48 protein-coding genes are annotated in these 57,671 nt (G+C 29.9%); 27 read left to right on the forward strand and 21 right to left on the reverse strand.

Annotated features, from left to right (window positions below):
- The 5 genes from AC3ATN_RS05235 to AC3ATN_RS05255 all read right to left on the reverse strand — a co-directional run.
- Window positions 1-1,945: zinc-dependent metalloprotease (locus tag AC3ATN_RS05235; RefSeq protein WP_487532179.1), on the reverse strand; the 1,945-nt coding region annotated here is incomplete at its 3' end.
- A 22-nt stretch (window positions 1,946-1,967) separates the two neighbouring features.
- Window positions 1,968-3,191: a mechanosensitive ion channel family protein gene (locus tag AC3ATN_RS05240; RefSeq protein ID WP_487532180.1), complete on the reverse strand. Its 1,224-nt coding sequence runs from the start codon at window positions 3,189-3,191 to the stop codon at window positions 1,968-1,970.
- A gap of 10 nt (window positions 3,192-3,201) precedes the next feature.
- The gene (locus AC3ATN_RS05245; protein WP_487532181.1) at window positions 3,202-4,638 is read right to left on the reverse strand and encodes a pyridoxal phosphate-dependent decarboxylase family protein; all 1,437 of its coding nucleotides are present in this window, start codon (window positions 4,636-4,638) and stop codon (window positions 3,202-3,204) included.
- 189 nt (window positions 4,639-4,827) lie between these two features.
- On the reverse strand, window positions 4,828-5,862 hold the full coding sequence (locus AC3ATN_RS05250; RefSeq protein ID WP_487532182.1) for an alkane 1-monooxygenase: 1,035 nt from the start codon (window positions 5,860-5,862) through the stop codon (window positions 4,828-4,830).
- Window positions 5,863-5,892: 30 nt separating this feature from the next.
- Window positions 5,893-7,152, reverse strand: coding sequence for an aminotransferase class V-fold PLP-dependent enzyme (locus AC3ATN_RS05255; protein ID WP_487532183.1), 1,260 nt, complete (start codon window positions 7,150-7,152; stop codon window positions 5,893-5,895).
- 144 nt (window positions 7,153-7,296) lie between these two features.
- Here AC3ATN_RS05255 and AC3ATN_RS05260 point away from each other — a divergent pair, with 144 nt between their 5' ends.
- The 4 genes from AC3ATN_RS05260 (at window position 7,297) to AC3ATN_RS05275 (ending at window position 11,153) form a co-directional block, all read left to right on the forward strand.
- Window positions 7,297-8,310 carry an NAD(P)/FAD-dependent oxidoreductase gene (locus AC3ATN_RS05260; RefSeq protein ID WP_487532184.1) on the forward strand — a complete coding sequence of 338 codons (1,014 nt, stop codon included), beginning with the start codon at window positions 7,297-7,299 and terminating at the stop codon, window positions 8,308-8,310.
- A 62-nt stretch (window positions 8,311-8,372) separates the two neighbouring features.
- The gene (locus AC3ATN_RS05265) at window positions 8,373-9,143 is read left to right on the forward strand and encodes a hypothetical protein (RefSeq protein ID WP_487532185.1); all 771 of its coding nucleotides are present in this window, start codon (window positions 8,373-8,375) and stop codon (window positions 9,141-9,143) included.
- A 196-nt stretch (window positions 9,144-9,339) separates the two neighbouring features.
- Entirely contained in the window at window positions 9,340-9,780 is a 441-nt protein-coding gene (locus AC3ATN_RS05270; RefSeq protein WP_487532186.1) for a winged helix-turn-helix transcriptional regulator, read from the forward strand.
- Window positions 9,781-9,854: 74 nt separating this feature from the next.
- A complete protein-coding gene (locus tag AC3ATN_RS05275) occupies window positions 9,855-11,153 on the forward strand; it encodes a cryptochrome/photolyase family protein (RefSeq protein ID WP_487532187.1) in 1,299 nt (432 codons plus the stop codon).
- A 17-nt stretch (window positions 11,154-11,170) separates the two neighbouring features.
- On the opposite strand, the gene AC3ATN_RS05280 is transcribed toward AC3ATN_RS05275, so the two are convergent.
- The 8 genes from AC3ATN_RS05280 to AC3ATN_RS05315 form a co-directional block, all read right to left on the reverse strand.
- Window positions 11,171-13,567 carry a TonB-dependent receptor family protein gene (locus tag AC3ATN_RS05280; protein ID WP_487532188.1) on the reverse strand — a complete coding sequence of 799 codons (2,397 nt, stop codon included), beginning with the start codon at window positions 13,565-13,567 and terminating at the stop codon, window positions 11,171-11,173.
- Window positions 13,568-13,586: 19 nt separating this feature from the next.
- Window positions 13,587-14,969, reverse strand: a complete 1,383-nt coding sequence (locus AC3ATN_RS05285) for an HTTM domain-containing protein (protein ID WP_487532231.1) — start codon at window positions 14,967-14,969, stop codon at window positions 13,587-13,589.
- 40 nt (window positions 14,970-15,009) lie between these two features.
- Complete coding sequence (locus tag AC3ATN_RS05290; protein WP_487532189.1) at window positions 15,010-16,209, reverse strand: imelysin family protein; 1,200 nt, start codon at window positions 16,207-16,209, stop codon at window positions 15,010-15,012.
- A gap of 84 nt (window positions 16,210-16,293) precedes the next feature.
- Window positions 16,294-17,586: a DUF4856 domain-containing protein gene (locus AC3ATN_RS05295; protein WP_487532190.1), complete on the reverse strand. Its 1,293-nt coding sequence runs from the start codon at window positions 17,584-17,586 to the stop codon at window positions 16,294-16,296.
- Window positions 17,587-17,760: 174 nt separating this feature from the next.
- On the reverse strand, window positions 17,761-18,120 hold the full coding sequence (locus tag AC3ATN_RS05300) for a hypothetical protein (protein WP_487532191.1): 360 nt from the start codon (window positions 18,118-18,120) through the stop codon (window positions 17,761-17,763).
- 33 nt (window positions 18,121-18,153) lie between these two features.
- Window positions 18,154-19,761: a phosphoenolpyruvate carboxykinase (ATP) gene (gene pckA, locus AC3ATN_RS05305; protein WP_487532192.1), complete on the reverse strand. Its 1,608-nt coding sequence runs from the start codon at window positions 19,759-19,761 to the stop codon at window positions 18,154-18,156.
- 126 nt (window positions 19,762-19,887) lie between these two features.
- Window positions 19,888-23,466 (reverse strand): M1 family aminopeptidase, encoded by a 3,579-nt coding sequence (locus AC3ATN_RS05310; RefSeq protein WP_487532193.1) that lies wholly within the window; start codon window positions 23,464-23,466, stop codon window positions 19,888-19,890.
- 13 nt (window positions 23,467-23,479) lie between these two features.
- Window positions 23,480-24,358, reverse strand: a complete 879-nt coding sequence (locus AC3ATN_RS05315; protein WP_487532194.1) for an ABC transporter ATP-binding protein — start codon at window positions 24,356-24,358, stop codon at window positions 23,480-23,482.
- Window positions 24,359-24,476: 118 nt separating this feature from the next.
- Between AC3ATN_RS05315 and AC3ATN_RS05320 the strand changes: the two genes are divergently transcribed.
- The 5 genes from AC3ATN_RS05320 (at window position 24,477) to AC3ATN_RS05340 (ending at window position 29,222) form a co-directional block, all read left to right on the forward strand.
- The gene (locus AC3ATN_RS05320; protein WP_487532195.1) at window positions 24,477-25,733 is read left to right on the forward strand and encodes an aminotransferase class V-fold PLP-dependent enzyme; all 1,257 of its coding nucleotides are present in this window, start codon (window positions 24,477-24,479) and stop codon (window positions 25,731-25,733) included.
- A 94-nt stretch (window positions 25,734-25,827) separates the two neighbouring features.
- A complete protein-coding gene (locus AC3ATN_RS05325; RefSeq protein ID WP_487532196.1) occupies window positions 25,828-27,414 on the forward strand; it encodes an amidase in 1,587 nt (528 codons plus the stop codon).
- 36 nt (window positions 27,415-27,450) lie between these two features.
- Window positions 27,451-27,828 (forward strand): malonate transporter subunit MadL, encoded by a 378-nt coding sequence (madL, locus tag AC3ATN_RS05330; protein ID WP_487532197.1) that lies wholly within the window; start codon window positions 27,451-27,453, stop codon window positions 27,826-27,828.
- Complete coding sequence (gene madM, locus AC3ATN_RS05335; protein ID WP_487532198.1) at window positions 27,825-28,565, forward strand: malonate transporter subunit MadM; 741 nt, start codon at window positions 27,825-27,827, stop codon at window positions 28,563-28,565. The genes madL and madM overlap by 4 nt, the downstream gene beginning before the upstream one ends.
- A 48-nt stretch (window positions 28,566-28,613) precedes the next feature.
- On the forward strand, window positions 28,614-29,222 hold the full coding sequence (locus AC3ATN_RS05340) for a DUF975 family protein (RefSeq protein WP_487532199.1): 609 nt from the start codon (window positions 28,614-28,616) through the stop codon (window positions 29,220-29,222).
- A 16-nt stretch (window positions 29,223-29,238) separates the two neighbouring features.
- Here AC3ATN_RS05340 and AC3ATN_RS05345 read toward each other — a convergent pair whose 3' ends face one another.
- A complete protein-coding gene (locus AC3ATN_RS05345) occupies window positions 29,239-31,683 on the reverse strand; it encodes an alpha/beta hydrolase family protein (RefSeq protein WP_487532200.1) in 2,445 nt (814 codons plus the stop codon).
- A gap of 90 nt (window positions 31,684-31,773) precedes the next feature.
- On the opposite strand from AC3ATN_RS05345, the gene AC3ATN_RS05350 reads away from it, so the two are divergent.
- The 5 genes from AC3ATN_RS05350 (at window position 31,774) to AC3ATN_RS05370 (ending at window position 37,028) form a co-directional block, all read left to right on the forward strand.
- Complete coding sequence (locus AC3ATN_RS05350) at window positions 31,774-32,544, forward strand: DUF6090 family protein (RefSeq protein WP_487532201.1); 771 nt, start codon at window positions 31,774-31,776, stop codon at window positions 32,542-32,544.
- A gap of 6 nt (window positions 32,545-32,550) precedes the next feature.
- Complete coding sequence (locus AC3ATN_RS05355; protein ID WP_487532202.1) at window positions 32,551-33,339, forward strand: DUF6090 family protein; 789 nt, start codon at window positions 32,551-32,553, stop codon at window positions 33,337-33,339.
- 63 nt (window positions 33,340-33,402) lie between these two features.
- On the forward strand, window positions 33,403-34,539 hold the full coding sequence (locus AC3ATN_RS05360; protein ID WP_487532203.1) for a nuclear transport factor 2 family protein: 1,137 nt from the start codon (window positions 33,403-33,405) through the stop codon (window positions 34,537-34,539).
- 50 nt (window positions 34,540-34,589) lie between these two features.
- On the forward strand, window positions 34,590-36,110 hold the full coding sequence (locus AC3ATN_RS05365; RefSeq protein WP_487532204.1) for a carboxypeptidase-like regulatory domain-containing protein: 1,521 nt from the start codon (window positions 34,590-34,592) through the stop codon (window positions 36,108-36,110).
- 6 nt (window positions 36,111-36,116) lie between these two features.
- Window positions 36,117-37,028 (forward strand): bile acid:sodium symporter family protein, encoded by a 912-nt coding sequence (locus AC3ATN_RS05370; protein WP_487532205.1) that lies wholly within the window; start codon window positions 36,117-36,119, stop codon window positions 37,026-37,028.
- Window positions 37,029-37,050: 22 nt separating this feature from the next.
- Here AC3ATN_RS05370 and AC3ATN_RS05375 read toward each other — a convergent pair whose 3' ends face one another.
- From AC3ATN_RS05375 to AC3ATN_RS05385, 3 genes are read right to left on the reverse strand one after another with little or no spacing between them, the layout of a single operon-like run.
- A complete protein-coding gene (locus AC3ATN_RS05375) occupies window positions 37,051-37,980 on the reverse strand; it encodes a phosphotransferase (RefSeq protein WP_487532206.1) in 930 nt (309 codons plus the stop codon).
- A 2-nt stretch (window positions 37,981-37,982) separates the two neighbouring features.
- Window positions 37,983-39,446, reverse strand: a complete 1,464-nt coding sequence (thrC, locus tag AC3ATN_RS05380) for a threonine synthase (RefSeq protein ID WP_487532207.1) — start codon at window positions 39,444-39,446, stop codon at window positions 37,983-37,985.
- Between the two features lie 12 nt (window positions 39,447-39,458).
- On the reverse strand, window positions 39,459-40,391 hold the full coding sequence (locus tag AC3ATN_RS05385; RefSeq protein WP_487532208.1) for an NAD(P)-binding domain-containing protein: 933 nt from the start codon (window positions 40,389-40,391) through the stop codon (window positions 39,459-39,461).
- Window positions 40,392-40,499: 108 nt separating this feature from the next.
- On the opposite strand from AC3ATN_RS05385, the gene AC3ATN_RS05390 reads away from it, so the two are divergent.
- Genes AC3ATN_RS05390 through AC3ATN_RS05410 form a run of 5 tightly spaced genes read left to right on the forward strand, consistent with a single transcriptional unit; the run spans window position 40,500 to window position 45,295 of the window.
- Window positions 40,500-40,922, forward strand: a complete 423-nt coding sequence (locus tag AC3ATN_RS05390) for a PaaI family thioesterase (RefSeq protein ID WP_487532209.1) — start codon at window positions 40,500-40,502, stop codon at window positions 40,920-40,922.
- A 47-nt stretch (window positions 40,923-40,969) separates the two neighbouring features.
- Window positions 40,970-42,391, forward strand: coding sequence for a DUF1800 domain-containing protein (locus tag AC3ATN_RS05395; RefSeq protein WP_487532210.1), 1,422 nt, complete (start codon window positions 40,970-40,972; stop codon window positions 42,389-42,391).
- Window positions 42,392-43,987, forward strand: coding sequence for a DUF1501 domain-containing protein (locus tag AC3ATN_RS05400; RefSeq protein WP_487532211.1), 1,596 nt, complete (start codon window positions 42,392-42,394; stop codon window positions 43,985-43,987). It abuts the gene before it with no gap.
- A gap of 37 nt (window positions 43,988-44,024) precedes the next feature.
- Window positions 44,025-44,471: a 3-oxoacyl-ACP synthase gene (locus AC3ATN_RS05405; RefSeq protein ID WP_487532212.1), complete on the forward strand. Its 447-nt coding sequence runs from the start codon at window positions 44,025-44,027 to the stop codon at window positions 44,469-44,471.
- Window positions 44,472-44,482: 11 nt separating this feature from the next.
- Window positions 44,483-45,295: a Cof-type HAD-IIB family hydrolase gene (locus AC3ATN_RS05410; protein WP_487532213.1), complete on the forward strand. Its 813-nt coding sequence runs from the start codon at window positions 44,483-44,485 to the stop codon at window positions 45,293-45,295.
- Between the two features lie 24 nt (window positions 45,296-45,319).
- On the opposite strand, the gene AC3ATN_RS05415 is transcribed toward AC3ATN_RS05410, so the two are convergent.
- Window positions 45,320-45,607, reverse strand: a complete 288-nt coding sequence (locus tag AC3ATN_RS05415; protein WP_487532214.1) for a hypothetical protein — start codon at window positions 45,605-45,607, stop codon at window positions 45,320-45,322.
- A 142-nt stretch (window positions 45,608-45,749) separates the two neighbouring features.
- Between AC3ATN_RS05415 and AC3ATN_RS05420 the strand changes: the two genes are divergently transcribed.
- On the forward strand, window positions 45,750-46,886 hold the full coding sequence (locus tag AC3ATN_RS05420) for a fatty acid desaturase family protein (RefSeq protein WP_487532215.1): 1,137 nt from the start codon (window positions 45,750-45,752) through the stop codon (window positions 46,884-46,886).
- Here the strand turns inward: AC3ATN_RS05420 and AC3ATN_RS05425 are convergent.
- Window positions 46,879-48,741, reverse strand: coding sequence for an ABC-F family ATP-binding cassette domain-containing protein (locus tag AC3ATN_RS05425; protein WP_487532216.1), 1,863 nt, complete (start codon window positions 48,739-48,741; stop codon window positions 46,879-46,881). The genes AC3ATN_RS05420 and AC3ATN_RS05425 overlap by 8 nt on opposite strands.
- Before the next feature lie 87 nt (window positions 48,742-48,828).
- On the reverse strand, window positions 48,829-49,743 hold the full coding sequence (locus tag AC3ATN_RS05430) for an NAD-dependent epimerase/dehydratase family protein (protein WP_487532217.1): 915 nt from the start codon (window positions 49,741-49,743) through the stop codon (window positions 48,829-48,831).
- Between the two features lie 38 nt (window positions 49,744-49,781).
- On the opposite strand from AC3ATN_RS05430, the gene kbl reads away from it, so the two are divergent.
- From kbl to AC3ATN_RS05445, 3 genes are read left to right on the forward strand one after another with little or no spacing between them, the layout of a single operon-like run.
- Complete coding sequence (gene kbl, locus AC3ATN_RS05435) at window positions 49,782-50,972, forward strand: glycine C-acetyltransferase (RefSeq protein WP_487532218.1); 1,191 nt, start codon at window positions 49,782-49,784, stop codon at window positions 50,970-50,972.
- 20 nt (window positions 50,973-50,992) lie between these two features.
- Window positions 50,993-52,867 carry a CocE/NonD family hydrolase gene (locus AC3ATN_RS05440; RefSeq protein ID WP_487532219.1) on the forward strand — a complete coding sequence of 625 codons (1,875 nt, stop codon included), beginning with the start codon at window positions 50,993-50,995 and terminating at the stop codon, window positions 52,865-52,867.
- Window positions 52,868-52,877: 10 nt separating this feature from the next.
- On the forward strand, window positions 52,878-54,110 hold the full coding sequence (locus AC3ATN_RS05445; RefSeq protein ID WP_487532220.1) for a saccharopine dehydrogenase family protein: 1,233 nt from the start codon (window positions 52,878-52,880) through the stop codon (window positions 54,108-54,110).
- Here AC3ATN_RS05445 and AC3ATN_RS05450 read toward each other — a convergent pair.
- The gene (locus tag AC3ATN_RS05450) at window positions 54,105-55,013 is read right to left on the reverse strand and encodes an MBL fold metallo-hydrolase (RefSeq protein ID WP_487532221.1); all 909 of its coding nucleotides are present in this window, start codon (window positions 55,011-55,013) and stop codon (window positions 54,105-54,107) included. The two genes, AC3ATN_RS05445 and AC3ATN_RS05450, sit on opposite strands and share 6 nt — an antisense overlap.
- A 200-nt stretch (window positions 55,014-55,213) precedes the next feature.
- Between AC3ATN_RS05450 and AC3ATN_RS05455 the strand changes: the two genes are divergently transcribed.
- The 4 genes from AC3ATN_RS05455 to AC3ATN_RS05470 all read left to right on the forward strand — a co-directional run bounded on the left by AC3ATN_RS05455 (window position 55,214) and on the right by AC3ATN_RS05470 (window position 57,645).
- Window positions 55,214-55,987, forward strand: a complete 774-nt coding sequence (locus tag AC3ATN_RS05455) for a CDP-alcohol phosphatidyltransferase family protein (RefSeq protein WP_487532222.1) — start codon at window positions 55,214-55,216, stop codon at window positions 55,985-55,987.
- Between the two features lie 4 nt (window positions 55,988-55,991).
- Complete coding sequence (locus tag AC3ATN_RS05460) at window positions 55,992-56,402, forward strand: toxin-antitoxin system YwqK family antitoxin (RefSeq protein WP_487532223.1); 411 nt, start codon at window positions 55,992-55,994, stop codon at window positions 56,400-56,402.
- Between the two features lie 42 nt (window positions 56,403-56,444).
- Window positions 56,445-57,167 carry an SDR family NAD(P)-dependent oxidoreductase gene (locus AC3ATN_RS05465; protein WP_487532224.1) on the forward strand — a complete coding sequence of 241 codons (723 nt, stop codon included), beginning with the start codon at window positions 56,445-56,447 and terminating at the stop codon, window positions 57,165-57,167.
- 64 nt (window positions 57,168-57,231) lie between these two features.
- A complete protein-coding gene (locus tag AC3ATN_RS05470; protein ID WP_487532225.1) occupies window positions 57,232-57,645 on the forward strand; it encodes a hypothetical protein in 414 nt (137 codons plus the stop codon).
- The last annotated feature ends 26 nt before the right edge of the window (window positions 57,646-57,671 follow it).

Consider the following 57,671-nt stretch of genomic DNA (forward strand, 5'->3'; position numbering starts at 1 on the left):
GCAAACTTTCAAAGCCTACTGTCCAATTGACTACAATATTTTTATCGTACAGCCAAATTGGAGAGGACCATAAGTTTTTATTCAAAAAGTCTAGGGCAACTAATTGTTGATCTTTTGTAACAGTTTTGAAAGGTGTTGCAGCTTGGCCCTTATTAATTATAGTTTGATTGACGCCACCTATAACAGAAATTACATGATAGATATATCTTCTATAAACGCCTATTAGTTCTCCATATAATTCATTTAAATCCTCATAATTTGCACCTTCAATGGTTGTCCATTCATCTAAATTTTTTGAAACAATTTTCAAATTCATTAATCCATAATTACTTGCTTTTACAGGATCATTTCCGATATTTTCAGTCTGTGAATTTGGATCATTTCCATACGACCCGAACATATAAATAGGGTTTAAGTTTTTGTTTCCGACCCATCTATTCAGATTATTCTTTATTTCATTTTCATTTTTATTAGAAAAATATCTATATCCCCATTCAATTGCATAATCATCATATGGGCCAAGTTTCCTTACAAAACGAATATTTTCATCGCCTGGCTGGGCAACATAGTTATATCTTGCATAATCCATAATAGTTGCAGCAATTCCCATTTTCTGAGTAAAATCTCCTGATCTCAGTGAATCTACAGGATATGCAGAGCTAGCCTTCATATTATGGGGTAGCCCAAGAGCATGTCCAACCTCATGTGAAATAACTCTTCTCATCATTTCTCCAATTTCTTTTTCTGGAGTTTCTAATGTTCTTGCTTTAGGATTTGCAGCCCCAGTTTCTAATAAATATCTATTCCTATAAGATCTTAAGTGATTATGATACCAAATTATATCACTTTCTAATATTTCACCAGTCCTTGGATCAGAAACACTCGGTCCAGTTGCATTTCTGGTTTTAGAGGCAACATATCTAACTGTAGAATATCTTATGTCTTCAGGACTGAAATTAGGATCTTCTTCTTTAGTTGGGGGGTCTTTTGCTATAATTGCATTTTTAAAACCTGCTTTTTCAAATGCAATATTCCAATCCTCAATACCTTTTTTGAAGTACGGTCTCCATTTGATTGGAGTTGCAGGATCTAAATAATAAATAATTGGTTTAATAGGTTCGGTTAGTTCCCCTTTGTTGTAGGCTTCAATATTTTTTGGCTCTAATTTCCATCTTCTGATTATACTGTATTCGTCAGACTTTAATTTATCTGAAGAATAGTCAATTTTTTTTAGACTAAACCATCCAATTCTTTCATCCAAATATCTTACTTGCATTAAAGTATCAGGTAATAAAATTATAGAATGATTTATCTGAAAACTTAAAGTTTTTGAATTATTCGATCTAGAAAGATTATTTGCTGAATAGGTTAATGTGTTTTTGATTTCGATATTCTTGGGGTAACTATGTGCATTGTCAATGAAACTTCTTTTTTTATCAAGCCCCCCGATTTTAAATCTTTCCTTATCGGACTTTCTAATTAAATTAAAGCCAGGTGAATCATTCATGAAATAATTTGAAACATCAATTAAATACCTGTCTTTATCTTTATTTTCAATTTTGAAAACAGCAAGAATAGGGGGGAAGTTGTTTTTAATAACGCTTATTTGAATGGGATCTTCTTCTGAGGCTTCATTTGAGTAGGCAATTTTTTTCAAAACTATTTTATCGCCTTTAAGTATAAATGAAATTACATTTTCAGCAGTTTTAGATCCAGCATTTATGTATGATGAATAGTCACCTGGATATTGGGAAAATCTAGTCACCATTAAAAGCTCTTTTCCCAATGAATTTTTATTGATTTCTATATACAGTTTATTGTTTTTATGATAAGTATTTATGAAGCCAAGAGATTCATTCATATTCATTGTAATGCTGTCAATTGGCTTTTTATTAACTTTTTGTTGTCCATAAAAAAAAGTTGAATTTATAAATATGATAAGCATTAAAAATTTTTTCAACATAAGTTTAATATTTAGAATTAAACTCAAAGTTTTCTAATTCAAAACTTGGAAGAGCAGCTAAAAGATGATCAAAAATATCAGATACAATTTCTTCATAATTTGACCAATCTTTATCTGAAATAAAAGCATATATCTCTAAAGGGATACCAGTTGGGCCCGGAGATAGTTGTCGACACATAACTGTCATATTTTGATTTATTTTCGAATGATGTTCTAAATAGTTTTTTACGTAAGCACGAAATAACCCAATATTAGTAAAATTTCTACCATTAACTAGTTGTTCTTTGTCTGTATTATTTAAATTATTATATTCTTTTATTTGCACATCTCTTTTAATTATAAAAGACTCTAAAAGATGTATTTTTCTTAGTGGTTCAATTTCGGAATCATTTAAGAACTTTATAGAAGTTGTTTTAATTAGTATTGATCTTTTAATTCTTCTTCCATCAGATTCACTCATGCCTCTCCAATTAGTAAATGAATCAGATATCAATTTATAGGTTGGGATTGTTGTTATTGTTTTATCAAAATTTTGAATTTTAACAGTAGAAAGACTAATTGAAATCACATCACCATCTCCATTTGAATTACCCATTGTAATCCAATCTCCAATTCTTGCAGTGTCATTTATGGTTATTTGAATACTAGCTACAAACCCTAATAATGTATCTTTAAATATTAAAAGTATTACAGCTGAAAGAGCCCCAAGGGTTGTCAGAAAAACACCAATCTCTTTTCCTGTAAGTAATGATAAAATTACTATTCCACCAATAAACCATATAAAAATCATAAAAACCTGAAGGTAGCTTTCAAGAGGTTTGTCTTTTAAAAGCGGATACTTTCTAAGTTGATCTGTTAAGGATTTTAAAAAACCTCGTATTATTAATATTGCTAGAAAAGCCGTTATTGCCTCTAAAAAATTAGATATAATTTTTACTAATTTTGGAATACTAGATAGTACTTCAGGTAATTCAATTATTAAAAAAAATAAAGGGGGAAGGTAACCTAAGAGAGATGGTATTTTATTTTTTATTAGAGAATCATCAAAGTCTGAGCTAGTTCTTTTAGCTATTTGATTAAATAATTTTTTTATTATATTTCTTGATAATGCCGAAAGAATTAATGTAATAATTGCGATTATTAAAATAACACTAGTCAAACTTAAAAAATTTGATAATGAGTCGCTTAATCCTTGATTTTTAAATAGATTTAAAAAGAATAAATACATAATTGTAGTTTTATTGGTTAGTCAAGATATTAGCTATTTTTTTAATTTCAACTAGTAATTCTTTCAAATGAGTAATATTGGTTGAAGGGTTTAGTAAAACTACCCTCAAGTATCTAGTTCCGTTCATTTCACATGATGTAATGTAAAAATATTTATTATTTATAACATTATAACGTAGTTTTAATTGAAACTCATCATCTCTAGAAAATTTTATATATCTAAAACAAAGAATATTGCTTTGTGGTTCATATGGAACTTCAAAATCGTGTTCTTCTAGTAAAATATTATAAAACTTGTAACATAAATCAAAAGTGTAGTCAATAAAATCTTCAATAGCTTTTTCTCCCTCAATTGCAAAAGCCCAAAATAATTTAGTGCCAAGTGCTGATTTCGTACATTCAACTGTGTATGCCATAGAATCCATACCAACAACTTCATTATTATGAAAAACATAGGAACCTTTTTGTTGAAAAGCCCCTGCTTGGTGTTTAAAATCTTTAAATAAAACCGCGGTACAAAGTGAAGGCACTCTCATCATCTTGTGAGCATCCCATACCAAAGATGTGGCTTTTTCAATTCCTTTAACTAATTTGATATTTTTTTTACTCACCAATGCTGCTGCACCGTGCGCACCGTCAACATGAAACCAAATATTATATTTTTCACAAAACTCTCCCATTTGATCGAGCGGATCAAATAACCCTGTAGACGTGGCACATGCATTTGCTATTAAGCACATTACTTTTTTCTTTTGATGAATAAGCTTTTTATATATGGACTCAAGTTTACTAACATCAATAACTTCATTTTCATCAACAGGTATTGGTATAAAAGATTTTTTACCAAGACCAAGAATTGATAATGATCTTAGAATTGAATAATGAGCAGAAGCGGAACCCATTACAACTAAGTTTGAAGGATTTCCTTCATTCCAAGAGTCAGGACTTACAGATGATCTTGCAGCAGTAAGTGCTGTTAGGTTTGCTACTGATCCACCATGAGTTAATACTCCACTAGGAAGACCAGATTCAAATTTAAAATCATAAAAATCCTTGTTTTTTAGCCATCCAAGTTTATCTAACATCCAGTTAATCATAAACCCTTCGCATGTACTTCCAGAAGGACCCATTTCATATAAAGAGCTAGGATTATTTATTGTTCCATGAATTAGCTCAGGAATCCCAGCTAAATCGTGTGGAACTGGAACTTGATGACCCATGTAGTGTGGATGACTGAGATGATTAGAATTTTCAAGATAGTTTGTCACGAAATCTAAAATATCAGTATTAGATTTAAAGCCTGTCTTTATACGCTCTTTAAGTTTTAATTTATCAGCAATTAATTCTGGAGCTATTTGATTTAGAGCACTTGTTCTTTTGTTTACACTATTATTTATGTGGTTTTCTAGAAGTTGGCCAACATCAGCAATTGTCTTTTGAGTCTTCATTTATAAATAAATATAATTTTTAGTAAATATAGTTTAATCATAAAATAATTAAAAGTATACGGATTTAAAATAGATTAGAAAACATGAATGGGTATTCTGATAAATTTTAGTGAGTTTAATAAAATTAGCTTAATTGGATATTATGTATCGTTAAACTAATTTTATGGATCAGCAAATCTCTATTGCGATTTATAAATTTTTTAATCTTGGATTAATTATTTTAAACCAAAGTGGAGGTATGAATGCTAAAATTATGCACGAAGGATATCCGAAAGGAAGTTGTGGACTATTTTTTTTATTTTCTAATACTTGATATTTTTTAGAAGATTTAAAATGATGATCGCTATGTCTGGTTAGTTCATATAAAACAATCCTTCCTATTAAATGGTTTGAGTTCCATGAATGATGTGGTTGAACTCGCTCATATCTCCCTGAAGGAAGTTTCTTTCTAAGAAGTCCATAATGCTCTATGTAGTTTATCGTTTCTAGAAATAAAAATGCTTGAATACCCAAAATAATAGCAAATAACAAACCGTAAAGATTAAAAAGAATAAAAACCAGAAATAGGTAAGTAAATTGAATTACAATATAAAATAACATTTCATTTTTTAAAGAAAAAAAATTGTGACCATTCCTTTTTAAGATTTCTTTTTGAATTTTCCAAGCATTAATATATTGATTAAAAACAGATGTAATCCAAAAGCTATAAAGATTTTGATTGAATTTTGAAGTAGCTGGATCTTCTGGGGTTGCAACATTTTTATGGTGTCCAAGATTATGCTCCAAATAAAAGTGCATATAAAGACAAGGAATAAGTAATAATTTAGAAAGTGTTGTTTCAAGTTTAGACATGCGATGGCCAAGTTCGTGCGCAACATTTATAGCGTTTGTAGCCAGTAATATACCCAAAGAAGAGAGTATCCCAATCTTTTCATAAATCAATAGTGATGTATGTGTTAAATTATACAAACCAAAAAACAATAAAATAAAAACTAAAGGAATATTAATGTATAATAAAACATCAAAAAGATAATTTGTTATTTTTTTTTCTTTTTCACTATCATTATAATTAATATCGTGATCCTTTATTAATAATTCTAGTATTGGAATCAAAATAAAAGCATAAATAGGGGTTGAAAATGTCATGATTCCATTTGAAAAAACTGCAATAAATGCAGAAAGAGGAATCGTGTATGCGAATAAATATTTTAGATCGTCCAACATATTTTTTTATAAATATAATTAATGTTTTTGTTATGTAACTACGGGTCTTGCCTTGGTATGTTCTAAGTATTCTTTATTATTAACTATTTGAGCTAATTTAAAAACAGTTTTTGTAAGATCTTCGTATGATGTATATAACGGAGAAATACCTAGTCTTATATAATTAGGAGGTCTATAGTCTGGTATGATTTTAATCGATCCAGATTGTAAAGATTTGCATATTCTCCATGATTCTGTGTGAGAAATAGAAATATGGGAGCCTCTATTTAATGAATTAATAGGACTTTCAAATTTAAAACCTAGAGGTATTAAAAATTTAAAAATTAATTCTTTCAAATATTCAGATTGTTTTTTACTTTTAAATTCAATATTTGCAATTTTAGCCCTCAATATTATGTCAACGCCAGTTTCAATTGGAACAATTGACAGTATATTAGGAGTACCATTGGAAAACTTCTTAATTCCTTTATCTTGATCAAAATCTTTTGAAAAGGAAAAAGGATTAGAGTGACCAAACCATCCATTGATTGGATTATTAATTGAATTTAATAAGTTTGTTTTTACATATAAGTAAGCCGGAGAACCAGGCCCTCCATTTAAAAACTTATAAGTACATCCAACAGCTACAAGAGTATTTGTTTCTTTAAAATCAATATTCACAGCTCCTGCTGCATGACTTAGATCCCATACTATTATACTATTATTTTCATAAGCCCATTTATTTAGATCTTTCATTGGGTATAACCAAGAGCTTTTGTAAGAAACAAGGCTAAGACATACTATCCCAGGTTTTTCTTTTATTGATTTTTTTAATAAATCAATATTTGCTTCAATATCAGAATCATAGTCAACAATTGTTGAGGTACAACCTTCTTTTGTTTTGCATATTCCATCTATAACATATAAATCCGATGGAAAGTTTAAATTATCAGAAATAAAGTGGGTATTGTATTTGTTTGAATTAATCAAAGAAGATAATATTTGATATAAATAAACAGAGGTAGATTCACCAATAATTATCTCATTTTTAGATGATTTAAAAAGTTTCTCAAGTTTAAATGATATTCTATCTACCGTTTCTAACCAGTAATCATTCCAACTTTGTATTAGGTTATTCCCCCATTCATTTTCAACAACATTTTGTAATATCATTTTTGATTGTTTAGGAAGCTTTCCTAGCGAATTTCCATCAAGATAGATTTCATTTTCAGTATTAATAAATTCTTTTTTGAAACTACGGAGTGGATCCTTTTTATCTAAAGTTTGGGAAATTTTTATTTCTGAAATCATTTTTTAAAATTAAGAAAAAATACTCTTTGGTATTATTTTAAAACAAACCATTTTATTTATGAAATAAGGATATAAAAAGTTGGATAAAATTTTGAGCTATAAAAGTTAATAGATTTATATTTGTAAATAATATTTTATGACTGTATGATTAAAACTGATATAATAATAATTGGTGCTGGGCCAGTTGGTCTTTTTGCTGTTTTTGAAGCTGGGTTAATGAAACTAAGATGTCATTTAATTGATGCTATTCCTTCCCCGGGGGGACAGTTATCAGAAATTTACCCTAAAAAACCTATTTATGATATTCCTGGGTTCCCATCTGTCTTAGCTGGAGAATTAGTAAATAACTTAATGGAACAAGCCAAGCCATTCAAGCCTGGTTTTACTCTTGGTGAAAGAGCAGAATCAATCTCAAAAAATGAAGATGGAAGTTTTATAGTTACCTCAAGTGAAGGAACAAAACATACCGCTCCAATTATATTTATCGCAGGTGGTTTGGGTAGTTTTGAGCCAAGAAAACCTAAAATTGAAAATATTGAAAAATATGAAAATAAAGGTGTTTATTATTTTGTGAAAGAACCTAAGCTCTTCAAAGAAAAAAAGATTTTTATTTCTGGAGGTGGTGATTCTGCCTTAGATTGGGCTATCTATTTTGCTGAAAACACTATAATATCTGTTGGATTAATCCATAGAAGTGAATTCTTCAGAGCTCATAAAGATTCAGTTGAAAAAATATATCGTCTCAAAGAAAATGGTAAGATTGATTTACACACTAATTCTGAAGTTATATCCTTAGAGGGTAAAAACTCTTTAAAATCAATTATTATTAAAAATAGTGATGGAAATACTATACAATACCATTTAGATTGTTGGCTTCCTCTTTTTGGTTTATCCCCCAAGTTGGGGCCAATTGCAAATTGGAATCTTGATATAGAAAAAAATGCTATTAAAGTTGATCACACCCTCGATTTTCAAACAAATGTGCCTGGTGTTTATGCAGTTGGAGATGTTAACACATACCCAGGCAAGCTAAAACTGATTTTATGTGGATTTCATGAAGCTACTTTAGCAGTTCAATCTGCTTACAAAAAAATAAATCCAAATAAAAAAGTAGTTATGAAATATACTACAGTCCAAGGAATTCAGGGTTTTGATTAACTAGGTTTTGTAATTCTTAACTATTTTTTTTATAACTTTCAAAAAACAATTAAATTGATCTTATGAGAAATATATTATTAGTATTATTTATTATACCATTATTTTCAAATGCTCAAATTTTGAATATGGATATTATCCAAGTTAAAGATGGTAGAGAAATAGATTATGAAGCTATTGAGGCTTTTATGGTTCCTATTCAACAAGCAGCTATTAAAAGTGGAAAAAAGTCAGGATGGTACATTTTAAAAAATAGTGGTGTAGGTGATTTGAGCGAAATTGAAGATAAAGGGGTGGTTGATTACATGATTTTAAGTACTTACAAGGATCTAGATCAGATGAAAGCCGATACTTGGGACGGTTATTTAGAAATTGCAAAAAATGCATATAAAGGAAAAATGTCTTCAAGGAAAATTGAGAGAATGATGGCATCCATACCTGCAGATGATAATCCAAGAAAAGATACCAGAAGTTATGTAATGGAGAATATATACTATACTAAACCAAACCCTCATGTTGTTGGGAATGTTTACACAGTTTTTCCAGCTCAGCAACTTAATGAAGATTATGAGCAGTTTGAAATGGAATACTATAGACCAATTTGGGAAAAAAATATTCTTTCAGGAAATCATATGAATTGGGAGTTTAATAGAATTATTAATAGAACTGAGAATGCATACCAAAACCTGACACATATTATATTTAACCGTAATGTCAAAGGTGCAACTATAGATTTTCCTTCAGATTTTAGCTCTAATCAATTGGCTAAAGTAGGGATGGCTTCAAGAAAAGGATTTGATACAGCTGAGATGGAGCTTATTTTTAAAGCAAACTGATTCAATAAAAGTAAAGCAAAAAAGACCTCACTGACGAGGTCTTTTTACTTTTTTTAATACAATTTTCTTAATATTTTTAGGTCAGCTAATATTATTTAGAATTATTATATACTAAATAATACGACCTATAATATTGATTTTCAGGTATAAAAGTTAATTTAATATTTTATATTTAAAAATTAATTTTATAAAAATTGTGTACAGAAGTCATTGTGCTTTAGCGAATTTTTTAGAACATTTCGGTGATAAATGGTCTTTGATCATAATAAGAGATATGTTTCTAGGTAAAAAGACTTTTAATGATTTTCTAACTAGTCCTGAAGGGATAGCTTCTAATATTTTGACTAATCGACTTAAGTCACTTATGAAAGACAATCTTATTGATTATAAAATTAGTCCTTCAAATAAAAAAGTAAAGTTTTATTATATGGAAGATAGAGCAATTGATGCTTACCCTGTTCTTATGGAGATGGTTAAATGGAGCAGTAAAAATTTATCTAAAAATTTTGGCCCTGGTTCAATAAAGTGGATAAAGGATATTAAATTAAATTCACCAGAAGAGTTAGTCTTGAAAAGCGTTTCTCATTATAAAAAAATTCGTAAAGAAATTTTTGACAATTCTCTTGAGAGATCATAAATTTATCAGAAAAAATTCATTTTATTATTTAGCTTTACCAAAAAAAAATTTTTATTTTTCATCACACATTCTCTATGGGTAGACATACACTATTTTGGTTTAGAAGAGATTTAAGGTTGAATGATAATGTTGGTCTTTTTAATGCTTTGAGTGAAAGTGAAAGTGTAATCCCAATATTTATTTTCGATTCAAATATTATCGATAAACTACCAAATAATGATCCGAGGATCAAAATTATTTATGATGCTCTTGAGTCAATGAATAATATTCTAAAAAATTATGAAACAAATATTGCTTGTTTTAAAGGAGATCCATTAAAAATTATTAGTAAACTGATTAAAGAATATTCAATTGAAAAAATTGTTTTTAATCACGATTATGAGCCTTATGCAAGAGAAAGAGATAGTAAAATTATTTCTTTTTTAAAACTCCACAATATTCAATACGATTCCTATAAAGATCATGTAATTTTCGAAAAGAATGAAGTCGTTAAATCGGACGGTTCTCCCTATAAAGTATACACCCCTTTTTCAAGACTATGGTTAAATAAATATGAATTGCAAGGTCACATAGACAATCCTTCGGAAAAACTTTTAAAAAACTTTTCTTCAAAACATTCTTTTCCATTTTTATCATTTAATGATTTAGGTTTTGAGAAACCGAAAATTATTATTCCAAATTATAAATTCAATGAAAATATTTTAAATGAATACGAATTAACTCGAAATTTTCCAGCACTAGATAATACTTCTAAACTTGGTGTTTATTTAAGGTTTGGTTTGCTTAGTATAAGACAGCTTGTAAATCAGGCAAATAAGGTAAATAATAAGACTTTTTTAAAAGAATTAATCTGGAGAGAGTTTTTTATGCAAATATTGTGGCATTTTCCTGATACAATTAAATCAAGTTTTAAGCCTAAATATGATAGAATTGACTGGGTAAATAATGAAAATGATTTTAAAAATTGGTGTTCCGGCACGACAGGTTACCCAATTGTAGATGCTGGGATGAGGGAGTTAAACAATACTGGCTATATGCACAATAGAGTTAGGATGGTGGTTGGTAGTTTTCTTTGTAAACATTTATTAATAGATTGGCGATTAGGTGAAGCATATTTTGCTTCAAAACTTTTAGATTATGAACAATCCAGTAATATAGGGAATTGGCAATGGGTAGCTGGTTCTGGAGTTGATGCTGCTCCTTATTTTAGGATTTTTAATCCCTATGAGCAAGTTAAAAAATTTGATAAAGAATTACTATATATTAAAAAATGGATACCTGAGTTAAACCAACCAAAATATCCGAAACCTATTATTGACCATAAATATGCAAGAGAACGCTGTCTAAAAGTTTATAAAAGTGCATTGGATTAAAACTCACTGAAATAAGACTATCTTTTATACTGAAGTGTTATATAAAAAGTTCTTGGTGAAGAAGGAATGATTCCAGGTCCTGGATATCCAGTCGCTCTTCTTGTAAAATATTTATTATCAAATAAATTATTTACACCTGACTCAATTCTAAAATTTTTTATTGAGTATGAACTTGAAATATCAAAAACATCATATTGTGGAATCATACCTATAACTCCACTTAAATTACTTTTTATTGCATTAGATGCATCTGTAAACTGATCAGATAAATAAGTGTATTGAAATCCAAACATGATATTTTTAAAACCAAATTTAGCACCTGTTTTTATGTTTAATTCTGGAATAAACTCAACTTTTTTACCTTTCACTCCAGGTTCAATTGAGTTAATATATTCAGAGCTTATTGAAGAAAAATTAATAAAGTAATTGAGGATTATATTATCATTATTTTTCAAAAATAATTTAGCAAGATTAAGGTCAATAATAGATTCAAAGCCAAATATTTCAGCATCACCCACGTTGCCTCTTTCACTTTTAACATTTCCACTTGATGCTACCCTTTGAACAAAACCGATACGATTGTTGTATGCTAGTAAAAACCCACTTAAATCATAAGAAATAAAATCTTTATATGTTCCTCTGATCCCAATATCAGTAGTAGATCCGTTTTCGTCTGATATATTAGGATTAATAGAGTATGCTGGGTTAAAAATACTTATGTCAGCAAAAGTTACAGATCTATAATTTTCTGAAATATTAAAGTATATTTCAAAACTATTTGACAACTTATAACTCGATCCTAATCCAAGTAATATAAAATTTCTTTTTCGTATTTCACTATTATTTATTAACTCATCAAAAATAACATTTCCTGCAGCATCTTGATTTGTTCTTTTATAAAACCCATCACTTTCAGTTTTAATAAATTCATATCTAATTCCAGGTGTTATGGATAACTTATCATTTAAATAAAAGATATTTTCAGAAAAAAAAGATAAATTTTTATTAGGATACCTATAGCTTGATTGAAAATTATAAAAAGGAAACTCCCCAGTTTTAATAGTAAAATTTGCATCAATACCTTTAGAACCTGGACCTTGTTCAGATGTATTATTTGAATTATAGTACTTACTACCGATTACCCAAATTGCTTTTTTATTAAAAAGCTTGTAATTATTGAGAAATCTTACTTCCAATCCATAGTTGTTAAATTTTCCTTTTATTAAATCACGTTCTTCCATCGCGTCTATTTGACTTACCCTATTAGTTCGAAACCCAAGGGCATCTCTAGATGCATTTAATCCGAAAAAACTTGCTGAAATTTTTGATGATTCTGAAAAATTATAATTATAAACAATATTATAAAGTAGCCAATTAACCCCAAACCAATTTCTTGATCTATTACTTTGATATGGGTTTTGTTCAAACATTGAATCCGTTAATCCACCCGCCTGCTTTGCCAAATACTTTAGATATGTAATTTCTGCACTAATCTTAGAATTTTTATTTATTTGATAAACACTTTTTAAAAATAGATTCATTGATCTGAATTCTGAATTTATTCTAAAACCATCTCCCTTTTTATAATTTATGAATGCATAAGTTTTTATTTTTTCTTTAGAATAACTTATGCTAGTAAAATTTGTATACAAATTATTTGACCCTATGGTGTTTCTGTTAACTATTTCAAAGGGTTTGAAGTTATTTGCAGACTTCATTATAAAATTAACTAATCCTCCAAATTGTGTACCGTATTGAAGCGATGCTGCTCCTCTAAGAATTTGTATTTCGTCAACTCCTTCCGCAGGTGGAGAATAGTAGCTTTCCGGATAACCTAGTACATCAGCACTAATATCATAGCCATTTTGTCTGGTATTAAAATTTGAGCTTCTATTAGGGTCGAGTCCTCTTCCTCCAATGTTTAACTGTAAACCTGCATCGTCATTTTGAAATATGTTTAACCCAGCAATTTGACTATATATTTGTCTAGAATTATTACTAGCAACATTGGCTAAAGATTCTTCAAGACTTATAACTTCCGACTTTTTCCCAGCAAAGACAGATGTTCCTTCAAAGTCTTTTAGTCTTCGTAGTTTAAAAATCCTTTTTTTTCTTGCATTTATTACTACTTCTGATAAGTTTTGAATACGACTAGGTAATACAATTGATATTTTTAAATTTTTGTTGGGATCTATATCTTTTTCAATGAGAGGATGATTCATTGATATAACTATAATAGTAGTTGGATTGTTGTCCTTTAATTTAAATTTAAAAACCTTACCTATCTCTGTGATTCCTAATAAACCAATTTTCTTATCATAAATCTCAACTATTTCTTTTTCAAACCCTGCATCTATTGAATTAATTGATATTTCGATAGTTTTTTGAGAAAATATAATTGATGTTTTGATCAAGAATATAAATAACAATAATTTAAAATCCTTTAATTTCATCTTCAAATGGTATGATCCATGTTTTATGTTTAAATGATTCTGTTTGGTTGTACAAATTTACTTTTGGATCAACAAATCTTTTACTAGATCTCCCATTCAATGCGACATGACAATCAACAAAAACTTGAATATTTTTATGGCCTTGAATCTTAAAATGATCACCAAGGTAGTGTGCATATTCTAAAATAAAATCTGGCTGAAAACTCATTTGCTTTTCTTGGTATGATGTCAAGAAATCATCGTTTTGAACATAAAAATATTTTTTACTAATGCTGTCAACTATCTTGAAATTTGAATAACCTCTTTTTTCAATTAACATTACACGCCAGGAATATCTATACCCTTCCTCATTCCAAAATAACTCTCCAGGGTATAATGAATATCTTAAAGGAGTTAGTATTTGAAAAATAAAAAAGATTATAACAATATTTAAAGTTGATTTATTCGTAATAGGAGGAGTTTTAATAATATTAATTTTTCTATCTGTATTTTGATTTAAAAATTTAGCTGCATTAATAAAAAATTTATTAATTAAATTTAAAATACTAAGATGAAATTTAGGATCGAAGAAGATCAAGGATGCAACAATCATTATATAAGGAAACATTCCAATTGGAAATAAGACTTTTGTAAAAGCATGAAAAAAGACTACAAGAGCAAATCCAAATAATCTTGTTCTACTATATAATAGTAAAAATGGAATTAATAAATCGTAAAACATTCCACCCCAACTCATAAAAAAGTGAACCCACTCCTCTTGCATAAGGTTCTGACCAATTATTGGTAAATCGTATTTTGAAGGCAGCCATATTGATAGGGGCATAGCTTTCAAAAGCCACTCGGAGTTAATTTTAGCAATTCCTGCATAAAAGTATACAATACAAAGCATAAGCTTTAAGGAGTCTACCGTCCATTTTTTTACTATACTGTACGATTTATTTGAAAGATAACTGTCTAATGAATAGAAGCAGTTTAATGGTAGAAAACACATTAAAAAACTTATTGAGCTTATAAAGTAGTAGTGATTTAGATATGTTGTTTTGTCTATTAATTCTATATATGTGAACGATAGAAAAAATATGATTATTGAAGCTCTGTATTTGTATCCTAAACATATTGAAATTGAAGATAATGCACATATAAAAAAAAGTATGTATGTAAATCCCGCAAAATCATTAATCCAACTAAAACCATAATATGTAAAATGAAATTTTGGCTCTATATAAAGTGTTTGAATCCAACCGTTTTTCCAAAACCTAACGATACTTACAAACATTAGAATCCCAAAGAAAATTCTAAAAACAGCCAAAGGAGCTGAATCAGTAATACTATTTTTTAAATAATTTTTAATATTGTCGGGTATTGATTTTCAAGTCTTTCCAAACTTAGTATAATTCGGCTAATTAATCTCCGTCAGCATCAATATAGTCAACGTTTATATTTAAAGCTTGAAGCATATCAACTTTCAAAAGAACAACCGCAACTTGAATTACATCGAATGTGACCAGCATATCCGATTTATTATTCTCGAGTTGTATTGTGAAATCGTTGTTAAGGCTATTTATCTGATTTTTTGCAGATTCAAATTGATCAATTATTAGCTGTCCCAGGGGAGTATCGTTTTTTGTAGTCTCTAAAAATTCAATATAGTCTTTAAAGCTAATACCTGTTGATGACATACTTCCATTGAAAGAAACTCCATTAAAAAAGTCTGAAATACCGTTGATAGCTTCAATTGCAAGTATTTTTGATATATCTCTTCTGTAATATGCTTCTACTCTGTCTAGTAATGTACTTCCTGAAAAATATCCTGCTGGAATACCAATTTTATTTGCTCTAAACCCCTTTTCATAATAATAAATAAAATCATTTGTTAATTTATTTATACTAGAAGTAGCGGTGTTATCTGTTGAAGAAACAAAAGCGTCTCTGTATGACGAAATCCAATCATTGATTATAGAATCAGTAAGTTCATTCATTTTATTTGAAAGTACTGCTAAGTACCCTAAATACTTGCTATTTTCTGTAGTGTATTTCTCTAAAATTTCAGAATCACTCTGTCCTATACCGTGCAAAAGATAGTCTAGAGCTGGAAGTCCTTGAGCCGCATAGTCATTTGGATGCTCAATATCAGTAACACTGTTGGTTATATTAGTTTCAACTCTTACGGTGTTCACAGGATAAACATTCATTCTAACACCATAATTAATTTCTTCGGCTTTTCCAATATTAAACATTTCAATGTGTTGCCACGATTTATAAGCAATAAACCAATTCTCTCTAACTAGCTCCAATGAAGATTGATTTGAGTTGTATGAAAAGTCATCTATAGAGTTAGACAGTGCTATTAAGTCTGTTTGAAACTTTAGTTGTGCGGGAATTATAATACTATCTGCCCAAAATACAAGCATTGCCTCCCTATTAAATGTGTTGGAGTTGGTCTGAGTAGTATTGGAACTATTATCAATACTTGTTGAAGAGGAAGTATTGGTGGTATTTGTATTTACTGGTTCTAGGAATACAGGATCACTTTCATTAATGTCACTAGTAGAACATGAGAAGTAAATTGTTATAATTATTAAAATAAAAAAAGCTTTTTTCAAAATTTTTCAAAATTTAAATACGACAATCGGTATCAATCGATTGTCGTATTACTGTTAAACAATTTATTATAATCACACTATAGTTTAAAGGTCTGTATTAATGCCTGTTGCAGTATCAATAGCGTCAGCCATTGCAGTTAATTCAGCAGCAGTTCTGTCCCAAAGACCATTACCAGCTTCTAAATCAGCTAACTTAGCATCAACTTGAGCTTTAGTCATATATGGAGTCCCATCAGCCTTTTGTGTGTACTGAAGACTAAAAATGAAACCATATCCTTCTGACAGTGAATGAAAGGCAGAAGCCATATTATTATTTGTAACGTGTCCTGCACCACTTCTTAGGTAGGAAGCTGCTTTTGCACCAACTACTTTTGACAATTCTACTTTAATAATAGTAGCTTGAGCATCACGTGTAACATAGTCTTTTGCAACTATTGCAGCTCTTCCAAGTTTAAACGCATTATATATGTCATCGGCAATTCCAATAGCATAATTTGCAGATACATTTCCTAAATAATCATTCAATAAACCACCTTGACCTAAGGCAGGTGAGTATTGATTGTCCTGGCCGTAGAGATATCCGAAGCCTTCATCCCAGTAGTGTTCCATTTTTGTAACATTAGCTATAGAACCATCAGAGGGGTTTGTGTAATGCATAACTCCAGCGTCGTTGTCGGCTGCAACTGGATTGAGTTTAGGCTGAGTAACATACCCGAAAGATCCATTTTCATTGATAATTTGATCTAAGTTGAAAGCACCAATTAAAGCTTTACTAAACACTTGATTCATTTCAAGACCTTTAGCGTTAACCTTAGTACCTGTTCTTGATCCTCCACCAGCATCTGATACGGATCCAGCTATTCCAGCTGAAGCATCTGTTCCAGCTACCACAGCAGGCTGAACTACATCAGTAAATTCAGTAATCCAAGATTCAATTATAGCCTTATTAGTAGCACTATTTGCGCTGTTAACAGCAGTTTTATTACCTATTTTTTTACTTCCATCTAAAGTAGAATCTGAAAAACCAGAACCATCATTTAACATTGCTAAGATTTCAGCTTTTGTTGATGTTTTACTATTCATTGCACTTTTTAACTCATCGTGTTGTTTAAGTCTAGTTGTTTGACCGCTATAATATACAGTAGAAACACCATTTCTAGTAAATTCATATTCAGCTGGAGGTAAAGGAACAGTAATTGTTGCTCCTGGAACTTCGACTATTTGAGTTTCTCCTGGAACTATAACTACAGGGCCAGGTACATCAACTGTAACAGTTTCAGTTAAAAATTCAGTTTTAGTGATAATAGTAGGATCTTTTTCACATCCTAATAAAATCATTATTGAAAATAATATTGACATACTTAAAGATTTATTCATAATATAATATTTTATTTTTATTTATTCTAAATAAGTTTTAGCAAATATAAAACGCAAAGTTTTTAAATCAAAATTTATTTAGATTAATTATCGATAAGAAAATAAAATATATATAATCATTGAAAAAGCCCCTATGAATAGGGGCTTTTAAAATTAATACTTGTTGAGTAAAAGCTATTTTTTAGATTCTCTAGCTTTTCTCGCATCAATGAAACTCTGGATAAATACCTTCAATGCCCATGCGGATGTTAAAATCATAATAACAACTCTTATAATAGGTAAAGAATTTCCTCTTTCAATTGAACCCATAAGAGGTTTAATCAGTCCAATTAAAATAATAAGAGTTAATAAGACTGCAATGTGAGCTATTACTTTGTTTTCATTTTTCACACCATTATTAATCAAGAGCAACACAATACCAACAAAAACAGGTATTAGAGCAGTTACCGCTCTTGATTCGGAAGCAAAATACCCCCATAAACCCATCGAAACTAATGCTACTGCATTTACTAAACTCGCTATATTTGCTTTCATTTTTATTTTTTTGGTTAAACTAATAAAAAAACTTTAATTATTGGCAGTTCTGTGTGGACCGCCCCTTAATATTTCTTCACTTGACTCATTTTCAAACTTTTTAAAATTATCTCTAAATGCGTTCGCAAGTTTGAATGCGGTTTCATAATAACTTTTGTCATTTCCCCAGGTGGCTCTTGGACTCAATATTTTATCTGGAATACCTGGGCATTTTCTTGGTTGAGCTAGACCAAAAACAGAATGAATATGATAATCTTTAGAATTATAAGTACCTAAAGACCCTCCCAATACTGCATTTATCATTTGTCTTGTATATTTTAATTTTATTCTACTTCCAACTCCATACGCACCACCTGTCCAGCCCGTATTAACAAGCCATACATTAACTTTTGTTTCATTCATTTTTTTAATTAAAAGTTCTGCATAATAGGATGGATGAAGTGGCATAAATGGTGCTCCGAAACAAGCCGAAAAAGAGGGGGTTGGTTCTTTAATTCCAGCTTCAGTACCAGCAACTTTTGCTGTATAACCAGATATGAAGTGGTATGCAGCTTGACTTGGAGTTAATTTTGAAATAGGAGGTAATACCCCAAATGCATCAGCAGTTAAAAAAAATATATGTTTAGGATTCTTACCAATTGAGGGTATTTTAATATTGTTTATGTGATTTATAGGATAACTTACTCTAGTATTCTGAGTTATCAAATCATTATTATAATCTACATTTCCATGAGAATCAACAATAACATTTTCTAATAAAGCTCCTTTTTTAATTGCTCCATGGATCTCTGGTTCATCTTGTTTATTTAAATTTATAACTTTAGCATAGCAACCTCCTTCAAAATTAAAAATAGAATTTTCTTTAGTCCACCCATGTTCATCGTCACCAATTAGTTTTCGTTTTGAATCAGTAGATAAAGTAGTTTTACCAGTACCTGAGAGTCCAAAAAATATTGATGTTTGATTATCTTCTCCAATATTTGCAGAACAGTGCATTGGAAGAACATTTTTATAGACAGGTAAAATAAAATTTAAAGCTGAAAAAATTCCTTTTTTAATTTCTCCCGTGTAACCAGTTCCACCAATAATAGCGATTTTTTTAGCAAAATTTATTATTGAAAAATTATGTTGTCGAGTGCTATCAATAATTTTATCAGCTAAAAATCCTGGTGCATTTATTACAGTCCATTCAGGTGAAAAGTTATTTAACTCATTCTCTGTTGGTCTTAAGAACATATTATAAACAAATAAATTTGACCAAGGATTCTCGTTTACAACCCTTATATTGAGTCTATAATTTTTATCAGCACAAGCATAACAGTCTCTAACGTATATTTCCTTATCATTTAAATATCCAGTAATCTTTGTATAAAGACTATCAAATTTTTTTGATTCAAAAGGAATATTTATATCTCCCCACCATATTTTATCTTTAGTTATACTATCTTTTACAATAAATCTATCTTGAGGAGAACGTCCTGTAAATTCTCCCGTATTGATAGCTAAGGCATTTGAAGATAATTGAACACCTTGATTGCTTTTTATTATAATTTTTTCAAGATTTTCAGGAGATAATTGGTAGTGTATTTTTTTACTATTTAAACCATGTTTGGAAAGGGATTCCATTAACTCTTTATTCATATAACATCACTTTAAATTATGAATTTATATTAAAAAAAACTTTATAACCTCTATTCAAATGTATTCTAAATGATATTATTTTTTAATTAAAAATTAAAAAAATAATAAACAAAATGTTGATAATTTTTATTGGAATGATACTGCTTTTATATTATCAGAAAAAACACGATCTATCAAAATATGTCTAGGATCAATCCCCGCCTTGATTGGAAGTGAGTCAACAATCATTGTAAAACTCATCAAGGAATCATTTATTTTAACTCTTCTTTGATGAATTAAGTTTTTCTCATCATCGTCAGAAAAAACTCCTATGTCGATCCACTCATTCAAACTAACCTTATTTTCATTTCCAAGTGAATCAGCTTTTATTTTGGAAGCTTCGATTTCAATATCTACTTGATATTTTCCATTGTCTAATTTTTTTGCAACAGCAGTTTTTAGTCGATTATCATATAAAGTAATTTCTTTAAACCAATCATCTATTAAATAGTTTAGCGAGTCAGGAACCTTTGATTCAAGAATTTCTAAAAAATCTAAAGATGTTGGATAAGGAGTTTTGTAGCGATACTTTTCAAGAAATTCTTTCATGGCATTATTTACTTTCTCCTCGCCAATATAATCCTGAAGAGCGTATAGAATTACACTTCCTTTTCCGTAATGAATGTACTGCTGGTTTTCAACCTTATACAAGGGAAGTTCTTTTTCTAATTCTCCAGATCTACCTCTTAAATACCTATCGTGATCGTACTTAAGAAATTCCCTCATTTTCATCGGGGTTTTGGATATATTTTTTAAAGTCATTAATGATGAATATTCTGAAAAGGCTTCACTTGTTAGTGTTCCACCTTGCATGTCTGCTCCAACAAGCTGATGTGCCCACCACTGATGCGCCATTTCATGGGCAATTACCGCATCTATAACATTATTATCTTCTTCATCTTCTAGATCAATAATAAAACCAAAGGACTCTGAATAAGGCATTGTTCCTGGAAATGCCTGTGCAAAAGTAGAAAACCTTGGAAATTCAATAATTCTAGCCTGTTTATGATAATATGGTCCGAAGTTTTTAGTGTAGTAATCAAGAGATTTTTCCACTGCGTTAAGCATCATATCAATATTCACAGAGTGTTTTTCATCATAATAAACTTCAATATCTACGTCTTTCCATTTTCTTTTTGCAACCTGATAATCTGCTGAAATAAAAGAATAGAAATTCTGTGAAGGATGATCTAATTTATATTGATAATATTTTCTATTGTTTTCTACCCATTCCTTAATTAAGGAACCTGGAGCAATTGCAATCTGATCTATGTTAGTAGAAATAATACTCTCAACATTAATATAGTCAGAAAACCCCTGGGTTAAATAGTTTTTATCACAATTATCTCCACATTCAACCTCTAGTTTTGGCATTCGTTCTTTGGGAGGTAGTCCTAATTTTTTTCTTTTATTTTTATCCCCAATTTCTTTTCCTGGGTCGTACCCGATACCAGGTAATATTTCAAAATTATTTAAAAATGATCCATTTTTAACAATACTTGTCGTTTCTCCTCCATTGGAAAAACCTTTTGTTTGGTATTTATTTCTAATTTCAACAATCAAAGTATCACCGGGAAGCATTGGTGGATCAATCAAGTAAAAATGAACTCCATGATCTTCGTTTTTACTAATTAGAGATGCATTAGGAAAATCAAAACTCAGATCCCACTGTTTGCTCACATTTATCAATATACTATCAATAGGAATATCTATTTTATTTGTTACAGTTAATAAAGCTAAAACATCTGCTGTCTTTTTTTCAGGAAAAATATCGATATTATATTTTGCTTCAATAATTTTAGGAAATGGTAAATCCTTAAATTTCTTATAATCCTTTTCATAAGAAACGGCTAACTCCTCATATTTATCACTCGATTTATAACTATTCAATATTTGGGTATTATAAAAAACAAAAGATGCAGTTAATACCCACAAAGTTCCAATTGATAAAACAACAATTGAATAAGATCGACTTGTGTTGCTGTTTATGCTCTTTAGTCTTTCTTTAAATGACTTCTTTGCACCTCTATTCCATATCATTCCCGAAAGTGAAAGTAAAAAAAGTGAAAAAAGGATCCAATAAAGACTAAACCAAAATACACCTATATTACTAGGTCCAAAACCGTTTAAATCAGAATATATCATGTAAGGAGTCGATCCAATAGATAACATATTGGAATTCACATCTAGTATTAATAAAATGATATCAAATCCCAATAAAACAATTACAGATACCAGATATCCAATATATTTATTGTTGACAATAACCTGAATAGCAACAAGTAGTGAACACATGGTAAAATAAACCGGAAACATATTATACATATAGTCTTTTATATACAATAGAAGATCAATTTCGGTAAAACCTGAAATCAACTGATATATAATGGCAATAAATACAAGTGCTACATGAATAACAATAGATAATGAAAATAGAGATAAAGTTTTGGAAAAAAGTGGAACAAGGGTAGAGTGAGGTGTAGAATCAATAACTTCATTTAGTTGAACATCTCTGTCCCTCCAAACTAACTCCCCACTAAAAAACACTAAAATAATTAAAATGAATAAACCGGAAGATCCACTGACTTGATCAATCATAAAGTAGGTTAGTGGATAAGATTTAAGGCCAAAATATTCATACCCTGAAGCCAACCCAGCTACTAGTTGTATAATACTAAAAATAAAAAGAATTTTAAAAGTTACATGTCTATAAATACTATTCATGTTAAGTTTAAAAAAACTTTTAAAATGTAGAAAGGTAGAGTTTGTAGAAATTTGAACTTTAGGAGTCTCTTTGATGGCTTTTAAAAAGACATTATCTGTTTCATTTATGCTCTTTTTATTCTTTTTGCTTTTTTTAATTTCAAAGCTGAATCTTAGATACGATGTGAAAAGTACTAAAGCTGCAAATCCAATCCAAATAAGTCTATTGTAAAGAAGTAGGCCTGTTAGTGAGGGGTTAAGAGTGTTTTTTTCAAGTGTGGTATAGTATTTTGATGATATATTATATGTTCTGATGCCAAAAGTATCAACTAAAGAAGCAATTGTTTCATTATCAATATCTGATGTTAGTTCTCCTGAAATTGTATATCCTACAAGTATTAACATTGCTCCAACAAAAGAAATCATTGTATTTTTAAATTCTTGAGCCAAAGAATAAATAATTGCTCCTCCTATGAACATGTTAGGTAAAATGAAAACAAAGTAGTTACTTATAAAAGTTTCAATAAAAAATGGACCAAATCTTTCTGCTTCAACCCATCCCATTAATGGAGCAACTTTTGATCCAAGAATAATTCCGAAAAAGACCCCTGTTAGAGGTATCGTTGATAGTAATAGTGAAGCTGAAAATTTACCCATGAAATATCCGAACTTATCAATTGGGGTTGAAAAAATAATTTCATGAAAATTATTTTTATGATCTCTTAATGCTGAGTTGTTGAAAAATGCTGCAGCAAATAACAAACCAAAAAGGGACATTATAAGGGAATATATTGTAACAATATTAGGAGCATTTCTGAAGACATTTCCCACCGAGCCTCCAATAGTTACGTTGTCAGATGCAGTAGCACCAAAAACCAATAAAAAAACTATTAAAAAAAACAAATAAAGCATTGGCTGTTTAAAGCTATACTTGAGTTCTGATAAGAAAAAGTTCTTGAACATATATTAAATAATTTTATTGATTATTTTTTTGGATATTACTAAAAAACACATCTTCTAGTGAAGGATTAATTTTCTTGAAGGTTTTATCTGGTGCATTGTCATCTAAAATATGAATTATAGGTTTTCCTGCTATTAATTTATTTGAAATCACGTGGTGATTTTGTCTATATAAATCTAGTTCAGATTTATTTATCTGTTTTTCAAAAACTCTACCTTTTAATGATTTGATCCCTTCATCCGGGGCGCCACTAAAAACTATTTTTCCAAAATTCATAATTGCCATCTGAGTACAAAGCTCTCTAACATCGTCTACTATATGTGTTGAGAGAATTACGATAACATCTTCACCAACATCTGAAAGTAAATCATAAAATCGATTTCTTTCGCCCGGATCAAGTCCAGCAGTGGGTTCGTCAACAATTAGAACTTTAGGATCCCCAATTAGTGACTGGGCAATTCCAATTCTTTGTTTCATTCCACCAGAAAAACCCTTAACATTTTTATTTTTCTTATCGTATAGATTGACCTTTTGTAGAAGATATTTCACTAGTTCTTTTCTTTCGCTTTTTATAGAAATTCCTTTTAAAGTTGCAATATGATCCAATAACTGTTCCGCTGTAATTCTCGGGTATACACCGAATTCTTGTGGGAGATAGCCAAGATGCTGACGAAACTCCTTTGTATTATCTAAAACATTTAATTCATCAAAATAGATTGAACCAGAATCGGCTTCCTGAAGCGTTGCAATTGTTCTCATTAATGATGATTTTCCTGCACCATTGGGACCTAGAAGGCCAAACATTCCACTTGTAATTTCAATTGAAACATCGTCAAGAGCTTTTACATCGTTTGGATAAGTTTTTGAAAGGTTATTTAATTTTAACTTTTTCATAGAATCAAATTTTTATGTGGCTAATATATATAAAACACAAATAGTAATACAATGCTAGTGTTTAAATAAAAATCATATTTAAAAATGATTTCATATATTTAAGTTGATACTTATATAAATGAAAAAAAGAGCATTTTTAAAAACATTTGGAGCTGCATTAGCCTCTCCGATACTGATATCTTCCAGTTATGAATCTTCATTAGTTAAACAAAATATTAATTACCCGGATTTTGATTCAGATTATTGGAATAAAATTAGAGATCATTACGAATTAAAACCAGATTACATAAACCTTGAAAGTGGTTATTATAATATAATTCCAAAACCAACACTCTCAAAACATATTGAACATATTAAGAAAATCAATATTGAAGGTTCTTATTATATGAGAAATAATCTTTTAAATGACAAAAAGTTAATTACTCAAAGACTTGCAAGATTTGTTGGTTGCAACTCAGACAGTATCGTTATAACCAGAAATACAACGGAGTCTTTAGATTTGATTATTGGTGGATTTCCCTGGAAAAGGGGAGATGAAGCGATCTATGCTGACCAAGATTATGGAGCTATGAAGGTTATGTTTGACCAGGTTTCCAAACGTCACGGCGTCATAAACAAAGTTGTTTCTGTTCCGAATCATCCCAAGTCTGATGAGGAAATTGTGTCTTTATATGAGTCCAAAATAACTTCAAAAACAAAGCTTATGATGGTTTGTCATATGATTAATATAACTGGTCATATTTTACCAATAAAAAAGATTTGTGATATGGCACATAAGTATGGTGTTGAAGTTATGGTTGATGGGGCCCACTGTATCGGTCATTTTGATTTTAATATCGATGATTTAAGTTGTGATTATTATGGGTCTAGCTTGCATAAATGGCTGGCAACTCCTCTTGGTGCTGGCTTATTATACGTTAATTCTAAACATACTTCTAAAATTTGGCCTCTTTTGGCAGATCATAAAAATGATTTAAATGATATAGACCGCCTTAATCATATTGGAACACATCCAGTTCACATCAACCTGGCAATTAACGATGCATTAGATTATCTAGAATGGATGGGGATCAAAAGAAAAGAAAAGCGATTAAGATATATTCAAAATTATTGGACTGGAAAATTACGAGACTATCCTAATGTGATTATTAATACACCCAAAGATAAAACAAAGAGTTGCGCCATCGCTAATGTTGGACTTACAAATATGTCCTCCAAGGATTTAGCAGAAAAATTATTTAAACAATTTAATATTTTCACTGTAGCAATAAATTATGCTAATGTAAATGGTTGTAGAATATCTCCCAATGTTTTTACCACAACAAAAGAGTTAGATCATTTTATTAATGCAATCAAATCGTTAAGTCGAGTTTAAAATTTTTTTAAATAACAAAGACATTTACCACCTTCATTAAATTAATTAACTTTATGATGATTATTTTTAGGTAATAAATTCAATTAGTTTAATCATGAAAACTTTCAACATTTACATACTTTTTATGTTTTTTGTGTTTTTTGGATGTAATCCATCTTCTAATTCAAAAAATACTGATTTAAACGATTTTAAATTTCTTGAGATAGATATTGTGACCTTAAATAAAGGTTATGTAAATCAAGATTATACAATTCAAGAGGTCATTGAATCTTACATCGACAGAATTAATAAAATTGATCAAAATGGTCCAAGACTTAATTCTATTATTGAAATAAATCCCGAAGCAATTTCAATAGCAAAGTCATTAGATGATGAATTACAGACCCAAGGGTCCAGGGGTTATTTACATGGGGTCCCCATTCTTTTAAAAGATAACATTGATACTAACGATAAAATGTCCACTACAGCTGGATCAAGAGCTTTAATAGGTTCGAGACCGATTAAAGACAGTAAGGTTGCTGAAAAACTGAGAAAGGCTGGAGCAGTAATTCTAGGTAAGGCAAATCTAAGTGAGTGGGCAAACTTTAGAGGAAGAAGATCTACTAGTGGTTGGAGTGGTATTAATGGTCAAACCAAAAACCCTTATGTTTTAACTAGAAATCCATGTGGCTCTAGTTCTGGATCGGGAGTATCTGTTTCTGCAAATCTTACCTTATTAGCAATTGGAACAGAGACAAACGGATCAATTGTTTGTCCTTCTACCGTTAATGGTGTGGTAGGAATTAAACCAACTGTAGGTTTAATTAGTAGATCTGGTATTATTCCCATTTCGTATACTCAAGATACTGCTGGACCTATGGCAAGAAGTGTTCAAGATGCAGCAATATGCCTTGGTTTTCTTACCGGTGTTGATGAAAATGATAAAAAGACATCGGCAAGTTTAAATAATAAACATGATGATTATACCCAGTTTTTGAATAAAGATGGATTAAATGGAAAAAGAATAGGAGTTTATATAGGACCTCTTGGAATGAATGATAAGGTAGATTCTTTATTTTCTAAATCTGTTGAATTAATAAAAAAAATGGGAGCAGAAGTTATTGAAATTCAGACTATTTCTCCGGCTGAAGCGAGAGCTCACTCGTTTCAGGTTATGATTCATGAATATAAAGATGGGTTAAATAACTACTTTAAGTCCTTGGGAAGTAAAGCACAAATAAAAAATTTAGAGGAATTAATTGAGTTCAACGAAAATGATTCAATCGAGTTAAAATATTTTAACCAAGCCTATCTTAAATTAGCACAGAGCACTGAGGGAGTTAAAAGTGATAAATACTTGAATTCATTATTAGCTTTAAAAAGATTAAGTCAAACGGAAGGTATTGATAAAGTTATGAATGATAATGATTTAGATGCAATAGTTGCACCAACAGGGAGTCCATCTTGGTCAACAGATTGGTTCAATGGAGATAATTATCATATTTCTAGCTCCTCTCCATCAGCCTGGGCAGGATATCCTATTGTTTCAGTTCCTATGGGTAATGTTCATGGTTTACCAGTAGGTATTTCGTTTTTTGGAAGAGCCTGGAGTGAACCTACTTTAATTGAAGTTTCCTATGCTTTTGAGCAGTCATCTAAAGCTAGAATTATTCCTAAGTTTCATATAAATGATGAATATTAATCCAATGAAATAGCAACTTAATTCAAAACTATTTATATGAATATTTACGGAGTAGCTTTATTAGCATTTTGTTTTTTAGTTGGAAAAATTACAGGAACATTTCTAGGATCTATAATTGGATTGTCGGGGGATATTGGCGGTGTTGGTTTTTCAATGTTCTTACTTGTTTTTATTAATTCTTACTTGAAATCAAAGAATATAAATATTTCTAAATCAGAGAATGGAATTCTATTTTGGAGCACAATGTATATCCCAATTGTAGTTGCAATGTCTGCTAGTCAAAATGTCAAAGCAGCAATGCTTGGTGGTTGGCTTGCATTAATAGTTGGGATTTTAGTTACTTTTTTGGCTTTTGTGTTAGTTCCTTTGTTATCCAAAATGAGTAACAGAAATTTAAAAAATAAATCAGAATGATTGAGAAGATATTAGATGCTAATGGATTAGTTTTTGCATTTTTCATTGTCGGAGTTATCATGTTTCTGTCTTTTTTGTTTTCAAAAAAAATATTAAATAATATAGTTCCAGGAGCAGCAATAGCAATAATAATTGCTCTTTTTCTAGCATTTTTAGGTGACGATAATGGGGTTGCTGATTTACCGTATATGGGAGGAATGGCAGTTCTAGGTGGCTCTATGTTACGAGATTTTTCTGTTGTTGCTACTGCAATGGGAGTAGATGTTATTAAGATTAAGCAAGCTGGTATTTCAGGAATACTTTCACTATTCATTGGTGTGTCCTTTTCATTTGTTATAGGTGTAACGGTTGCATTATTCATGGGGTATTCAGATCCCATAAGTTTAACTACGATAGGGGCAGGTGCATGCACTTATATAGTCGGACCAGTAACAGGATCAGCATTGGGTGCAAGTTCTGAGATTATTGCACTTAGTGTTGCTACTGGTGTTGTAAAGGTTATTATAACTTCAATATTTACTCCACTCGTCGCTTCTAAAATAGGTTTGAATAATCCAAATTCAGCAATGATTTTTGGAGGTTTAATAGGGACCACAAGTGGAGTCGCAGCAGGATTGGCAGCAACGGATGAAAAGCTCGTTCCATACGGGGCTCTCACTGCAACATTTTACACAGGAATAGGGTGTCTTTTGTGTCCATCTGTTTTTTATTTTTTAATTGACGTAATAATACTTTAAAATACCTTTATTTATACTATATTAATATACTTTTAAAAAACAATTATTATGGCTTCTACTAATTTAACCCACATGCGAAATGCTCGCGAAAAACTCAATAATAACTGGTCTACAGCCTTTTTAGTTGGTTTAACAGTAATGATACCTCAAACTATTTCAGAAATCCTAAAAGCAATTGGCTCTATTGAAGCTGGTAGTATGGAGGATATTTCTCTTGGATTTGTTTCAATGCTGGTTGCTGGTCCTCTTGCTTTAGGTTTTTCAATTTACTCATTGAACCTTTTTAGAAATGGTTCAGCAGATTATAATAATATTTTTGATGGTTTCAAGTCCCTGGGTAAAATCTTGGGAGTCTATTTTCTTATGATTGCATTAATTATTTTAGGAATGATTCTTTTAATTATCCCTGGTATTATTCTAGCTTTCGGTTTTTCGATGGCATACTATGTAATGATTGATAAACCAGAACTTGGAGTTGTAGATACACTCAAAGAGAGTTGGAAAATAATGAAGGGAAACAAAACAAAACTTTTGGGTTTAAGTTTAAGATTTATTCCTTGGGCTATTTTAGGTATTCTATGCCTATTTATAGGTGCTATATTCGTTTTACCCTGGATGCAATTGTCTTATGCATCATTCTATGAAGGAATAAAATAACTTAATTTATATGAGTCTAGCCCTTTGGTTTCATGAGTTTATTAGTTAGTTTCTTAGGTTTATTTTTCACATATTTCTCTAACCATCTGTCTTGTTCCCATATTAGATGGAGTATTGTTTCCTTTGCTCTATAGCCATGACTTTCTTTTGGAAACATAACTAAACGAGCTGTTGCGCCCAGCCCCTTGAGAGCATTAAAATATCTTATACTTTGCATTGGATAGGTTCCAGAATTGTTATCTGCTTCCCCGTGAACTAATAATAAAGGAGTTTTCATTTTATCTGCATGCATAAAGGGTGACATCGAGTAATATACTTCAGGTGCTTCCCAATAACTTCTTTCTTCACTTTGAAAACCAAATGGTGTTAGAGTACGATTGTAAGCACCACTTCTTGCTATTCCAGCGGCAAATAAATTAGAATGACTTAATAAATTAGCAACCATAAAAGCACCGTAGCTATGCCCTCCAACAGCAACTCTTTCTCTGTCAATATAACCTAACTTATCAACTGCATCTATAGCTGCCTTTGCGTTTGCAACTAATTGAGGTCTAAATGAGTCATTTGGTTCATTTTTTCCTTCACCAATAATAGGAAATGCAGCTCTATCTAAAACCACATAACCTTGAGTAGCCCAGTAAATTGGGGAGCCCCACGAAGGATAGGTGAAACGATTTGAGTTGTTTGTCTTTTGGGATGCACTGGATTTATCCTTGTATTCCCTTGGATATGCCCATAAAATCATTGGCTTTTTTTCAATTATTGACTCATTGTTTTTTGGAACATATAATACTCCGTTCAAGTCTAGTCCGTCATTTCTTTTGTAACTGATTATTTCTTTTTTGATGTTTTGAAGAGATTTAAAAGGATTTTTAAAAAATGTTAATTGATCTAACTCACCAGTTTTAAAAGCATTTTTATAGTAGTTAGGATATTCGTTAGGTGATTCGATTCTTACGATTAGTTCATTATTTCTTGAATCGTAATCGATAATATTTTCATACTTATTTTCATATGCAGATCTGTAAATTTGCATTGATTTACCTGTAGCAAGATTTATTTTATCTACAAATGGGTATTGACCATCTTCAGTAAATCCATTTCCAATTGTGAAAGCATTGTTATTTTGAATAAGTAATACATTTTTATTAAAGCTATTTTTATTTTGAACAAACCTTCCCGGATCACTATAAACATCCTGATAGTTTCTATCATTAAGAATTTTAGCTTCCTTTTTGGAATCTGATGGATTAAAAATATATGTTTTAGTATTACGAGTATTCCACCATCGATCTGTTATAATAGCTATATTATCGTCTCCCCAATACACACCGTTAATTCTATTTTTAACTTTTGTTAAGTATGATGAAGATTTATTAAAAGGAGCTTTCCATTGGTAAAGAGCATCACGAAATTCAGTTTTATTTGATGGATCACCACCATCTAATGCCAAGGAATAATATAAAGTTGAAGGTTTATCACTTCTCCATCTGAAATTTCTTTTACCGCTGGTGGTTGACATAAAACCTTTTGGAAGTTCCTCCAAGAGTGGAGCATCATTAATGACTTTAACCAGTTTTGCATTTTTATCATAAACATGGGTTTCAGTTGGAAATCTATTGTACGGAACTATATACGAAAAAGGAGTTTTTATAAAATCTATTAGCAGATATTCCTTGCTTGGAGATAAATCTATATTCTTATACATTCTAGTTGGTAACCATTTTACTATCTCTCCATTAATATTAACTTTTACTAGCTCGGATTGGCTTAGTTGCTTAAAATTATAAACATCATTAGGGTTCTTTAATAAATCCTGATATGTTCTATTTTGTGCCTTTGATCCATTGTTTTCAGTAACAGTTGGACCTTTCGGAATTGAAGTCGAAGTGTTAATTAGAGGTTTCAAATCTTCTGGCAGTGATTTTACTATTAATTCGTTGTTACTAATCCAATTAATTACATTTCCCATTGTGGCATTGGAATTAGAATTGAATATTTTTTTCGCAACTAGTGAAGTTAAATCGACAACCCATACCTCAACTCCCTTCTGCGTTGTATTAGTCATCGCTATTTGTTTTTCGTCTGGTGAAAATTGAAAATTTGAGAGATTAACCATTATTGGTAAACCAATTATTTCATTTGGTGTTTTGTTTTGAAATAATTTAGTTATCTGAACTTTATTATAATATGTAGTCCTGCTTCCTATGTGTCGCTTTGGATCAACTCTTAATCCCCCAAGTCTTAATTCTTCTCTTGAAAGATCCTCAATGTTTTTGTAGGCAGGACGATATAAAAAAACTAAAATACTGTTATCACTATTTCTAATTACAGATGGGGCAAGATCAATATCTATGAGATCTAATAAATCTTTTTTAGGTGACTTGTAATTAGAATCTACCTGGGGATATACCATTAAAGTTGATATAAGTAAAAATGTAATTAAAGCTCGATTAATCATGATTATTTTTTTTAATTTAATTTAGATCAATTTAATAAATATTATGTCATTTAAAAAAACATTCTTTAGAACAATCATTAAATTAAACTCATGGTTTATAAAAAATACTTAATTAAATATACATTTGAATTTATTGTAATTGTGATCGGTATTTCTTTTTCATTTTGGATTGATGAATGGAATAAAAATAATACTAATAAAATTCAACATGTAGAGGATTTAAAGGCAGTATTGAATGATTTAAAAAATGATTCAGTCATGTTTAACCGGGTACAAGCATCACTAGATGATGGAAAAATTAATACTGATAGACTTTTATCTCATATAGAATCCTTCAATAGTAGCATTATAACATACGAAAGTTATGTAGATAGTATTATTGATACGGGTTTTTTATATGGCTACAGTACTTTTTTTATGACCAGTGCAACTTTTGAATCTTTAATATCAAATGGAAGAATTATTTTATTTCCAGAGAAGATTCATACAGAAATGAATAATTATTATGAAGCTATTTCTAAAAGAATTATTGATAACAACCATATATTAGATAATATTTCGTTGGACTATTATAACGATCATCATCCATTTTCAATGTATTATGCCAATATTACAGGTGGTTACGATAATAACTCTACTTATTTTGAAGAAAAAAGTTCTAATCTTGAACAACTTAAGAGATTTAGAAAATATTTTCAGAATAAAGAAATAAAGAATAAATATAATAGTATTGAGTTTTTGATAAATACTTCTAATTTAAGAAATAGAATTCAAGTTTATGATAGACAAATTAATGCGTTTCGTAGGCAAAGGGATATAATTTCTCAGAGTGTAAAACTATACTTGGAATCAATTAAATAGTTATATATGAAGTTAAAAAAGTACTTAATTAAATACACATTTGAGTTTGTTGTTATCGTTATTGGTATTTCCGCTTCATTTTGGATTGATGAATGGAATATTAATAAAACAAATAGAATCCAACACATTGAGGATTTGAAAGCAGTTTTAAATGACTTAAAGAATGATTCCATAATGTTTGACAACGTCCAAAAAAAACTAGATGCTGGAAAAGTAAAAATTAATGAATTATTAATTGATATAGAATCGTTTGAATCTAAAAAAATTAGTTATTTAGAATATTCTTCAAGAATTATAAATAAAGGGTTTGTTTATACCAATGATACTTTTTTTATGACTGATGCAAGTTTTAAATCTCTAATTTCAAATAGTAGAATTAATTTTTTCCCAGAGGAAATTCATACAATTATGAATAAATATTATGAATCAATTCTAAAAAGGGTTAATGACAACAATCATATGGTTGATGATATAACACTTAAATACTATCATGACTTCCATCCATTTTCAATGTATTATGTAAATACACTAATTGACCTCGGCTATAGTGAGTCGGAAGCAAGAGCATCATTGCCTTCACAAATTGATAATAGGACAAAAGATAGATTTAATTTATATTTTAAAAAATCTGATATTAAGGAAATTTATACGAGTACTTATTTTTTAATTCGCACATCTAACTTAAAAAATAGAATATATAAATATAATACTCAGATAAGCGAATTTAAAAATCATAGAGATCTTATATCTAAAAGAATACATGAACATTTAAGGGAATTAGTAAATACAAATTAATTGTAATTAGCAATTAAAACAATTACCTTGACCAAATAATTATTAATATAAAAAATGAAAAAAATGAAAAAAATTTACATACTATTTTTTACAATAGTTTCTGGTTTAAGCTATGGACAGATGATTCAAAAATCATCATGTTCAAAAAAAGCAAATCAAATTACAAATAAGGCTTTAGAACATATGATGAATCTTGAGTTTCTGACAGCAAGAGGTATGGCTGAAGCAGCTCTAATAGTTGATGATAGTTGTGGGTGTGCTAAATTAATTGTAGCTCGTGTAAGTTCGCCAAACAAAGATTTTGGAACTCGTTCAAATAAATTAAAAATGATCGATCGATCAAAGTTAAGCGGGGAGGAGCAAGTATGGTTTGATGTACTTAACATCAAGGATAAAGAAAAGTATGCAGAAATTCAAAAGAAAGGTGAAGTTATGTTTCCTAAGAGTCCATTAGTTCATTATTTAGCCACTGGAGGTACAAATTATGAATCATATAAAGCTTTTGCTGAAAAATTTCCCGATCAATCATCTTCAGCATATAATATGATGTCATATGGTTATTTAAGAGGAGATTACGGATCTGTTGACGAAGAAAAGGCAATGGAATATGTTTTAAAATCACAAAAAATGCACAATGGTCCAAATTCCTTCGATTCAATGGCCGAACATTTCGCTTCACTGGGTGATTACGATAAAGCAGTTGAAAATCAATTAAAAGCATATGATTACGCTACGTTCGTTTCTCCATATCAACCAAAAATAGGAGAGTATTGGAGAAAAGCAAATAAGAATGAGCTTGTTAAGAGGTTAGAAAAACTTCAATCTGATATGCAAGACGCTATTTTAAAAGGCGATAAAGAAGCATTCAAGAAGTTTTCACATCCAGATATTACCATAAGTACAGGAGATTCAAATTTAGGAGAGTTTTATGATTTTAGTGAAGAAAATATAAAACTAGATGAAAACTTTACTTGGGATAGTTTTGAATTAGAAAACATCAAAGTTTACTTTTCTACAGATATGAATACAGCTGTAGTAACTTTTTACGCAAAGGGTGGTTATACCATGAAAGGATCATCTGAATCTACCCCTTATAGTACAAGAGCATCTTCTGTTTGGGTTGACACAAATCAGGGGTGGAAAACGATGCACAGTAATTTTGCTCCTAATAAAGGAAAAATAGGATTGCCTCAAAATTAAAATAACGTTAATTTATTATCAAAAGGGATTTTTTAAATTTTATAAGTCATATGAAATATATTAAATTAATATTGTTTTTGTTTTTTGTTAAATTTGGAAAATCCCAAGAAATTTCAGGAATTGTTTTAGATACCTTAAGCAATGAAACAATTCCATTTGCAGCCATTACTTCATCTTTTGGAACTAGTACAATCACTAATGAGGAGGGTAAGTTTAGAATTTTTAATGATGTTCCTTTTTCAAACATGGATACTCTTTTTGTTTCTTCTATGGGATATGAGAGTAAGTCATTCGTTATAGGAAACTTAAAGTCACTAACTATAAATTTGATATCTAAAGTAATAGAACTTGAATCGGTCGAGGTAAGTAACCGAGTTATATTAACAGCTGCAGAAATAATAAAAAAAGTTTCAAATAATCTTGTAAACACATATGATTTTGGTTATTCTTCAAAAAAAGTTTTTTGGAGAGAAACCTCCATGAGTAAGACAGATAATTTCAAGTTTAAAATAAAAAAATCCTCAATAAATGAATTTGACCAGGTTTTTATGGATAGTATTACTTCTACCCTTCCTAAAAAATCAAACTTTTATGAAGAGACACTTTCTGATTTTTATGGAAATAAAGATCCGAAAAATCAAAAAATTAGTGTTTTGAAGTCAGCTAAGTTATTAGATAAAGAAAATCAAATTAGCATAGAGTCAGTTCAAGATAGAATTCAACCGATAGTTGATTTAAGGATTAAGCCAGATTCTTATTTTAAATTTAAATCTGGTTTTTTTCCCATTGACATTCAAATTAGTGGAGTTAATCTTCGATCTCTTGATTCGTCAGATAATAAAAGGCTAGATGAGTTAAAAAATAAAAAATTCAATCAAAAAAAGAGATTCAATTCTAATAATCGAAATTTTATAAAAAAAATGTTTAAATATTATTTGGATTTTGATTTTGAAAAGAAAAAATATAATCTGGAGGTATTTAAGAAATCACGTCGATATAATTTTGAACTTGTTGAACTTTCTTACATAGGATATGATCCTATTTATATTATTGATTATTCTCCAAAATCATCTAAAGGAATTTTTAAAGGAAGATTATATATTCATGCTGATGACTTTGCCCTTGTTAGAATTGATTATCAGAGTTTACTGCCAGTAAGAGATTTTAGTTTGTTTGGAGTATCATTTAAAATTGATTATAGATTTGGTAGGCAAATATTTAAGAAGAATAGTAACAATAAATATGATTTATATTTCAGTGAAAACTCATATAAATCTTCATTTGGATTAAATAGACCTCTTAAAATAGTTGAGAAAAATAAGAATGTTAAAGGAAGAAGAAAACAAAATGAGTTGAAAATGGACATCAGATTTAGTGCAAATCGTATTGTTAAAACAGAATTTATTGTGCTTAATAATTCTTCTATAGACAAATCTATTTATGACTCCTATCGAGTAATTGAAGCCGATTTACCCTATCGATTAAAAGAATATGATCCTGATTTTTGGAAAGGGTATAATATAATTGAACCAAGCGAAATTATTAAGGAGTTTAAAATTGATAAAAATTAGATTTTAATGAATAAACTAGAATATGTAACAAGATATTTTCCGTTATGGGTAATTACATGTTCTTTACTATCTATTTATAACCCCAACATATTTGTTTGGTTTTCCGGTGACTTAATAACTTATGGATTAGCTGGTATAATGCTTGGAATGGGTCTCACACTTAAAATAAATGATTTTAAGAGGGTAATTAAATCTCCATCTTGGCTCTTAATTGGACTTGTGCTTCAATTTACAGTAATGCCATTTTTTGGTTGGTTGTTGGGGATTTTATTTGATTTACCAGTATATTTTGCAGTGGGTTTAATTTTAGTTTCTTGTTGTCCGGGAGGAACTGCATCAAATGTCATAGTGTACCTTGCTAGAGCCAATGTGGCTCTATCCGTTGTGATGACAACTTTTTCAACAATTTTTGCAATTTTTTTAACTCCCTTTTTAACAGCATATCTGTCTGGAAGTTACTTAGATGTTGATGCATGGGGACTTTTTTTTAGTACACTAAAAGTTGTTCTTTTTCCAGTAGGAATAGGATTATTTTTAAACTTTTTTTCTCCAAAATTCACAAAATTAATAAAACCATTTTCTCCTCCAGTAGCTGTAATATTAATAACTTTAATAGTTGCAAGTATTATAGGGCAGGGAAAAGATATTATTTTAAGTTCGGGCCTTAGTTTGATTTTTTCTATTATGATTCTACATCTTTTAGGATTTTTAGTAGGTTATTTTTTCAGCTATGTAGTTACTAAAAATAAAATTGTAAGTAGAACTATTTCTATTGAAGTAGGCATGCAAAACTCTGGTTTAGGAGTGGTACTTGCCAGAGAAAATTTCATCAACCCTGCTACCGCGATTCCTTCAGCAATATCAAGCTTAGTTCATTCTATATATGGCAGTATATTCGTTAGTCTATTCAAAAAGTAGTCACTAAATATATAATTTAAATTTATCTGAAAATTTCCTCTGATAGATCCTGAATGTAATCTGTTAATTTCTTAAGCTCAATGTAATGATCAAACATTAATGGTTCTGGTTTTATATGATTAAAATTATGGAATCTCCAAAATGACATAGATGTTCCGGCATAAACTGTAAATGCTTTTATAGAATTTTTTTCATTTTCTGAAAGCGAAATTATAGTAGAATAACCTTTTAGAAGACTTCTTACTTTATTTGCATCAATCGTATCATTTTCTCTACACACACCAATTATAGCCATACCAATATCAAATACTCTGAAATAGAATGCTGATTCTTCAAAATCCATTATTACTACAGACTTATTATTATTTCTAACTATAATATTATCATAAAAAATATCACTGTGAATAAATGATTTTGTTAAGCCTTTTTTCATGAAGGGTCTTACGTATTCCATCTTATCATTTAACCATATTTGAAAATCTGATTTTTTTGAATATTTATTTAGAATTTCAAATTTTTCTTCTCCATAATTTAACTGATTTGGAAGATAGGAAGGAGGCTTGATAATATGAAGCTTAGCAATTTGTTTACCAATTAATTTTAAAATACTTTCAGAGAAGTTTTTTACTGTTTTACCCTCAATAAATTTTTTAATCATAATGGGTTTTTTATTCCAAATAAAAATTGGTTCACCCTCTTTAGTTCTAATTATTTCAGAGGTATAAAAATCATTATGTTTTAAATAATCTAATAGTTTTGATAGCTCTAATACATTTTGATAGGATTTTTGTTCACAAATTGTCAATACATAAAATAAATTATCTGATTTTAGAAAATAATTGGAATTTTCTAAACCTCCTTCTAATACTTTAAAAAATTGAATTGAATTTAAATTATATTCATTTAAAATAAATTTGATATCACTTTCATTTAAAGAACTGTAGTTTGCCATAATTATCCAAGAGTACTTTTTTTATTAGATCTTTCCCAATTAGTTTCTATTGCATTTATAAGAGACTCTTCAAGTTTAGAATAGTCACAATGGTACCCCTTTTGACACTTATTCTTAGCGTCTTCAATAGATTTATGTTTTCCAGACTTAGGAAGTGTTTTAGTTTTCAAAGATTCTAATATTACTTTAGAAAATTTTGCTGGGTGAGCAGTTGCAAGACATATAGTTTTGTTTTTTTGTAAATCCTTATTTAACAATTGTATTGTAGAAACTGCCACTGCTCCATGAGGATCCAGTAAATACTTTTCTTCATTAAATATAGTTTTAATAGTTTTCATCGTTTTCTCATCTGAAATACTGAATGATGAAAAACCATCTTTATAAGATTTAAAAGTTTCTTCATCAAAACGAAATTCTCCTTTTTGTTGAAACTCATCAGACCATTTTTTTATGTCTTTTGAATTCCCTCCATTACAGAAATACAAATATCTCCAGAAGTTGTAAGGAATAATTATGTCAATTGCTGATGAGATTGTTTCGTGAATTATATCTTTCGAAATAGTTCCATCCCTAAAAATTCTGTTCAAGGATTCATTTTTATTGTTTGCTATTATGAATTTTTTAATTGGTAACCCCATTTTCCTGGCTATTCCTCCCGCACATAAGTTTCCAAATCCTCCAGATGGTACTGAAAAATTAATTTCTTCTCCTACATATTCAGTAATATTTAAATAGCCATAAAAGTAGTGAGTCATTTGAGCTATGATTCGGCCCCAATTGATAGAGTTAATACTTGATAGTTTAACTTTATTTTTAAACTCCTTGTTGGAATAAAGTTTTTCAATTACTGCGTCTAGATCATCTCCACCTTCAAGACAATTAGAAACTCCAACCGGGTGAATATTGTTATTATGCAAAGTAGTCATTTGTCTTTCTTGTTCTTCCGTGATTAAATCTTTGGGGTATAAAACCCAGGCATCTAGTGAAGACTTTCCAGCAATATAATTTGCTGCAGCTGGTCCAGTATCTCCAGTAGTAGCTACTACAATAGTATAAGATTCCTTTTTTCTTTTCAAAAGAAAGTCTAGTAAATTAACTAAAAATGATTGTCCTATATCTTTAAAAGATAGGGTGGGTCCATGAAATAATTCCATGATATATGTTTTGTTTTTTGTTTTCAACTTTTTCAAGTTTACAACATTTTCAATCTCAAACGTATCGTAAGATTTATCAATTATATTTTTTAAATCCTGAGATGATATAATTTTTTTATCAATAAATAATGAAACTATTTCAAAACAAAGATCTTTAAACCCTAATTTTTTCCATTTAATTAATAATTCTTTTGATATTTTAGGTAATTTTTCAGGAACATATAACCCCCCGTCAGGAGCAAAACCGTTGAGTATAGCTGTCTCAAAATTAACAGGTTTACTTATTCCTTTATTACTAACATATTTTAACATCTTAACAGTAATTTAAAACCTAAGATAAACGCTTGATGCTATTGCTATGTCTTGAATAGCAACACCTGTAAGATCGACTACTATAGATTTGTTTGAGTTATTACTTCTGTTTTGTATGGCATTTCCAAGCTCGGTAATCCTATTACTTGATATAAGTCCTTGGCTTAATGCTTTAAAAACTTCGCCTCTACTTTTACTTTGTGAAATACTATCTACAATAATTAAATCTGCATTTTTAATAATCTTACTATCTAATTCTTGTTTTTTTTCAGTGTCAGATCCAACCGCAACTATTAAGGTGCCTTGGTTAATGTCATTTAATTTAAGTATTGGATTTTCTGATGCAGTAGTTGTTATTATTACATTTGATTTGTTTGCCAATTCTTTTACATTAGAAGCAATAGTTACATTATAATCATTTTTTATTTCAGAATGAAACTCTTCTATTCTTTCTTTATTTCGTCCCCATAAACAAACCTCATTACATGGATTATTTTTTTGCATATATTTTAACTGGAGTCTTGCCTGTGTCCCAGATCCAATAATTCCAATTGAATTAATTTTTTTGGGAGAGAAATATTTTATGGCTAAAGCTCCTGCAGCCGCTGTTCTTATGTTTGTTAAATGACCCTCATCAAGTAATATTGCTTCAAGCTGACCAGTTTTTTGACTAAATAAAAGCATCATTCCTTGTCCGGAGGGGATACCTAATTTGTAGTTTTCATAAAATCCAGAAGCTATTTTAATTACATAGAAATCACCATTTTTTATATACCCATATTTTATATGAACATCTCCAGGGGGATTATTAAAAATAAGTTCACCCACAGGAGGAATAATCGCATCTCCAGCACTATATTGGATAAATGCTTGTTTCATTAACTCAATTAAATCAATATTTTTTAATATTGGTTTAATTTCATTGAGTGTTATAGTTTTATGCATTGTAAGTTTTAAATCTATTTAAAATTAGATATTTTTTTAAGGCTTAATCTAATAATTAAGAGCTATTTAAATACATTTTTATATTTTAACATTTAAAATATTTATAAAATGAAGAATGAGTTTGAAAAGTATCTAAAATTTCATAAAACATTTGGAGGTACTGGTAAAATATTTAATTTTAGTTTCATTGATTATAAAAAGGGATTTTTAAAGTTAGAGGGAACTTTTACATCAGAAACAATAAATCCTAATCAAAATGTTCAAGGAGGGCAAATGACATCAATGTTGGATGATGTAACGAGTTTGCTTTTGATTTTTGAATCCAAGGGTTCCATATATCCAAGCTCAACAAACCTCCATAGTGTTCATCATAGACCGCTTTTTAAAGGAAACGTAATTGCTACCGCTAAGATGATTGAAATTGGCAAAAACATTGCAACAATAAAAGGTGAATTATTTAATTCTCAAGGAAAACTTGCCACTACACTAATTCATACAGTTTTCTTAGTTAAAAAAGAATTTAAATTATAAATATCTATAAATTTGAAAGAATTTAACTTTTATTTTAAAATTTTAGTTTGAAAAAATTTATTCCTAGTTCAAATAATCCTTGGGATTCAAAAAAAGTTAACCTGGCATTAAGACGACTAACTTTTGGATGTTCTTTGGCTGATACGGATCGATTTCTAAAATTATCACCCTCTGAAACTATTGATCAAATTATTAATGAAGCTAAATCATTGGAGTTAACCAGGGATCCCGAATGGGCATTCTGGAACAATAAGCAATTCAATGATTCGGGAAATAATAAAGGTTATTATAATACACTATGGCAAAAACAAGCTTTTATTGACATGACAACAAATAGTTTAAGAGCTCGACTTGTTTTATTCTGGAGTAATCATTTTGTAGTTGAATATAATGTGTTTAATCAACCTGCTTATCTCTTTCAATATTATAATACTTTACAAACATATTCTTTAGGAAACTTTAAAACCTTTGTCCTAAAAATGGGCTTAACGCCAGCCATGTTGAGATACTTGAATGGATTTGAAAATAAAAAAGACAGTCCAAATGAAAATTATGCAAGAGAACTTTATGAGTTATTCACTTTGGGAGAAGGAAATGGATATTCGCAGGTAGATATTACTGAAACTTCAAGAGCGTTTACTGGTTACAATAAAAGTTCTAATTATGGACCAATCACCTTCAATAATAACACGTTTGATAGTGGGGAAAAAACAATTTTTGGTAAAAAAGGTAATTGGGGTTATGAAGATGTAATTGATATTTTATTTGATGAGAAAAAAGATATAATCGCGCAATTTATATGTGAAAAAATTTACCGTTATTTTGTTAGCCCAATCATAAATAATGTTGTTGTTTCAGAAATGGTCTCTACTTTTATTGAAAATGATTTTGAATTAACTTCTGTTTTTACAGAGTTATTTAAAAGTGAGCACTTTTTTGATCCTATAAATAGTAATGTTTTAATTAAAAGTCCAATAGATTTAATGGTTGGTCTTCACAAATCTTTAGGTTTTTTATGTTCTGACAGCTTAGATTTAGAACTAAATTTTAGGAATAAATGCAGAAATATGGGACAAGATATTTTTTCACCGCTTGACGTTGCAGGCTGGCAAGGTAATCATGATTGGATAAATTCTGAAACATTGCCAAAGAGGTGGGAGTATGCCGATTACCTTCTAATAAAGTATTGGCAGAACAATAAGGATCAGTTTAAAAAATTAGCAATAGATATAGCTGGTAATGATGAAAAGGATGTAAACATAATTGTTACAAAAATTAAGGATTTCTTATTTTGTTCCTATCAAATTAAGGCTGACGAAATGATTGATGCTATTAATGTATTTAAAGGTGAGGTACCAGAAAATTACTTTGAAGACGGTACATGGAATTTGAATAGGAATTCTGTAAAAAGACAGGTTTACGACTTACTTCGATTTTTTGTTGGTTTACCAGAATTTCAATTGAAATAAATGAGGAAAGAACATCTAGATAGTAATCACGCTGAAGAGCATGCTAAGTGGGATCGAAGAGGGTTTATGAAAACTCTTGGTATTGCAGGGGGAGGTATGATTTCATTTGGAAGTAGTGCGCTTTCAGTAGTAGATTCAGCTATGCTCAATACGGCTTTAAATAATGCCAATTCAGATCGAATTTTAGTTCTTATTCGTCTTAAAGGAGGAAACGATGGTTTAAACTCAATAGTTCCAGTATATGATTTTGATTTGTATGCAAATAAACGTCCTAATATTTATATTCCTGAAAATAAACTTATCAAGCTAGATAACGATTTTGCAATTCCAAATTATATGTCATCAATAGAAGGTCTTTGGAAAGAAGGAGGGATGAAAGTGGTTCATGGAGTTGGTTACGAAGATCAAAATTTGTCTCACTTCAGGTCTTCTGAAATATGGGCAACTACGACTAAAGATATTAATACTTCTTCAGGCTGGATGGGGAGGTATTATGAAGAAAAATATAATGATTATCTAACTAATCCACCAGAAAATCCACTTGCAATTCAAGTGGGAAGCGGAGGAGATATGATATTTGATGGAGATTTAACAACTTATTCCTTTTCTGTTTCAAGTCCTCAAAGACTTAAAAAAGTTGCAGAAAACGGGACACTATTCGATACTAAAAACATAGTAAATAATACTCATGGAGACCAAGTTTCCTTTTTACGGGATACTTCCAATACTACGTTTCGATATGCAGCAATAATTAATAATGCATATAATAATTCTAAAGAGTTTGATTCATATCAGAATAATAATTTTGATTTACAACTTAGTTTAGTATCTCGTTTTATAAAGGGGGGATTAGGGACTAAAGTTTACATGGTTACACTTGGAGGTTTTGATACTCATGCTAATCAGTCTGGTCGTCATGAAATCCTAATGAATACTTTAAGCGATGCTTTGAAAACCTTTTATGATGACCTTAAAAAATATGGAATTGCAGATAAAGTACTTTCAATGACTTTTTCTGAATTTGGTCGAAGAGTTGCAGAAAATGGTTCAGGTGGAACAGATCACGGTTCTGCTGCTCCTATTATGTTGTTTGGACCATCTCTTAATGGAAGTTCTTTTATTGGAAAGCATCCAAACTTAAATCAATTAGATGCAAGAGGGAATATGGAAAGTACTACTGATTTTAAATCAGTTTATGCTAGTGTTCTCTCAGATTGGCTTTGTGCAGATTCTAACCTAGTTAATCGGGCTATAATTGGAACAGAATTTGATCTATTAGGGCTTGGTTTTGGATGTAACAAAAAGTATGATTTTGAACCTACTGGAGATCCTATCTTATTAAGTCATGCAGCTATTGTCAATGATAATGATGTTAGCTTATACGTTAATATAAATGAACCCATTATAATGGAAGTTCTCATTTTTGATATTTTAGGTAGAAAAGTTGGTACTGCATATAAAAATCAACTTAGTTCTGGAATTCATAACCTACCCCTTCGTTCTCAGAAATATTCTAGATTACCCTCTGGACATTATTTTTACAAAATAAAAGTGAATGAAAATAGAAAATTTAGTAGAGCCTTTATAATTAGGTAATTTAAATCAATAATTGTATTTTTTATTTGTAAAATTTATGCTTAAAAAAAAACTTCATGAACACTGTATAAATTTTATTCAAGAGAAATTAAATATATTAAAGCACAGAAAAACCGAACTGATAAATGCTTTAGAGTCTGAAGATAAAAGTTCTGCAGGAGATAAACATGAGACAGGTAGAGCGATGATACAGATTGAAAGAGAAAAACTTGGAAGACATTTTATAGAAAATGAAAAATACTTAACAAAACTTAATTCAATTATAGAAAACACAAGTCTCGTTAGTGTTTCTTTTGGTTCATTAGTCATCACAAATAATACAAATTATTATTTATCTATACCTGCGGGATGTATTAAATTATCACATAAAACCTTTTGTTGTATTTCTTTAAAAAGTCCTATGGGACTTTTATTGATAGGAAAAGAAGTGGGTGATCAAATCTGCTATAATAATATCACAAGTGAAATACTTGAGATTAAATAGAATTAATTTTTGTGATATGTAAACTTATTTGTTCTGATATTGATGGCACATTGTTGGATGTTAAGAGACAGCTATCCACTAAAACAATCAATGCGATTAAAGGTATTGATGAATCAATCCCATTTGTCCTTATATCCTCAAGAATGCCAAAATCTATTCGTTTACTTCAAAACGAATTAAATAGACACAATAGTCCTTTTATTGCCTATAATGGGGCTTTAATTTTTGATAAGCGGGGTAAGATTATTGAAAGTGTTGAAATACCATTTTCAATAACTTATCAAATATGTAATTTATTACCACACAATTCGATTCATTTTAGTTTATATCATAATGATCAATGGTTTGTTTCCTCAAAAGATTATTGGGCAGAACGCGAGGAAAATAATACTAGAGTATCTCCAAAAGTAAGATCATTGTCAGAAACACTATTTTCATGGGAGAAAAGTCAAAAAGGTGCACATAAAATAATGGTTATGGGTGAACCCTTAAAATTAAATAAAATTGAGAGTTTTATTAATAACAAATTCAAATATCAAGTAAATAGTTATCGTTCTAAAGACACCTATTTGGAAATTTCAAACAAAAAAATAGATAAAGCTTTTGCATTAGAACATTTATTATCAAAAGTTTATCCAAATATAAATATGATTGATGTAGTTGCGTTTGGAGATAACTATAATGATCAAACAATGCTCGAAAATGTTGGTATGGGAATCGCAGTAGAAAATGCAAAACAAGAAATATTAGATTGCACCTCATTTCACACATTAAATAGTCATCGAGATGGAGTAGCAGTAGCCATCAATAAAATAAATAAATAGTCTAAGAGTTAGTTAAATATAACTTTAGAAGTTATCTTTTTCAAACTCCTCTAGGCTCCATGTCATTTCTGGCTTATCAATGAAGTCAGGAGAAAGATCCATAGCTTTAGCATGAATATCTTCATCCAAGTCATTGAATTTTACAATCCAATAATCTATCTTATTTATTCTAGAGATGCCTTCAATTAATTCTGCATCTATATTATGTTTCTTTTTTAAGTGGTAAGCAAAAAAATAACAGCTTTTCCAACTTTGATCTTTTTTTGGCTTAAAATCTGAAAGAAATTCATCTATTAGTTTTTGTCTATCCATTTTTTAAATGATAATTATTATTTAAAACAAATGTAAAATATTTAATTATTAATATTATAAATAAAGGTTTCAACTTTATTAGGGGTGAATAGATAATTAATTAGAAAATGAAATTTATTTGAATAATTAATATTTTTTATATTTGTGTAAATTAATTAAATCAAACAATATTAAATATCCTAAATTTTCAAAAGAAAAGGGTAATAGTTTTTCAAAAGCCCTAAGAGATAAAGTTAATATCTATTTTAAAGAAAATAAATTTAATAAGCACGCCAACAATAGTATGATTGGTAAAACTGTTCTAATGCTTTGTATATTTTGTTTTCCATTTTTAATTATGAACTTAGGACTTGTTTCGAGTACTTGGATTCTTTTTTTATTATATATAACAAGTGGAATCGGAATGTCTGGAATTGGAATGGGTGTTGCTCATGACGCAATTCATGGTTCATATTCAAAAAACTCAAAAACAAATACTCTCATAGGTTATTCTCTAAACCTTATTGGAGCCAATGCAACAGTATGGAAAATTCAACATAATGTACTTCACCATACTTATACCAATATTGAACATGCTGATGATGATATTAATGCTCCTTTTTTTTTAAGATTCTCTCCTCATGCTAAAAAATATTGGACTCATCAATTTCAACATATATACATATGGTTTTTTTATAGTCTTGCTACTATATCATGGATAACAACAAAGGATTTTATTAGAGTTAGTAGATATCATAAGATGGGTTTTTTAAATAAGAAAAATGAATTTAGAAATGCAGTTTTTAGTATTGCGGCATGGAAGGTTTTATATTATTCCTTTGCACTTATTACCCCTCTAATTATGGTAAATTTGCCTTGGTGGCATATTTTTCTTGCATTTTTGAGCATGCATTTTTTCACAGGTCTTTTAATTAGTCTAGTTTTTCAGGTTGCACATATAATGCCAAGCTCTGAATTTCCACTTCCTGATCAAGATGGTCTTATTGCCGGAGATTGGTCAACTCACCAATTTGCAACAACTGCTAATTATTCTCCAAGATCTAATTTGTTTTCATGGCTAATAGGCGGCTTAAATTTTCAAATTGAACACCATTTGCTTCCAGGAATTTGTCATGTTCATTATAAAAATTTATCTAAAATTGTAATTGAAACAGCAAAAGAGTATGGAATGCCTTACAGTTCTAATCGAACTTTTTTCTCTGCAATAAGAGCTCATGCAAATATGCTTCACAAATTGGGGAATATGAAACAAGTGCCGGAATATGTAAACACTACTTAGTAATCTCAGACAACTCAAACCATCGTAATGTTTTTTGTTTTAGCTTTTTATCAAGTTCAGCGAGTCTAATTGAGTATTGTTCTATTTCAGATGATATAATACTATTATCTGTAAAATGATTTTGTATTTCTTCTTTTTGAGATTCAATTTTTTCAATTTCTCTCTCAAGTTTTTTAAATTCTTTTTGTTGATTTAAGGTTAAGTTATTGGTAGAATTTATTTTATTTTTTTTTGAATAATTTTTTAGATTGTGAATCATGTTTTTTTCTTCAACTTTTGAATCTTCATATGCTCTATAGTCCGAATAGTTACCTGGAAAATTTTCGATTACTCCAGACCCTTTAAAAACAAATAAATGATCAACTATTTTATCCATGAAATAACGATCATGAGAAACAACTAGTAAACATCCTGGAAAATCCAATAAAAAATTTTCAAGAATATTGAGTGTAATTATATCTAGATCGTTTGTTGGTTCATCTAAAATTAAGAAGTTAGGGTTTTGAATTAAAACCGTACATAAATAAAGCCGCTTTTTCTCTCCACCACTAAGTTTTTCAACAAAATCATATTGTTTTTTACGATCAAATAAAAACCTTTCTAGTAATTGTTGTGCAGAAATTTTACGACCTTTTTTTAAAGGTATAAAATCACCATACTCTCTTATGACATCAATTACTTTTTGACCTTTTTTAATATTGATACCTTTTTGTGTATAATATCCAAACTTTAGTGTTTCGCCCCAGATTATTTTTCCAGAATCAATATTTTCATTTGAAGTTAATAGATTTAAGAAAGTAGACTTACCAGTTCCGTTTTTACCAATTATTCCTATTCGGTCATTTCGTTGAAACATATAGTCAAAACCATCTAATATTTTTATATCACCATATGCTTTTTGGACTCGATGCATTTCAATCATTTTAGTCCCCAAGCGCTCCATATTAATTTCTAATTGTATTTCATGTTCATTTCGTCTTTGGCTTGCTTTTTCTTTAATTATTTTAAAATCTTCTATTCGGGATTTTGACTTAGTAGTTCTAGCTTTAGGCTGTCTTCTCATCCAATCCAATTCTTTTTTGAAGTGTAACTTTGTTTTGTGAGCTTCAATATTTTCTTGATTTATCCTTGCCTCTCTTTTTTCCAAATAATAAGAATAGTTTCCTTTATAACTAAAAAGTATACCTTGATCAAGTTCAAGAATTTCATTACAGACACGTTCGAGAAAATATCGATCATGAGTAACCATAAGTAATGTTGTTTTTTCTTTAGCAAAATAACTTTCTAGCCATTCAATCATTTCAAGATCAATATGATTTGTAGGTTCGTCTAGAATTAATAATTCTGGCTGTTTTAATAATGCATTACATAAAGCAATTCGTTTTTTTTGACCTCCAGATAATTTTCCAACATTTGCTTTTAAATCATTTAATTTGAGTTTGAATAAAATTTGTTTGTATTGAGTTTCAAAATCCCATGCTTGAAACTGGTCCATCTCTTCAAATGCTTTTTGATATGATGCTTGATCTTCAGGATTTTCAATTGCTTTATTGTAATTCTCTATTATTTTGATAATTGGATTATCAGATTGTAAAATGCTTTCTTCGACACTTAGTTTGGGATTTAAATTAGGTTCTTGAGGTAGATAAGCAATTCTTAAATCATTTCTAAAAATGACATTGCCCTCATCTGGAGAATCTATTCCTGCAATAATATTTAATATAGAGGTTTTTCCAGATCCATTTTTTGCTATTAGTGCAATTTTTTGACCTTGATTTATTCCAAAAGAAAGGGTTTTAAAAATTGTTTTTTCACCATATGACTTTGAAATACCCTCAACAGAAAGCAGATTCATAATAATCTAATTTAAAGATCCATAAAAATACACATTCAAAGTATCGTAGATATACTCATATGAAAAACATTTAAATTTTTTTAGGGATCAACTAAAGATTTTGTCAAGTGTTTTTTGTAATCCAAGACTGGTTGACCAACCCCAATCTTTAAAAGATATTGAATCATCAATTTCTTTTGGCCATGAGTCAGCAATGTTTTGTCTGAAATCGGGCTTATATTTTACTTTCATATTATATCCTCTAAGTATTATTTCTATTTCGAGTTCAGCCGGAGTAATACTAAAGCCAGTGATATTATATGAAGTGTTTATTGAAAGAGTTTTTCTATCCTTTGACATAAGTGTTATAGCAGCCTTAACTGCTTCATCAATATACATCATGGGTAGTTTGGTTTCTTTATTTAAAAAACAAATGTAATCAGTGTTGTTTTTGGCAGCATTAATCATTTCTATAATATAATCTGTAGTACCTCCTCCAGGTAAAGTTTTAGTTGATATTATACCTGGATATCGTAATGACCTGATGTCTAATCCAAATTTTGTAAAATAATAGTTTGCTAGTTTTTCTCCTGCTAGTTTCGAAACCCCATATATGGTCTCAGGATTCATAATAGTATCTTGCTTTACAAAATCTAAATTTGAACTTGTTCCAAATACAGCTATTGAACTCGGCCAAAACACTTTTTTAATTTTATTATTTATAGAAATTTCAATAATATTTTGAAAACTTTCCATATTGATTTTCCAGGATTTATATGGATTTTTTTCGCCGTTAGCAGAAAGAACTGCTACTAAATGATATATAGTATTAATTTCATACTTTTTAACTATGTGATCTATTTTATCTTTATTTAATACATCCGCATACTCATATGCACATGGCAAACTGTTTGGTGGGTTTTTTATGTCAGAAGCAACAACAAAAACACCTTTGTTAACAAAGTAATTAATAAACTCTTGTCCTAACTGCCCTAGAGCTCCTGTAATGAGTATTTTCTCCATAACTTTGTGTTAAACTAATTTCGAAAAATTAATTAAATATGTACCAATCTATTAAAAATAGACTTGAAATTGAATTGAAAGATATTAAAAATCTTGGTCGATATAAAAATGAGAGAGTAATAGAGTCAATGCAAAGTTCTAAAATTTTAGTTAATGAAGGTAAAGAGGTATTGAACCTTTGCGCAAATAACTATTTAGGGTTAGCCTCAAACCCCAAAATAATTTCAAAAGCCAAAGAAGCATTGGATTCTCATGGATTTGGAATGTCATCAGTAAGATTTATATGTGGAACTCAGAATATTCATAAAATTTTAGAGAAAAGGATATCTAATTTTTTAGGAAAAGAGGACACTATATTATATGCTGCTGCATTTGATGCAAACGGTGGGTTTTTTGAGCCTTTATTTGACAGTCAAGATGCAATTATCAGTGATTCTCTTAATCATGCCTCAATAATCGATGGAATCAGATTGTGCAAAGCTAAGAGATACAGATATAAGCATAACGACATGAATGATTTAGAATTACAACTTAAAAGTTCTAGTGATTCTCGAAGCCGAATTATTGTTACAGATGGAGTTTTTTCGATGGATGGAACAATTGCTCAGTTAGATAAAATATGTGATTTGGCTCAAAAATACGATGCTCTAGTGATGTCTGATGAATGTCATTCTTCAGGATTTGTTGGACCAACAGGGAGAGGAGTTCATGAAGAGCTTGGAGTTATTGATGAGGTTGATATTATAACAGGTACTCTTGGAAAAGCTTTAGGTGGAGCTTCTGGCGGATTTACAAGTGGACCTAAAGAAATAATTGAGATTCTTAGACAAAAATCTCGACCATATTTATTTTCAAATACTCTAGCACCCGCTATTGTTGGAGCTTCCTTGAGTGTTTTAGACATCTTAGAGACTGATAATTCTTTATTAAAGAAATTAAAAGACAACACAAGTTTATTTAGAAATGGAATGAAAAAACTAGGTTTTGATATAAAACCTGGAAATCATCCAATAGTTCCTATCATGCTTTATGATGATCACTTAGCTCAAAAAATGTCTGAAGAATTATTAGAATTGGGTGTGTATGTTATCGGGTTCTTTTTTCCCGTAGTTCCCAAAGGTGAAGCTAGGATTAGAGTTCAGTTATCAGCTGCACATTCAACTGAAAATATATTGAAAGCTTTAGATTCTTTTGAAAAAGTTGGTAGAGATTTAGGGGTTATTAATTAACTTTAAATAAATCTAAAATTATGAAATCCTTTAAATTAGTTTTTATTTTTCTTGTTACAATTCACAACTCTTATTCTCAAGATAACATTAAAGATAAAATTCTTGAAATTGCTATAATTGATGAAAAAGTAATGATGCCAATGCGAGATGGCATTCGTCTTTCAACAGATATCTATCGACCAAAGGGAACTAAAAAAGTACCAGTTATTTTTTCAAGAACACCTTACAACTTTAATACTTGGCAAGATGGAGAAGAAAAAACAAGGACAATGGAACGGGCGTATGAAGCCTTAAAGAACGGATATGCTTATGTTGTTCAAAATGAACGTGGTCGATTCTTTTCAGAGGGAGAATGGGATATTTTGGGTGTTCCATTAACAGATGGTTATGACGCGTTTAGCTGGATGACAAATCAAAATTGGTCAAATGGTAAAATTGGAACTCTTGGTTGTTCTTCAACTGCAGAATGGCAAATGGCAGTCGCTGCTCTTGACCATCCTTCCCATGCTGCAATGGTTCCTCAGGGTTTTGGAGCTGGAATTGGAACCGTTGGTGAATATTTTGAACAAGGGAATTGGTATCGAGGTGGAGTTGAACAATTATTATTTCCTTCATGGCTTTATGGAGTTGAACATGACAAATTCAAACCTCGTATTCCAAAGGGAGCTTCACAAGAGGATTTAATTCGTATTTCAAGATTTTATGATTTGGCACCAGATAACCCCCCTGTAGATTGGGCTGAGTCATTCAAACATTTACCACTTCAAGATCTAATAAAGAGTGTAAATGGTAAAAAAGAAATTTATGATAAAATGATCAGACGAAAACCGAACGATGGTGAATGGTTCAATGGAGGTCTTTTTCATGATTCAATGAATTTTGGCGTTCCTAGCTTTTGGTTTGTTTCTTGGTATGATGTTTCAGTTAGCCCAAATATTGCACTATTTAACCATGTTAGAAATAATGCTAACGATGACTATATAAAAAATAATCAATATTTAGTTATTGCACCAACACTTCATTGTGGCTTTACCCGAGCAACCCAGAATACAATTGTTGGGGAAAGGTCAATGGGTGACGCACGACTAAACTATGATGAACAAATATATTCTTGGTTTGATTATTTGTTAAAAGGTGAAAAAAATAATTTTAAAAACAAGACTCCTAGAGTTCAGTATTTTACAATGGGTAAAAATATTTGGCAAGCCTCTAATACTTGGCCTCCAAAAAATACTAATATGAAGACACTTTATTTACAAAGTAATGGAAGTGCTAATAGTAGATTAGGAGATGGAACCTTAAATTTTAAAAAAGATAAAAGAGGAAAAACTTCAGACACATTTTTATACGATCCAATGGATCCTGTTGAGTCGTATGGTGGAGGAGTATGTTGTACCGGAAATGCTGTAAAGGGAGGTTCTTTTGATCAACAAAAAATGGAAGAGAATGAAAATATTCTCGTTTATACATCAGAGCCTTTTTCTGAGGGTGTTGAGATTACAGGATTTATAGAATCCACCCTTTATTTGTCATCAGATGTAAAAGATACAGATCTTACGATTAAATTAATTGACGTATATCCAGATGGAACAGCATATAATTTAGATGAAACTATTCAACGCGTAAGATATAGAGAAGGGTATGATAAAGAGATTTTTATGGATAAAGGTGAAGTTTATGAAGTTTCTTTAACTCCAATGGCCACTAGTAATTTTTTTAAAAAAGGCCATAGTGTTAGAATTGAAGTCTCTAGTAGTAATTTTCCAAGGTTTGCTAGAAATCTTAACACAGGAGGTGATAATTATGATGAAATAAAATCAGTAATTGCTAAAAATAGAATTCATCATTCTACAAACTACCCATCAAATATTAGACTACCATTTGTTTATAATTGACTTTTAAAACATGACAAGAAATAAAGAATTTGATATAATTGTTTGGGGTGCATCCGGTTTTACTGGAAGATTAGTAGTTGCTTATTTGTTCCAAAACTATGGAGTGAACGGTGATCTCAAATGGGCTATGGCTGGACGTAACATACAAAAGTTAAAACAAGTTCGTTTAGAAGTGGCAGATAATTCGGTACCCATAATTACTGCAGATAGTAATGATGAGGTTAGTTTAAAAGAAATGATAATTAGAACTAAAGTTATTTGCACTACTGTAGGTCCTTACGCTATATATGGCTCTAAACTTGTTTCTTTATGCGTTACTCACGACACAGATTATTGTGACCTTTCAGGAGAAGTTCAGTGGATGCGAAAAATGATAGACCAACATCATGAAACTGCAAAAAAAAATGGAGTTAAAATTGTTCATACCTGTGGTTTTGATTCTATCCCCTCAGATATGGGTGTTTATTTCACTCAAAGAGAATGTCTAACCCAAATGGGACAGCGAGCAAATAAAATACAAATGCGCGTAGCTGGAATCAGAGGAGGCATAAGTGGAGGAACATATGCTAGTTTGAGTAAAGTTATGGAACAGGCTTTTCTTGACAAGGAGATATACAAAGTTCTAACTAATCCTTATGGACTAAATCCAAAAGAAAAATTTGAGGGAGATGATGTACGAGATTTAAATAGTATTATATATGACAAAGTTTCAAAAAGCTGGATAGGACCTTTTGTTATGGCTGGCATCAACACCAAAGTTGTTCGTCGTTCAAATGCCTTGAGTGGGTATGTTTACGGAAAAGACTTTCGTTATGATGAGGCTACTATTAGTGGAAAAGGTCTAAAAGGAAAGATTAAAGGTTATCTAACAGCTCTTCCATTATTAATAATGACGGCGAAACCAGAATCTTTTTTTAAGAAAATAGCAAATAAAATATTACCCAAACCAGGCGAGGGACCAACAAAAGAAAAACGTGAAAAAGGATTTTATAATTTGAGATTTTACACAACACTAGAAGATGGTTCAAAAGCTTTAGGTAGAGTAACAGGTGACATGGATCCCGGTTATGGGTCTACGTCAAAGATGCTTGGTGAAGCAGCTGTGTGTTTAGCTAAGGATAATCTCTCAAATGTAAGTGGAGTTCTAACTCCATCAATAGCAATGGGTGACTTTCTTTTGAAACGTGTAGAAAATAGAGCAGGATTATCTTTTAGTTTCAATATATTGAGAGATAATCTATAAATCGATTATCATTCCAGTTCGTGCAATATTGTATCCTTTTGATATAACATTTTTAGTTGCCTTACTTTTCAAATCCAATAGTGGATTAGTGTGATTCATATGTATAAAGTATACTTTGTTTTTATCTTTCAATGATAATGAGTTTAATTGATCAATACTTTCAATAACAAACGGGTGGGGTATTTCGTAAATATTGCGATTTTTAAGTTCATTTTGATCATAAAAAGTGGCGTCTATAAATGCATAATCAACAGAAGTAATCAATGATTCTATTTGTTTAGACCAACGTTCCCATTTATCAATATCAGGAATGAATAAAGCATTTTTATTAGGTCCTTGAATTATGTATGCTGCTGTTTCAGAGTATTCATCTCTGTGGGGAACAATTAAAGCAGTTATTTTGAGCTGTTCACTTAAATAATTTGGAACAGCAGCCTTTATAGTTTTTAATAATATATTTTTTTCACTTATTAGTTGCTTCCAGGGGCCGTTAGTTTCTAAAAAATTGGCAAAACGAGGAAGTGTATAAACTGGAATACTATTGCTGTTAAGTGCCTCTTTACCTAAAGATAATAAGCCACTGTAATGTCCCATATGCGCATGGGTTAAAAATATTCCACTCATTTTGGAATCTCTTTTTGCAGCATTCGAGATTAATTGCCATTGCTGAGTTATGTTAGGGGTAGCCTCAAACAAATAATGTTTCTTATTTTTAATATCGATTATTCCCAATGATACTACATTTTCCGAAATGTTATTTTCCCACAAATTCTTACAACATTTTTTTTTACAATTAATCTGAGGAGCACCAGCGTCTTGTGCTGTACCTAAAACCATCAGTTTTATTTGTTGAGCAGATAAACTTGAGTGGAATATAAAAATTGCTAAAAAAATATTTCTCATGATACGAAGATCGTCATAGTTGAAGAAATGTTGAATTAAATTTAATTATGTGAAGTTAAGAAACTCAAATTAATTTATGTTTCATGGTTTTTTGATTACTTATAAAAGATTATAAAACCATTTCATTTTTGTATAAATAGATTACTTTTAGACAAAAATTACGATGATTTTCACGCATAATCATTTTACATAGAATAAGAATGTCAAAATTACCAAAACAATACCAATTTATTGATTTTTCCGACTATGGTCGTCCAATTGGACACTGGATAGCAACTCAGTTAAAGAGTACTCGTTTGACTGCTATTCATGTCACAACTATGTTTATTGTCTCAGGACTTGTTGCAATTGTATTCATGCTAAATGGATACCTGATAACAGCCGCATTTTTTATAATTCTTAAGTCCGTTTTAGATGCTGCTGATGGAGAGTTGTCACGATTAAAAAAGACACCATCTTATGTTGGGCGTTATTATGATTCAATAGCAGACATATTACTTAATTTCTGTTTTTTATTGGCATTTTGGTTTATAACCGATAGTTCAATAGTTTACATGTTGATTGCTTTTTTTGGTATTCAACTTCAAGGAACAGTTTACAATTATTATTATGTTATTTTACGTAATTCTGTTAATGGGGATTCTACTAGTAGAATTTTTGAAGATAGTGCCCCAATAGCCCTAAAAGGAGAAAGTCAGAAAATGGTAAATATCTTTTATAAGATTTATGATATTTTATATATACCTTTTGATAAAATCATGTATTTAATGGATAAAGACGCAAAACAAAGTCCTCCTTTTCCTAAATGGTTTATGACTTTAATATCCCTTTATGGTCTTGGTTTTCAATTGTTGCTTATGGCTATTATGTTGTCTTTTAAACTTGAAAATTTTGTAATTCCTTTTTTTATATTCTATTCAGTCCTTTTGGTTGTTTTTGTTGGGCTAAGAAAACTAGTTCTTAAACCATTATAAAGTTTTGGAAAATTTAAAAATAGATTTAATTAATGGAAAAAATGAAGGCTTGTGTAAATTATATTACGATAATGGTCAATTAGAGTCTGAGATTTGTTACAAAGAAGCTAAACCACATGGATCAGTTAGGTTTTATTTTGATAATGGTATTTTAAAATCAGAAGCTAATTATAAAATGGGTATTTTACACGGAGTGATTAAATGTTACTACCGAAATGGACAATTAGAACAGGTGGCCAGATATGAGGACGGTTTAAAAAATGGAATAGTGAAATCCTACCATGAAAATGGTGAATTAAAACAAGAGGTAAATCACATATCAAATTCTAAAGATAGATTAGTTAAATCTTATGATGAAAATGGTAATTTAGAGTCCAAAGTAAATTATAGAAATGGAAAAATTCAGGAGTATTGATATAAATAACAAATCGTTTAAATGCGAGTAAATTGAATTACTATGAATATATCTAAAAAAGCAATAATAGTTGGTGCAAGTTCAGGAATAGGGAAGGCTCTTACCCGAGAATTAGTCAAAAACAACTATTGTGTTGGCATAACAGGCAGAAGAGAGGAACTACTTTTGAAATTACAAAAGGAAAAGCCGGAACAAATCTATTACGCAACCTCTGATTGTACTAAGTCAAACGCACTGGAGGATATAGAAAAATTAATTAAAGAATTGGGGGGATTGGATTTATTTATCATAAGTGCAGGTAGAGGTACATTAAATTTAAAACTCGATTTTAATCTGGAAGATAAAATCAACAAATTGAATGTAATTGCATTTACTCGTTTGGTGAATTGGGGTATGCATTTTTTTGAGAAACAAGGCTATGGTCATTTAGCAAATATTTCTTCTGTTGCATCACAAAGAGGCGGTGGCTTAGCTCCTGCATATCATGCATCAAAGGCATACCAAGCAAGTTATTTGGAAGGGATGGCTCAAAGAGCAGCCCATAGTAAGTCAAATATTGATGTCACAGATATTCGACCAGGGTTTGTCAGAACTCCAATGCTTCAGGGGAAGGAAATGTTTTGGACATCCACTAAAGAAAAAGCTGCTGTCCAAATTATAAAAGCAATTAAGAGTAAAAAACGTATTATATACATAACCAAAAGATGGAGATTAGCGGCATGGGTTTTTAGAAAAATACCCTGGTTTATTTTTAAAAAAATGTAAATAAATAGATAGAATATTTATTACCTGCATATAAAAATTATAGTCTCACATAAATTTTTTCAGTATGAATTACTTTTTTAGAAACATGAAATCAAATTATATTATCTATATTATTTTTCTTTTAATTATTTCAACAGAATGTTATTCTCAAGATTCAATTGATCAATATAAAGCTCTTAGATTAAAAAGCGAATTAGGTTTTGAAAAACCCTATAGAATTCTAGAAACTACATTTAAAAGTATTAAGGGGTTTCAAACATACTATCCAGGAACTAAAATTACTCTTGAAATAATAATTAGATATCATTTGTATACAGAAATAAAGATTGATCAAAAAGAAAATAGATTAATCTCAATGGATCAAACTGAGTTTAAGTTAAAGAATATTATTTCTGAACAAGACCTAACCAAAAAAACGGTTGACTTAATTGGAGATATGTTTTTTGGTGTAAATGAGGTCAGAGGAATCCGTAAATAAAATTAATATACTTATGTTTTAAGTAA

This window comes from Candidatus Marivariicella sp., assembly GCF_983056325.1.

Coding starts and splice junctions, on each gene's coding strand:
- AC3ATN_RS05345 (WP_487532200.1), bottom strand. CDS start 31,683: ATGATTAATCGAGCTTTAATTACATTTTTACTTATATCAACTTTAATG.
- AC3ATN_RS05370 (WP_487532205.1), top strand. CDS start 36,117: ATGAATAAACTAGAATATGTAACAAGATATTTTCCGTTATGGGTAATT.
- AC3ATN_RS05250 (WP_487532182.1), bottom strand. CDS start 5,862: ATGTTGGACGATCTAAAATATTTATTCGCATACACGATTCCTCTTTCT.
- AC3ATN_RS05350 (WP_487532201.1), top strand. CDS start 31,774: ATGGTTTATAAAAAATACTTAATTAAATATACATTTGAATTTATTGTA.
- AC3ATN_RS05415 (WP_487532214.1), bottom strand. CDS start 45,607: ATGGATAGACAAAAACTAATAGATGAATTTCTTTCAGATTTTAAGCCA.
- AC3ATN_RS05400 (WP_487532211.1), top strand. CDS start 42,392: ATGAGGAAAGAACATCTAGATAGTAATCACGCTGAAGAGCATGCTAAG.
- kbl (WP_487532218.1), top strand. CDS start 49,782: ATGTACCAATCTATTAAAAATAGACTTGAAATTGAATTGAAAGATATT.
- AC3ATN_RS05355 (WP_487532202.1), top strand. CDS start 32,551: ATGAAGTTAAAAAAGTACTTAATTAAATACACATTTGAGTTTGTTGTT.
- AC3ATN_RS05455 (WP_487532222.1), top strand. CDS start 55,214: ATGTCAAAATTACCAAAACAATACCAATTTATTGATTTTTCCGACTAT.
- pckA (WP_487532192.1), bottom strand. CDS start 19,761: ATGAATAAAGAGTTAATGGAATCCCTTTCCAAACATGGTTTAAATAGT.
- AC3ATN_RS05465 (WP_487532224.1), top strand. CDS start 56,445: ATGAATATATCTAAAAAAGCAATAATAGTTGGTGCAAGTTCAGGAATA.
- AC3ATN_RS05470 (WP_487532225.1), top strand. CDS start 57,232: ATGAATTACTTTTTTAGAAACATGAAATCAAATTATATTATCTATATT.
- AC3ATN_RS05340 (WP_487532199.1), top strand. CDS start 28,614: ATGGCTTCTACTAATTTAACCCACATGCGAAATGCTCGCGAAAAACTC.
- AC3ATN_RS05375 (WP_487532206.1), bottom strand. CDS start 37,980: ATGGCAAACTACAGTTCTTTAAATGAAAGTGATATCAAATTTATTTTA.
- AC3ATN_RS05255 (WP_487532183.1), bottom strand. CDS start 7,152: ATGATTTCAGAAATAAAAATTTCCCAAACTTTAGATAAAAAGGATCCA.
- AC3ATN_RS05265 (WP_487532185.1), top strand. CDS start 8,373: ATGAGAAATATATTATTAGTATTATTTATTATACCATTATTTTCAAAT.
- AC3ATN_RS05245 (WP_487532181.1), bottom strand. CDS start 4,638: ATGAAGACTCAAAAGACAATTGCTGATGTTGGCCAACTTCTAGAAAAC.
- madM (WP_487532198.1), top strand. CDS start 27,825: ATGATTGAGAAGATATTAGATGCTAATGGATTAGTTTTTGCATTTTTC.
- AC3ATN_RS05260 (WP_487532184.1), top strand. CDS start 7,297: ATGATTAAAACTGATATAATAATAATTGGTGCTGGGCCAGTTGGTCTT.
- AC3ATN_RS05315 (WP_487532194.1), bottom strand. CDS start 24,358: ATGAAAAAGTTAAAATTAAATAACCTTTCAAAAACTTATCCAAACGAT.
- AC3ATN_RS05360 (WP_487532203.1), top strand. CDS start 33,403: ATGAAAAAAATTTACATACTATTTTTTACAATAGTTTCTGGTTTAAGC.
- thrC (WP_487532207.1), bottom strand. CDS start 39,446: ATGTTAAAATATGTTAGTAATAAAGGAATAAGTAAACCTGTTAATTTT.
- AC3ATN_RS05320 (WP_487532195.1), top strand. CDS start 24,477: ATGAAAAAAAGAGCATTTTTAAAAACATTTGGAGCTGCATTAGCCTCT.
- AC3ATN_RS05440 (WP_487532219.1), top strand. CDS start 50,993: ATGAAATCCTTTAAATTAGTTTTTATTTTTCTTGTTACAATTCACAAC.
- AC3ATN_RS05385 (WP_487532208.1), bottom strand. CDS start 40,391: ATGCATAAAACTATAACACTCAATGAAATTAAACCAATATTAAAAAAT.
- AC3ATN_RS05275 (WP_487532187.1), top strand. CDS start 9,855: ATGGGTAGACATACACTATTTTGGTTTAGAAGAGATTTAAGGTTGAAT.
- AC3ATN_RS05310 (WP_487532193.1), bottom strand. CDS start 23,466: ATGTTCAAGAACTTTTTCTTATCAGAACTCAAGTATAGCTTTAAACAG.
- AC3ATN_RS05325 (WP_487532196.1), top strand. CDS start 25,828: ATGAAAACTTTCAACATTTACATACTTTTTATGTTTTTTGTGTTTTTT.
- AC3ATN_RS05365 (WP_487532204.1), top strand. CDS start 34,590: ATGAAATATATTAAATTAATATTGTTTTTGTTTTTTGTTAAATTTGGA.
- AC3ATN_RS05445 (WP_487532220.1), top strand. CDS start 52,878: ATGACAAGAAATAAAGAATTTGATATAATTGTTTGGGGTGCATCCGGT.
- AC3ATN_RS05405 (WP_487532212.1), top strand. CDS start 44,025: ATGCTTAAAAAAAAACTTCATGAACACTGTATAAATTTTATTCAAGAG.
- AC3ATN_RS05390 (WP_487532209.1), top strand. CDS start 40,500: ATGAAGAATGAGTTTGAAAAGTATCTAAAATTTCATAAAACATTTGGA.
- AC3ATN_RS05450 (WP_487532221.1), bottom strand. CDS start 55,013: ATGAGAAATATTTTTTTAGCAATTTTTATATTCCACTCAAGTTTATCT.
- madL (WP_487532197.1), top strand. CDS start 27,451: ATGAATATTTACGGAGTAGCTTTATTAGCATTTTGTTTTTTAGTTGGA.
- AC3ATN_RS05430 (WP_487532217.1), bottom strand. CDS start 49,743: ATGGAGAAAATACTCATTACAGGAGCTCTAGGGCAGTTAGGACAAGAG.
- AC3ATN_RS05295 (WP_487532190.1), bottom strand. CDS start 17,586: ATGAATAAATCTTTAAGTATGTCAATATTATTTTCAATAATGATTTTA.
- AC3ATN_RS05240 (WP_487532180.1), bottom strand. CDS start 3,191: ATGTATTTATTCTTTTTAAATCTATTTAAAAATCAAGGATTAAGCGAC.
- AC3ATN_RS05425 (WP_487532216.1), bottom strand. CDS start 48,741: ATGAATCTGCTTTCTGTTGAGGGTATTTCAAAGTCATATGGTGAAAAA.
- AC3ATN_RS05300 (WP_487532191.1), bottom strand. CDS start 18,120: ATGAAAGCAAATATAGCGAGTTTAGTAAATGCAGTAGCATTAGTTTCG.